Source organism: Methylobacter sp. BBA5.1 (assembly GCF_000746145.1).
Lineage (GTDB): Bacteria > Pseudomonadota > Gammaproteobacteria > Methylococcales > Methylomonadaceae > Methylobacter > Methylobacter marinus.
Genome location: NZ_JQKS01000035.1, coordinates 1 through 55,777, shown reverse-complemented (window position 1 = coordinate 55,777; position 55,777 = coordinate 1). Strand labels below are relative to the sequence as shown.

At 57.0% G+C, this 55,777-nt stretch carries 58 protein-coding genes; 17 read left to right on the top strand and 41 right to left on the bottom strand.

What is annotated here, in order from left to right; translation table 11 throughout:
* Positions 1-263, top strand: a 263-nt coding sequence (locus EK22_RS18270; protein ID WP_036253274.1) for a transposase, incomplete at its 5' end; no start/stop codon positions are given.
* Positions 264-958: 695 nt separating this feature from the next.
* Complete coding sequence (locus EK22_RS18265; protein ID WP_036253272.1) at positions 959-1,936, top strand: DUF2156 domain-containing protein; 978 nt, start codon at positions 959-961, stop codon at positions 1,934-1,936.
* Here the strand turns inward: EK22_RS18265 and EK22_RS18260 are convergent.
* From EK22_RS18260 to sodC, 4 genes are all read right to left on the bottom strand, one after another.
* The gene (locus EK22_RS18260; protein ID WP_036253270.1) at positions 1,893-2,858 is read right to left on the bottom strand and encodes a dienelactone hydrolase family protein; all 966 of its coding nucleotides are present in this window, start codon (positions 2,856-2,858) and stop codon (positions 1,893-1,895) included. The genes EK22_RS18265 and EK22_RS18260 overlap by 44 nt on opposite strands.
* 236 nt (positions 2,859-3,094) lie before the next feature.
* Positions 3,095-3,913, bottom strand: a complete 819-nt coding sequence (locus tag EK22_RS18255) for a class I SAM-dependent methyltransferase (RefSeq protein WP_036253267.1) — start codon at positions 3,911-3,913, stop codon at positions 3,095-3,097.
* A gap of 120 nt (positions 3,914-4,033) precedes the next feature.
* Positions 4,034-5,203: an acyl-CoA dehydrogenase family protein gene (locus tag EK22_RS18250; RefSeq protein ID WP_161786465.1), complete on the bottom strand. Its 1,170-nt coding sequence runs from the start codon at positions 5,201-5,203 to the stop codon at positions 4,034-4,036.
* Between the two features lie 478 nt (positions 5,204-5,681).
* Complete coding sequence (gene sodC, locus EK22_RS18245) at positions 5,682-6,206, bottom strand: superoxide dismutase family protein (protein ID WP_020158865.1); 525 nt, start codon at positions 6,204-6,206, stop codon at positions 5,682-5,684.
* A 207-nt stretch (positions 6,207-6,413) separates the two neighbouring features.
* Here sodC and EK22_RS18240 point away from each other — a divergent pair, with 207 nt between their 5' ends.
* Entirely contained in the window at positions 6,414-7,115 is a 702-nt protein-coding gene (locus EK22_RS18240; RefSeq protein WP_036253260.1) for a class I SAM-dependent methyltransferase, read from the top strand.
* Between the two features lie 27 nt (positions 7,116-7,142).
* Here the strand turns inward: EK22_RS18240 and EK22_RS18235 are convergent, their stop codons facing one another.
* The 7 genes from EK22_RS18235 to EK22_RS18205 form a co-directional block, all read right to left on the bottom strand.
* Complete coding sequence (locus EK22_RS18235; RefSeq protein WP_027147189.1) at positions 7,143-7,505, bottom strand: hypothetical protein; 363 nt, start codon at positions 7,503-7,505, stop codon at positions 7,143-7,145.
* A gap of 5 nt (positions 7,506-7,510) precedes the next feature.
* The gene (locus EK22_RS18230) at positions 7,511-8,743 is read right to left on the bottom strand and encodes a beta-ketoacyl-ACP synthase (RefSeq protein ID WP_036253258.1); all 1,233 of its coding nucleotides are present in this window, start codon (positions 8,741-8,743) and stop codon (positions 7,511-7,513) included.
* A complete protein-coding gene (gene fabG / locus EK22_RS18225; protein WP_036253256.1) occupies positions 8,743-9,468 on the bottom strand; it encodes a 3-oxoacyl-ACP reductase FabG in 726 nt (241 codons plus the stop codon). Before fabG ends, EK22_RS18230 begins: the two co-directional genes overlap by 1 nt.
* The gene (locus tag EK22_RS18220) at positions 9,465-9,896 is read right to left on the bottom strand and encodes a hotdog family protein (protein WP_036253255.1); all 432 of its coding nucleotides are present in this window, start codon (positions 9,894-9,896) and stop codon (positions 9,465-9,467) included. The genes fabG and EK22_RS18220 overlap by 4 nt, the downstream gene beginning before the upstream one ends.
* A gap of 199 nt (positions 9,897-10,095) precedes the next feature.
* Entirely contained in the window at positions 10,096-11,274 is a 1,179-nt protein-coding gene (locus EK22_RS18215) for a beta-ketoacyl-[acyl-carrier-protein] synthase family protein (protein ID WP_036253253.1), read from the bottom strand.
* A complete protein-coding gene (locus tag EK22_RS18210; RefSeq protein WP_036253251.1) occupies positions 11,255-11,848 on the bottom strand; it encodes a DUF3261 domain-containing protein in 594 nt (197 codons plus the stop codon). The genes EK22_RS18215 and EK22_RS18210 overlap by 20 nt, the downstream gene beginning before the upstream one ends.
* On the bottom strand, positions 11,845-13,134 hold the full coding sequence (locus EK22_RS18205; protein ID WP_235209444.1) for an NAD(P)/FAD-dependent oxidoreductase: 1,290 nt from the start codon (positions 13,132-13,134) through the stop codon (positions 11,845-11,847). The genes EK22_RS18210 and EK22_RS18205 overlap by 4 nt, the downstream gene beginning before the upstream one ends.
* A gap of 68 nt (positions 13,135-13,202) precedes the next feature.
* On the opposite strand from EK22_RS18205, the gene rlmA reads away from it, so the two are divergent.
* Both rlmA and EK22_RS18195 read left to right on the top strand, forming a co-directional pair.
* Complete coding sequence (gene rlmA, locus EK22_RS18200) at positions 13,203-14,063, top strand: 23S rRNA (guanine(745)-N(1))-methyltransferase (protein ID WP_235209443.1); 861 nt, start codon at positions 13,203-13,205, stop codon at positions 14,061-14,063.
* An 87-nt stretch (positions 14,064-14,150) separates the two neighbouring features.
* Complete coding sequence (locus EK22_RS18195) at positions 14,151-14,948, top strand: sulfite exporter TauE/SafE family protein (RefSeq protein ID WP_036253247.1); 798 nt, start codon at positions 14,151-14,153, stop codon at positions 14,946-14,948.
* Between the two features lie 337 nt (positions 14,949-15,285).
* Here EK22_RS18195 and EK22_RS18190 read toward each other — a convergent pair whose 3' ends face one another.
* The 7 genes from EK22_RS18190 to EK22_RS18160 all read right to left on the bottom strand — a co-directional run bounded on the left by EK22_RS18190 (position 15,286) and on the right by EK22_RS18160 (position 22,339).
* Complete coding sequence (locus EK22_RS18190) at positions 15,286-15,690, bottom strand: cupin domain-containing protein (protein WP_369798229.1); 405 nt, start codon at positions 15,688-15,690, stop codon at positions 15,286-15,288.
* Between the two features lie 13 nt (positions 15,691-15,703).
* On the bottom strand, positions 15,704-18,034 hold the full coding sequence (locus EK22_RS18185) for an MMPL family transporter (RefSeq protein WP_036253245.1): 2,331 nt from the start codon (positions 18,032-18,034) through the stop codon (positions 15,704-15,706).
* Positions 18,000-18,584, bottom strand: a complete 585-nt coding sequence (locus EK22_RS18180) for a LolA family protein (RefSeq protein ID WP_036253242.1) — start codon at positions 18,582-18,584, stop codon at positions 18,000-18,002. Before EK22_RS18180 ends, EK22_RS18185 begins: the two co-directional genes overlap by 35 nt.
* Complete coding sequence (locus tag EK22_RS18175; protein WP_036253240.1) at positions 18,581-19,003, bottom strand: acyl-CoA thioesterase; 423 nt, start codon at positions 19,001-19,003, stop codon at positions 18,581-18,583. The genes EK22_RS18180 and EK22_RS18175 overlap by 4 nt, the downstream gene beginning before the upstream one ends.
* A 403-nt stretch (positions 19,004-19,406) precedes the next feature.
* The gene (locus tag EK22_RS18170) at positions 19,407-19,685 is read right to left on the bottom strand and encodes a hypothetical protein (RefSeq protein ID WP_020158848.1); all 279 of its coding nucleotides are present in this window, start codon (positions 19,683-19,685) and stop codon (positions 19,407-19,409) included.
* A gap of 86 nt (positions 19,686-19,771) precedes the next feature.
* Positions 19,772-20,779 (bottom strand): hypothetical protein, encoded by a 1,008-nt coding sequence (locus EK22_RS18165; RefSeq protein WP_036253238.1) that lies wholly within the window; start codon positions 20,777-20,779, stop codon positions 19,772-19,774.
* A gap of 3 nt (positions 20,780-20,782) precedes the next feature.
* On the bottom strand, positions 20,783-22,339 hold the full coding sequence (locus tag EK22_RS18160; protein WP_036253236.1) for an MBOAT family O-acyltransferase: 1,557 nt from the start codon (positions 22,337-22,339) through the stop codon (positions 20,783-20,785).
* Between EK22_RS18160 and EK22_RS24990 the strand changes: the two genes are divergently transcribed.
* The 5 genes from EK22_RS24990 to EK22_RS18140 all read left to right on the top strand — a co-directional run bounded on the left by EK22_RS24990 (position 22,308) and on the right by EK22_RS18140 (position 28,097).
* A complete protein-coding gene (locus EK22_RS24990; RefSeq protein WP_198014732.1) occupies positions 22,308-22,454 on the top strand; it encodes a hypothetical protein in 147 nt (48 codons plus the stop codon). The two genes, EK22_RS18160 and EK22_RS24990, sit on opposite strands and share 32 nt — an antisense overlap.
* Before the next feature lie 178 nt (positions 22,455-22,632).
* Positions 22,633-25,173 carry a PAS domain S-box protein gene (locus EK22_RS18155; protein WP_036253234.1) on the top strand — a complete coding sequence of 847 codons (2,541 nt, stop codon included), beginning with the start codon at positions 22,633-22,635 and terminating at the stop codon, positions 25,171-25,173.
* Positions 25,174-25,508: 335 nt separating this feature from the next.
* Positions 25,509-26,270 carry a hypothetical protein gene (locus EK22_RS18150; protein WP_036253232.1) on the top strand — a complete coding sequence of 254 codons (762 nt, stop codon included), beginning with the start codon at positions 25,509-25,511 and terminating at the stop codon, positions 26,268-26,270.
* A gap of 837 nt (positions 26,271-27,107) precedes the next feature.
* Entirely contained in the window at positions 27,108-27,338 is a 231-nt protein-coding gene (locus EK22_RS18145) for a hypothetical protein (RefSeq protein ID WP_036253230.1), read from the top strand.
* Between the two features lie 228 nt (positions 27,339-27,566).
* A complete protein-coding gene (locus EK22_RS18140; protein WP_036253228.1) occupies positions 27,567-28,097 on the top strand; it encodes a hypothetical protein in 531 nt (176 codons plus the stop codon).
* A 58-nt stretch (positions 28,098-28,155) separates the two neighbouring features.
* Here the strand turns inward: EK22_RS18140 and EK22_RS18135 are convergent, their stop codons facing one another.
* Positions 28,156-29,562, bottom strand: coding sequence for an aminotransferase-like domain-containing protein (locus EK22_RS18135; protein WP_036253226.1), 1,407 nt, complete (start codon positions 29,560-29,562; stop codon positions 28,156-28,158).
* Between the two features lie 310 nt (positions 29,563-29,872).
* On the opposite strand from EK22_RS18135, the gene ilvE reads away from it, so the two are divergent.
* Both ilvE and EK22_RS24760 read left to right on the top strand, forming a co-directional pair.
* Positions 29,873-30,754, top strand: coding sequence for a branched-chain-amino-acid transaminase (gene ilvE, locus EK22_RS18130; protein ID WP_036253224.1), 882 nt, complete (start codon positions 29,873-29,875; stop codon positions 30,752-30,754).
* Entirely contained in the window at positions 30,751-30,906 is a 156-nt protein-coding gene (locus EK22_RS24760; protein ID WP_161786464.1) for a hypothetical protein, read from the top strand. Before ilvE ends, EK22_RS24760 begins: the two co-directional genes overlap by 4 nt.
* A 169-nt stretch (positions 30,907-31,075) precedes the next feature.
* On the opposite strand, the gene EK22_RS18125 is transcribed toward EK22_RS24760, so the two are convergent.
* From EK22_RS18125 to EK22_RS18045, 17 genes are all read right to left on the bottom strand, one after another.
* Positions 31,076-31,315 (bottom strand): CCDC90 family protein, encoded by a 240-nt coding sequence (locus tag EK22_RS18125; RefSeq protein WP_020158835.1) that lies wholly within the window; start codon positions 31,313-31,315, stop codon positions 31,076-31,078.
* Between the two features lie 191 nt (positions 31,316-31,506).
* Positions 31,507-33,051 carry an HAL/PAL/TAL family ammonia-lyase gene (hutH, locus tag EK22_RS18120; protein ID WP_036253222.1) on the bottom strand — a complete coding sequence of 515 codons (1,545 nt, stop codon included), beginning with the start codon at positions 33,049-33,051 and terminating at the stop codon, positions 31,507-31,509.
* A 74-nt stretch (positions 33,052-33,125) separates the two neighbouring features.
* Positions 33,126-34,037, bottom strand: coding sequence for an LpxL/LpxP family acyltransferase (locus EK22_RS18115; protein WP_036253220.1), 912 nt, complete (start codon positions 34,035-34,037; stop codon positions 33,126-33,128).
* Positions 34,034-34,768, bottom strand: coding sequence for a glycosyltransferase family 2 protein (locus EK22_RS18110; RefSeq protein WP_036253218.1), 735 nt, complete (start codon positions 34,766-34,768; stop codon positions 34,034-34,036). Before EK22_RS18110 ends, EK22_RS18115 begins: the two co-directional genes overlap by 4 nt.
* 125 nt (positions 34,769-34,893) lie before the next feature.
* Positions 34,894-35,253, bottom strand: a complete 360-nt coding sequence (locus tag EK22_RS18105; protein ID WP_051961965.1) for a PIN domain-containing protein — start codon at positions 35,251-35,253, stop codon at positions 34,894-34,896.
* Entirely contained in the window at positions 35,231-35,449 is a 219-nt protein-coding gene (locus EK22_RS18100; protein ID WP_020158830.1) for a DUF2281 domain-containing protein, read from the bottom strand. The genes EK22_RS18105 and EK22_RS18100 overlap by 23 nt, the downstream gene beginning before the upstream one ends.
* Positions 35,450-35,501: 52 nt before the next feature.
* Positions 35,502-37,199: an ApeI family dehydratase gene (locus EK22_RS18095; protein WP_036253216.1), complete on the bottom strand. Its 1,698-nt coding sequence runs from the start codon at positions 37,197-37,199 to the stop codon at positions 35,502-35,504.
* The gene (locus tag EK22_RS18090; RefSeq protein ID WP_020158827.1) at positions 37,189-37,737 is read right to left on the bottom strand and encodes a COG4648 family protein; all 549 of its coding nucleotides are present in this window, start codon (positions 37,735-37,737) and stop codon (positions 37,189-37,191) included. The genes EK22_RS18095 and EK22_RS18090 overlap by 11 nt, the downstream gene beginning before the upstream one ends.
* Positions 37,737-37,985: an acyl carrier protein gene (locus tag EK22_RS18085; protein ID WP_020158826.1), complete on the bottom strand. Its 249-nt coding sequence runs from the start codon at positions 37,983-37,985 to the stop codon at positions 37,737-37,739. Before EK22_RS18085 ends, EK22_RS18090 begins: the two co-directional genes overlap by 1 nt.
* A 7-nt stretch (positions 37,986-37,992) precedes the next feature.
* Positions 37,993-38,241 carry a phosphopantetheine-binding protein gene (locus EK22_RS18080; RefSeq protein WP_036253214.1) on the bottom strand — a complete coding sequence of 83 codons (249 nt, stop codon included), beginning with the start codon at positions 38,239-38,241 and terminating at the stop codon, positions 37,993-37,995.
* On the bottom strand, positions 38,231-39,013 hold the full coding sequence (locus EK22_RS18075) for a lysophospholipid acyltransferase family protein (RefSeq protein ID WP_036253212.1): 783 nt from the start codon (positions 39,011-39,013) through the stop codon (positions 38,231-38,233). Before EK22_RS18075 ends, EK22_RS18080 begins: the two co-directional genes overlap by 11 nt.
* Positions 39,010-39,741 (bottom strand): beta-ketoacyl synthase chain length factor, encoded by a 732-nt coding sequence (locus EK22_RS18070; RefSeq protein WP_036253210.1) that lies wholly within the window; start codon positions 39,739-39,741, stop codon positions 39,010-39,012. Before EK22_RS18070 ends, EK22_RS18075 begins: the two co-directional genes overlap by 4 nt.
* 114 nt (positions 39,742-39,855) lie before the next feature.
* Positions 39,856-40,656, bottom strand: coding sequence for an indole-3-glycerol phosphate synthase TrpC (gene trpC / locus EK22_RS18065; RefSeq protein ID WP_036253285.1), 801 nt, complete (start codon positions 40,654-40,656; stop codon positions 39,856-39,858).
* A gap of 5 nt (positions 40,657-40,661) precedes the next feature.
* On the bottom strand, positions 40,662-41,684 hold the full coding sequence (gene trpD / locus EK22_RS18060) for an anthranilate phosphoribosyltransferase (RefSeq protein WP_036253208.1): 1,023 nt from the start codon (positions 41,682-41,684) through the stop codon (positions 40,662-40,664).
* Positions 41,685-41,704: 20 nt separating this feature from the next.
* Positions 41,705-42,295 (bottom strand): anthranilate synthase component II, encoded by a 591-nt coding sequence (locus tag EK22_RS18055; protein ID WP_036253206.1) that lies wholly within the window; start codon positions 42,293-42,295, stop codon positions 41,705-41,707.
* Positions 42,292-43,779, bottom strand: a complete 1,488-nt coding sequence (trpE, locus tag EK22_RS18050; RefSeq protein WP_036253204.1) for an anthranilate synthase component I — start codon at positions 43,777-43,779, stop codon at positions 42,292-42,294. The genes EK22_RS18055 and trpE overlap by 4 nt, the downstream gene beginning before the upstream one ends.
* An 11-nt stretch (positions 43,780-43,790) precedes the next feature.
* Positions 43,791-44,477 carry a phosphoglycolate phosphatase gene (locus EK22_RS18045; protein ID WP_036253283.1) on the bottom strand — a complete coding sequence of 229 codons (687 nt, stop codon included), beginning with the start codon at positions 44,475-44,477 and terminating at the stop codon, positions 43,791-43,793.
* Positions 44,478-44,626: 149 nt separating this feature from the next.
* Here EK22_RS18045 and EK22_RS18040 point away from each other — a divergent pair, with 149 nt between their 5' ends.
* Positions 44,627-45,499 (top strand): fumarylacetoacetate hydrolase family protein, encoded by an 873-nt coding sequence (locus EK22_RS18040; RefSeq protein ID WP_036253202.1) that lies wholly within the window; start codon positions 44,627-44,629, stop codon positions 45,497-45,499.
* A gap of 43 nt (positions 45,500-45,542) precedes the next feature.
* On the opposite strand, the gene EK22_RS18035 is transcribed toward EK22_RS18040, so the two are convergent.
* Positions 45,543-46,982: an ATP-binding protein gene (locus EK22_RS18035; protein ID WP_036253200.1), complete on the bottom strand. Its 1,440-nt coding sequence runs from the start codon at positions 46,980-46,982 to the stop codon at positions 45,543-45,545.
* Positions 46,982-47,647: a response regulator gene (locus tag EK22_RS18030; protein WP_020158815.1), complete on the bottom strand. Its 666-nt coding sequence runs from the start codon at positions 47,645-47,647 to the stop codon at positions 46,982-46,984. Before EK22_RS18030 ends, EK22_RS18035 begins: the two co-directional genes overlap by 1 nt.
* A gap of 357 nt (positions 47,648-48,004) precedes the next feature.
* Here EK22_RS18030 and hemW point away from each other — a divergent pair, with 357 nt between their 5' ends.
* From hemW to EK22_RS18015, 3 genes are all read left to right on the top strand, one after another.
* A complete protein-coding gene (hemW, locus tag EK22_RS18025; RefSeq protein ID WP_200882623.1) occupies positions 48,005-49,147 on the top strand; it encodes a radical SAM family heme chaperone HemW in 1,143 nt (380 codons plus the stop codon).
* 248 nt (positions 49,148-49,395) lie between these two features.
* Positions 49,396-50,031, top strand: a complete 636-nt coding sequence (gene pyrE, locus EK22_RS18020) for an orotate phosphoribosyltransferase (protein WP_036253198.1) — start codon at positions 49,396-49,398, stop codon at positions 50,029-50,031.
* A 161-nt stretch (positions 50,032-50,192) separates the two neighbouring features.
* On the top strand, positions 50,193-52,139 hold the full coding sequence (locus EK22_RS18015; protein WP_020158812.1) for a dynamin family protein: 1,947 nt from the start codon (positions 50,193-50,195) through the stop codon (positions 52,137-52,139).
* A gap of 69 nt (positions 52,140-52,208) precedes the next feature.
* Here EK22_RS18015 and trmB read toward each other — a convergent pair whose 3' ends face one another.
* The 3 genes from trmB to aroG are packed head-to-tail and all read right to left on the bottom strand — an operon-like array spanning position 52,209 to position 55,014.
* Complete coding sequence (gene trmB / locus EK22_RS18010; protein WP_020158811.1) at positions 52,209-52,898, bottom strand: tRNA (guanosine(46)-N7)-methyltransferase TrmB; 690 nt, start codon at positions 52,896-52,898, stop codon at positions 52,209-52,211.
* A 51-nt stretch (positions 52,899-52,949) separates the two neighbouring features.
* On the bottom strand, positions 52,950-53,927 hold the full coding sequence (thiS, locus tag EK22_RS18005; protein ID WP_020158810.1) for a sulfur carrier protein ThiS: 978 nt from the start codon (positions 53,925-53,927) through the stop codon (positions 52,950-52,952).
* Between the two features lie 16 nt (positions 53,928-53,943).
* Entirely contained in the window at positions 53,944-55,014 is a 1,071-nt protein-coding gene (gene aroG / locus EK22_RS18000) for a 3-deoxy-7-phosphoheptulonate synthase AroG (protein WP_036253196.1), read from the bottom strand.
* 400 nt (positions 55,015-55,414) lie between these two features.
* Between aroG and EK22_RS17995 the strand changes: the two genes are divergently transcribed.
* Positions 55,415-55,777: DUF3450 family protein (locus EK22_RS17995; RefSeq protein ID WP_235209442.1), on the top strand; the 363-nt coding region annotated here is incomplete at its 3' end.

Sequence of the window (55,777 nt, the reverse complement as noted above, 5' to 3'; positions counted from 1 at the left end):
AAGAGGCGCGGCGAATTTTGGATAAACTGGAAATCCATTACACGCCCAAGCACGGCAGTTGGCTTAATATGGCGGAAATCGAGTTGAGCATCTTATCAAGACAATGTTTGGATCGGCGCATTCCGAATCAAGAGGTCTTGAAAAACGAAGTCGCTGCCTGGCAAGACAAACGAAATTCGATTTCAAAACCCATGGAATGGCAATTTACCAATCAAGATGCTCGGGTAAAATTGAAAAAACTTTATCCGACAATACAACAATGACTAAGTACTAGATGTGTGATGCAAGAATGCCAAAGGGAAGGCAATCGAAGGTTTCACGTAGCAAACCGCCATTTTAAGCAGCCAAGTAACATTGCGAAACATTGCGGTTTTAGAGCTCCGTTTGTTGGTGGATTGTTAAGGAACGGGCATAAAATAACTTCCTCAAGTATGCGGATGAATTTCTGGTGTAGGTGCGGATTTATTTATGCCCTATAGGTACTTGTGCCCTTCAGGGTATCCGCACAGTGCGAATAAATTCGCACCTACAATTCCCTGATTTATGCCATGCCCATTACTTAGGATACGGTGAACGAGGTGAACCGCGTCATTCGCGATTGATGCGTCAACTATCCTGACACAGGGGTACCCGAAACAGGGCGGACACACAGGTCCGCCCTTACAATGCATCCGTACGATACAGGCGCCCCTTTTGACCTGTATGAGCCATTGTTACGCGCGAACCGCCAAGACATTGTCCTGCGGGCCCGCGATGAAACTCTCAAGCTAAAAACAGGTCATGACATCATTGCCTGGAGAGTCGGATGTACAGAATCGGTTTTGCCGCCGTCAGAATCAGGATGAGTGTGAAACTTTTCAGCCGAGGAACCACAAAACCACGGACGATTGCGCATGCCTCATTGCGCCTTACCCCGATGCCATGCCCGCCATGCCACTCCACTATTTAATCTCACCCTATGACGAAACCGCCTTCAACCACCGTGGATCTGGTCCGGCAATACGGCGGCCCTGTGTCGCACGCCGCCCTGGATCCTTCACGCAGCCTCTTTCGCACGCCTGCCGTCGACGGGCTGATCAACTATTTGCCCGTGTGGCGGTGCGCTGTCGTACAGGGCGATCCGGTCTGCGCGCCGGAGCACAAAATCCGCCTGGCAGACGCCTTTGCCGATTATTGCGCCGGCAAGGGCTGGTCGATCGTGTACGTCGCGGCAACGGCCGATTTGCAACCCTATGCCCGTGAACGCGGATATGCCTCGATGGAGTTTGCCAGCCTGCTGATAACCGATCCCCGGAACGATCCCGAGGCGGGCCCGCGGGCCCGCCATCTGCGCCAGCACCTCAACCATGCGCGGCGGACGGGCCTGGCTGTGCGCGAGTATCAGGGAGAACCTGATGCGCAACTGGAAGCACGGGTGCGGACGATGTGCGAGGCATGGCGGAATGACCGTTATGGGCCGCAGATGCATCTTGGCCGACCCCGGCTATTCGATGACAGAGAGGGCAGGCGCTGGTTCATTGCCGAGCGGGAAGGCAAGGCGGCTGGCTTTCTCTCCATGCAACAGATCGGTTATGCCGAGTGCCGACACCTGATCAATCTGGTGTTTTCCGCGCCTGACGCCCCGCTCTATACCAACGAACTTATGATCGTCACAGCCCTGCGGGCGTTGCGCGAAGAAGGCATCGCTTCGGTCTGCCTGGGAATTGGGCCGCTGGAGGCGCTGGGGCGCGTCGAGGGTTGCCCGCCCCACACCGAATGGCTGTCGCGCAAGTTTTACCGCTTGTTTGCCATCAAGCTCATGCACCAGCACGGCAAGACTTTGTTTTGGGAAAAATTCCGGATAACGCGAAGAGAACCTTTATACCTGCTGTTCCAATCGCCCCGTATCGGATTCAGGGCACTTTATGCCCTGTCCCGGTCCCTTCATTTTCCGTGAACGGATCAGCCTGCGCCACGCGAATAGTGTCCTGGCCGGGCTTCAACATCGGCGGGACAGGCCAGCCCTGAAGATGCTGGAGGAAAAACCCGACCGTCGCGCGCCTTGCCGTGACGCGTACCTGGCGCGAATCCGCCGTACCGCTACGGCAAATGCCGTAGCCGAAGCGGTCTGGCTCATCCAGCATCTGCACATGGTCGGCATCCCGCAGGGTCAGTTCGACGGTTCCGGCCGGCGCCCGCTCGAAAAAACGCAGATAATTCGTCGCCCGCGGCGCGCAAACGCTCAATGCGCGCCAGGCCAGTTCCGCGCCGATCAGCAGTAACGGGGCCTTCAAGCGGGCCAGCGGGCCGTGCACCACCGAGACGTTGCCGTTGTCGTCGGGATCGATGGCCACTACGCCGGCAAAACCGCCGTATCGCGCGGCAGCAAGCACGGCATCCTTGCCGCCCATGGAATGGCCGGCGATGCCGATTTTGCCCGGATCAACCCCCTGGGTCCGGACCAGCCAATCGGCGATTACCTTCGCATCATGAGCCAGTTCGAGATCGCTTCTGAAAAGCGAATACCAACTGCGCACGGCCACGACAAAGCCACGGGAGGCGAGCGCGCGGGCATAACTTTCATACTGGTCGTCGGTCGCCATGCGGCCGGGCAGGAAGACAACAGCAGGCGCCGGCGTCTGCACACGGTAGGATTTGTACAACACGACCTCCAGACTTTCGCCCCGATGCAGCACTTCGACCTGTGTAGAGCCGACCTGTTGCCGGCCGGGGCCCGCCAAATCGCCTTCCGGCATGCCTGCCGCATCGGTCGCAAGCGTATCGAGTGGGAGTTGCGTCCAGAAGTCATTGCAGCTGATGGTCAACAAAAGCAGGCTGGCGGCGAACAGCAAGTGGAAAAATAAGCGATATTGGCGCATTGTGAGTGAGTCTTTACAAATAGCTGACCGGGAACATGCTGCGCGGATTGGACTGGTGCTGTCAACCCCGCATTTCAAACCATGTTGAGCGGGCTAAAGCGCCCGCTTTTGGCGGAAACGGCCGCAGGGTATGGCGCGAAACCTGCCGGCGCCGCGCCATCGTGAATTTTTGAAAAGGTATGCGGTGCATACCCTACGGCTTCGTGTGCTTCGGAGTTAATCAATAAATCCGCTGATCAAACCCGCGCCAAATCCGCATTATGCTCGACGACGTACATGAACCGCACCAGCGTCTCGCGCTCGGCGTGATCCTTGAACCAGCCGTTCTCGGCCATGCGCGCCTCGCACAGGAAAGCGTTGCCTTCGGCGGCAAACTCGGGCTGGAGCGTCCGTGAGAATTCGTAATTTTTCAGCCAGTGATTGCGGATGTTCGCCGTGAAATCATGCTGTACATAACGGAACGACAGCGACTGCAACGCTTCATCCATGCGCGTATGGCCGGGCAGCAGGATAGTATCGGGATCATCCTCTTCCCTGGCCTGAAACGCCGCGATGATCATGCGCCCGCCGGGTTTCAGCCTGGCGTTGAGCTTAGCCAGCGTCTTGCCGTAATCGCCCATGAAGTAAATCGAATCGATGGCCAGGATGACGTCGTAATCGCCGCCGGGCAACTCGTCCTGGATCAGATCCACGCAGCGGAAATTCAGCGTCGCGGCTTTATCCCGGGTTCTGGCCTGCGCCTGGGCGATGGCGGCGTCCGCATAATCGAGGCCCAGAATGCGGCAGCCCGACTTGTCGTGCAGGTGCTCGGTGATGTGGCCGTTCGAGCAGCCGACTTCCAGCACGTTCTCGCCGGACTTGAGCAGCGAGGCCAGAAAATCCATCTCCTCGACATCCATCATGCCGTGCTGGCACAGATCCCTGCCATACACGGCCTCGCAGAAGCGCGCATGCGCCGGGCTTTCCGCCGCGCGCCGGAAATATTCGTTATACCAGGCCTTGGAGAACATCTCCGCCTGCCCCATGTCGGCCGTGTGGTTCATCAATTCGTTCATACTCTGTTCCATACTTGCCTTGTACCTCTATCAGTTTTAAAAAATTACTCTTTTCTAATATTTAAAATAAACGTCGTCCCGTATCCGGCCAAGCTCAGAATGCGGGCCTTGTCCCAAGCTTTAGAATTGGAAAAACGGCCATTCGGGATCGAGCCCGAGCAGGATCTGCCCGACCGACTCCAGCTTGCTCGCGTTCGTAAAACCGTGCTGGGTGATGACGTGAACGTCGCGGAAATGCCGCTCAAAGGCATATTCCTCGCGGATGCCCGAAGCGCCGGCGATCTCATGGACCAGGCTTACGGCCTGAGCGCATTCGAGCGTGGCATGGGTCATGGCCAACTGCAGTTTGCCTTTGAGTTTAACAGTGATGGGCCGGCCGGCGACGGCTTCCTGCCAGGCTTCCTCAAAGGCCTCGAAGAAATACGCGCGGCTGGCGCCCAGCTTGGCTTCGGCCTGAGCGAGCCGCGTTTGCACGACGCCGTAATCCTTGAGCGTCTTCGTGCCGAAGGCCGGCGTCTTGTTGATGATGAGCGCTACTGCTTCATCGATGGCCGCGCGCGCGATGCCGAGCGCCGGCGCCACCAGGGCCGCGATCGCCGGCCAGACCGTCAGCCGGTAAAGCGGTCCTTCATAAGCGCTGCCGGGCTTCTCCAACGGTCCCCACGGCGCGGCCCAATGCTCGGGGATGAACGCGTCCCGCATCTCGACATCATGGCTGCCGCTGCCGCGCATGCCCATGGTGTTCCAGTTGTCGACGATCTCTGCCTCGGAAGCGGGCACCGCGATCAGCCGCATCTCGGGCACGCCGTTGGCGTCCACGCGCAGCCTGTCGCCGTCATGGATCTGGGCGAAGCCGATAAAGGCCGTGGCGTGATGCGCGCCGCTCACGAATGACGTGCGCCCCGAGATCCGATAACCGCCCGCGACCGGAACGGCCTTGCGCGCGGGATTGAAGGCGCCGACCGGAACCGCGTCGGCATGGAAAATCTCCTGTGCGGCCCGGTCGCCGAACCAGGGCGCGAACATGTCGTGGGCGACGGCGATCTGCAGGTTCCAGCCCGCGGCGCTGTCGATGCGCGAGACTTCCTCGATAATGCGGAGGCCTGAGATCGGATCGAGCTCGAAGCCGCCGAGCACCTTCGGCCGCCACAACCGGTAAAGCCCCACCTGGTGCATCGCCCTGGCTACGGGCGTGGCCAGTTTTCGCTCTCGTTCGGCTTCCGGGGCGTGCTGCCGGATAATCGGCTCGATTTCTCGGACGGCTCTAAGAAGGGTATCGGATGTGGACATGAAAGTCTCCTGTAACATCATTATCGAATTCAGGCGCCTGAATATGCCGCCTGTCGAAGCCGGATTATAATATAAAAACCATAATCAATTTATGGAATTCTTATATGCTTCGCATAACAATGCACTGACAGACCCAGTCGGAATATCAGGATTTGGCCGTCAATCATGTCCCTGTTTAAGCATAGGATGTATCGACGACAGGAGGCGCACTTGTGCCCTTTAGGGTATCGTTCACCAGCGATGCGCTTCACGTTCGCTCAGCACATCCTATGCAAAATGCCAATTTCAGGAAGTCATTTTCAGCCAAATCATGAGTGACCCGCTGAGGGCACACACAAGCGGTTTTTATCCCGCTCGCCGCTATTGCGGATATTCGGAGGACAGGCATGTCTGCCTTGCCGGCGCGAATGAATTCGCGAACCCGATCCGGATAGATATCCCTCGCCCAGCCGCCCCGGTTGCTGACTATAAGCGGCAGTCAGTTCTTGATGACGCCGCAAGCTATTCTCGCGCCGCCACCGCCGAGCGGCTCGGGAATATCGGAATAATTGTCGCTGCCGGCATGAATGATCAGCGCGCGGTTTTTAACGTCTTTCAGCTTGAGACGAGGCGCCAATACGGGATACGTTGACTTACCGTCAGGGTCGACGACCAGAACCGGAAGATCGCCGAGATGACCGTCTCCCCAAGGGGTGTCATGGCGCTTGCTGCCTTCGGGATCGTAATGTCCGCCGGCGGCAAGCCCGGCCACGGGTTTGCCGTCTTTATCCTCCGGCAGGCAGCTTGGATGCTCGTGCACGTGGAAGCCATGGGCTCCGGCCGGCAGATTTTCCAGCGTCGGTGTAAATACCAAGCCATAAGGGCTATCGGCAATACTGACGGCACCGATGCGTTTGCCAATGCCGCGCTCGCTGATCAAGTCCATGGGTACGACAAGTTCCACGGCGGATACCGAACCCGCCACGAGGCAGCTCAACAGAAAATACCTGGATGAATGGCGCATGTTGTACTCCTGATGATGGTTAGGATTACAGGTTTGAAGCGGGCGGCTATTATTTAGTTTCACATAATTTACACGCCGGCCTTTTATTTCGGACCATGCTGAGGCCCGGCCGCCCGTTTCACGGCAACGCCTGCATCCTGAATGACTGTTGCGGCCCCGTGCCTTACAATGCCCGCTCCAAAACAATCTTCAGGACGGATTCAAACAATGACATCTCCGGCAACACACTGGGTAAAAGAAAGCCCATTCGGGATCTGGTTTCTTAATACGGACATGTGGCAGCAACGCGTGCTGAAACGCGCGCTCGATGAGCTGGACAGCTTATTGCCAGCCGACCGGCCCGGCTATGCCGCCATACTGGATATCGGCTGCGGACGCGGCCATGCGTTCAGGATGCTCGACCAGCGCTTCCATCCGGCCCGTATCTGCGCCATTGAGATCGATGAGGCGCTGATCGGCGATGCCGTCCGACAGGCTGAACACTGCAGCAGTCCGGTTACCGTCACGATCGGCAATGCCGAAGCCCTGCCTTATCCCGACCAGTCATTCGACATGGTCTTCTGCCATCAAAGTTTTCACCATATCGTGCAACATGAGAATGCTATCGCCGAGTTCTACCGCGTGCTCAAACCCGGCGGCACGTTGTTGTTCGCCGAATCGTGCCGGAAGTTCATTCATTCCTTTTTGATACGCCTGCTGTTTAGGCATCCGATGCACGTGCAGAAAACGTCCGATGAATACATCGCGCTGATCCGGCAGGCCGGCTTCAAGGTCGACCGGAACGCGATATCGACGCCGTATCTGTGGTGGAGCCGACCCGATGTCGGCGCGCTGGAGTGGTTCGGCTTCGGCGTGCCCGAAAACCGCGAGGAAACCTTGTTGAATCTGGTGGCGGTAAAGGGGCTTTAGCGCCGGCTAAAGCCCCTGATCCGGCGCTTATTCCTGCGTGTCGTTGATCAGATCGTAAGTGATATTCGGATTGAAGCCCATGGGCCAGTAGATGGCGGCCGCCGGCGGCCAGAAGATGGAGACGGTGCGGAACTTGGTTCTCAGCTTGCCTTCCTTGATGGTCTTGCCGTCCTGTTCCAGGCGGTAAGGAATACCGCCGCCGGGCGGCATGCCCGCCGCGGTCCAGAAGAACGGCTTGGTCGTGGCTTCGCCGTTGGCATTGATTTTCAAAGGCTCCGGCCGTTTGTAAACATACAGCTCGGATCCTTCCGGCACCTTGAAATGCCCCGTTGTCGTACAGCCCGTCATGGCCGCCGCCAACGCCAAAACCCCACACACTTTTCTTATCATTGTTATTACTCCCTCTTTGTTACACGTTTAAAAATCAGAGACGTATTTATACCACCAAAAGCGAAATTGTTGCTCATGACGTAATCGCACTCCAGGCGTCGGATAGCGCCCGTTATGTAATCCAGCTCCGCGCATTGGGGATCGATATTGTCCAGATTGGCCGTCGGATGAAACCAGCCCTCGTTCATCATCTGGATGGCCGCCCAGGCTTCCAGCGCGCCGCAGGCGCCCAGCGTATGGCCGGTAAAGCTTTTCATCGAACTGATCGGCGTTTTGCTCCCGAACACGGCCGCCGTGGCGTGGCTCTCGGCGATGTCGCCGTGGTCGGTCGCCGTGCCGTGCGCGCTGATGTAGCCGATGTCGGCAGGGTTCAGCCCGGCATCGCGCAGCGCCAGGCGCATGGCGACCTGCATGCTGTCGCTGTTGGGCTGCGTGACGTGCAGGCCGTCCGAATTGGTGCCGAAGCCGGCCAGTTCGGCATAAATGCGCGCGCCGCGCATGAGCGCATGCTCGTATTCCTCCAGAATCAGCGTGCCGGCGCCCTCGCCGATGACCAGGCCGTCGCGGTCGCGGTCGAAAGGCCTCGGGCTCTTGTCCGGCTCGTCGTTGCGGAGGCTGGTCGCGAACAGCGTGTCGAACACGGCCGCTTCCGAGGCCGACAACTCCTCGGCGCCGCCGGCCACCATCACGGTCTGGTAGCCGTGCCTGATCGCCTCGTAGGCATAGCCGATGCCCTGGCTGCCCGAGGTGCAGGCGCTGGAGGTCGTATAGACGCGGCCGTTGATGCCGAAGAACAGGCCGATATTGACCGGCGCCGTATGCGCCATCATGCGGATATAGGAGGTGGCATTGAGGCCGTCGACGGCATGGTTGATCAGCATGTTGCCGAATTCGGCCACCGCCTCGAGGCTGCCGGCCGAGCTGCCGTAGGCGATGCCGGTCTGGCCGCTGCTCAGGCACGGGTCGCCCAAAAGCCCGGCATCGGCCAGCGCCAGTTCGGTCGCGTAAACGGCCAGCAGGGCGATGCGGCCCATGCTGCGCGTCTGCTTCCTGGTATAATGCGCCGGCTTCGTGAATTCGACCGGCGCGCCGAGCCGCGTATTCAAGCCCCGGTATTTTTCCCAGTCGGCCATATGGCGGATGCCCGTGGCTTGAGCCTTCAGCCGTGCCGCCACCTGCGGCCAGTCATTGCCTATCGGCGAGAGGCCGGCCATGCCGGTCACGACGACCCGCCGCATCAGCACAGGCCTCCGTTCACGGCGATGACCTGGCGCGTGACGTAGCCGGCATCGTCCGACATCAGGAACGCCACGGCCGCGGCCACTTCGCGCGGATTGCCGACGCGCCGCGCCGGAATCATTTTTTTGATCTCGTCCAGCGGCAGCTCGCTGACCATCTCGGTATCGATCAGGCCCGGCGCCACGCAGTTGACGGTGATGTCGCGTTTGGCCAGTTCCAGCGCCAGCGCCTTCGTGGCGCCGATGATGCCGGCCTTGGCCGCGCTGTAGTTGACCTGGCCGCGGTTGCCGATCAGCCCCGACACCGACGACAGCGTCACGATGCGGCCCGGCTTGCGCCGTCTGACCATGGGCATGATCACGGGCTGCAGGACATTGTAGAAACCGTCCAGATTGGTATGCACGACGCTGTCCCACTGCTCGCCGGTCAGCGACGGAAAGGCGTTGTCGGCCGTGATGCCGGCATTGCAGACCACGCCGTAGTAAGCGCCGAAGGTCTCGATGTCGGCATTGATCCGCTCGGCGCACTGCGCCCGGTCGGCGATATCGAACTGCAGAATGCGGGCGGTCCGGCCCAGCCGCTCGATGTCGTTTGCTACGGCCTCGGCCTCGGCGCGCCGGCTGCGGCAATGCAGCACCAGATCGAAGCCGCGCTCGGCCAGATATAAGGCGATGGCTTTGCCGATGCCGCGGCTGGAGCCTGTGACTAGAATCGTTTTATTCATAGCTGTGTGTCATCAAGCGGTGGTTGGTAAACATTCAGATTGGCGGTCATCTCGATGCCTTCGCCCGCAATCCGGCACTCGAAAGCGCCCAGTTTTTCGTCCTGCATGATCTTGTCGACGCGCACGGTCAGCAATGTGCCGACCCTGAATTCGGCGACGTTGCCGCTGTAGCGCCGCGTGCCCAGCAGGAAGCCGAGCCGGATCGGCTCACCGGCGAGCCTGGCTTTCATGCCGGCATAGGCGCCGATGGTCTGCGCCATGTATTCGATGCCGACCCAGGCCGGCACGGTTTTGCCGTCGCCGAACAGGCCGGCGCGCACGACCAGCTCGGCCGACAGGCTGTCTTCGTCGAAGGCGGTCACGCGGTCCAGCAGGATCATCGGGCCCGTGTGCGGGATCAGTTCGGCAATAGCGGGGAATACATTCATGAGGCGTTTAAAGTTGTAGGGTACGCAGTGCGTACCTTCTCAGAGTCATGGTGAATCGGCAAATTTCGAAAAAGGTATGCGATGCATACCCTACAAAGCGCATTGTCCAGCGGTGTGGGGGCGACTTCGCCTGGAGCGCCTACTTTTGGCAGTCGCCCAGGGCGATTAAAATCGCCCCCACAAATGTTTTCATAGCCGATCATGCCCTGCCCACCACTATCGATAAGTTATTGCCGCCGAACGCGAACGAGTTGCTCTGGCAGGTCTCGATGCGCCGACCCAGGCGTTCGCCTTGCTTTACCAGATGCAGCGGCGCTAGTTCGGGATCGGGCTCGTCGTCGCTGACATTGGGGATCAGGGCGCCTTCGCTGCCGCCGGTCAGCAGCAGCCAGCAGAAGCCCAGTTCCAGCGAGGCGGCCGCGCCCAGCGTGTGGCCGGTCATGCCCTTGTTGGAACTGACCGCCAGCTCCGGACCGAACACGGCGTTGACGGCCGCGCTTTCCATGGCGTCGTTCAGCACCGTCGCGGTGCCGTGCAGGTTCAGGTAATCGATGTCATCGGGCGTTCTGCCGGCATCGGCCAGGGCCAGCCGCATGGCTTTGATCACGGCCGTGCCGGCCGGATCCGGCGCCGAAAAGTGGTAGGCGTCGCTGGTCGCGCCGATGCCCAGCAGGGCCACGGGGCCGGGCTGCCGGCTCAGCACGAACAGGCTGGCCGCCTCGCCGATGTTGATGCCGTCGCGATGCCGGCCGAACGGCTTGCAGTAGCCGGTGCTGATCGATTCCAGCGCGGCGAAGCCGTTGATGGTCAGGCCGCACAGGGTATCCGCGCCGCCGACGATGACCGCGTCGCAAAGGTTCAGATTGAGCAGGCGGCGCGCCGAGGCGAACGCTTTGCCGCTGGACGAGCAGGCCGTGGAGATCGTGTAGGCCGGCCCGGTCAGGTTCAGATAAGCCGCCAGAAAGTCGGCGCCGGTGCCCATCTGCTGCTGCTTGTAATGGAATCCCTCGGGCAGGGCGCCGGTTTGCGTCATCGTGGCCAGCGCCTGCTCGGTGCTTAAAACGCCCGACGTGCTGGTGCCGATGACGACGCCGATGCGGTCCGGACCGAATGATGCGATCATCGCCTCGACGGTCGGCCGGATCTGTTCCAGAGCCGCCAGCAGCAACTGATTGTTGCGGCAGCGGTAAACGCTGTATTCAGACGCGATCCCGGGCAATTCGCCGTCGATGCGGCCGACTATGTTCGCGCGCCCGGGGCTGAACTGATCGGTCATCACCAGTCCCGAGCGGTCGCCCGCGATGAGCCGCCTGCCGACCTCGGCCCTGGAACTGCCGAGCGCGCACAAGAGGCCTAAATCATTCAGGTAATACGTCATAACTGAGAGTCTTGATGTGCAAGCGATAACGGTATTGATGGTGGGTCAGCTCGACATCCCGGGGCCATGGGATGTCGGGCGACAAATAGCGGATTTCAACTTTCTTGTCATCTTGATGGTACAACATACGATGGCCCGGACCGGATTCCAGCCGCCAGCCGGCCGGCAGTATTTTTTTCAGTTCGGCGAGAGGCCAGTATACCAGCTGCAGATCGGCCATGATAAATTCCGGCGCCACGGCAGCGGGCAGCAGCGGGCTTTTGTCGGCCGTCAGGGTATGGCCGTCATAGCTTAAACTGAACAGGCTTAAGCCTTCATTAGTCAATCCGGCCATGGCGATATGGCGAGCGTCCAGTTCCAGCACGCAGAGCAAAGTTTCCTGCCGGTCCGTCCAGGTGGCCGTCAACTGCTGCACAATATGCCGCGCCGGTCCCGTCGGCGGCGCGAGCGGCAGAACGGCCGGCTGTCCGGCCATGTCTTGATGCTGTGTTACCGCGCACCCGGCCAGCAAGTTCAGCATCATGAACACGGCCGCAAAAACGGACGGCCTGCGGGCCAGGGTCAATCCGGTCATTCCCTGTCGCCGCGACAAAATGCCGCCAGCGTATCGAGCCTTGAACGGGCGTTTTTGACGTAAGGGTTGTTTTCGTCCCAGGCGTAGCCGGCCAGTATCGCGCAAATCATCGCCTTGACTTCGGGCCGCTGTTTGTCGTGGAAGATCACATCCTGAAACCGGCCGTCGTACCAGGCGTCGACGAATACGCGGAAGGTGTCGACGCCGCGCTGCAGGGGCCGCGCGTAATCGGCCTGCCAGTCGACCGCCTCGCCCTTGAACTGCCGGTCCAGCACGGCGGCGGCCAGACTGGCCGACTTCATGGCGATCGTGACGCCGGACGAGAATACCGGGTCCAGGAATTCGCCGGCGTTGCCCAGCAGGGCGTAGCCCTTGCCGTACAGGCTTCTGACATTGGCCGAATAGCCGGTGATGGTGTTCACGGGAGTGTCGAATTCGGCCTTGCTTAACAGTTCGGTCAGGCTCGGGTCCTGGCCCACGACCTGCCGCAGCGCGGTCTTGTTGTCGCCGGGCAGCGAATCGAAAAATGCCTGCCGGGCCACGACCCCCAGACTGCTGCGGCCGTTGCTGAACGGTATCAGCCAGTACCAGACATCCTCATGCTCGGGATGCACGGTAATGCGGATCTTGTTGCGGTCGAAGCGGGCGCCGTCCCCGATGCGGTCTTCGACATGCGTGAACAGCGCCTGCCGGACCGGAAAGCCCGAAGGCGACTCCAGATCCAGCAGCTTCGGCAGGATGCGTCCGAAGCCGCTGGCATCGAGCACGAAATCGGCTTCGCAGATCAGCGACTCGCCCGCCGCATCGCGCACGCTCAGCTTCGGCCTGTCCGCCGAGAAATCGGCCGCCAGCACTTCCTGCTGCCAGCGTATCTCGACGCCCATGCGTTCGGCTTCCTGCGCCAGCAGCCCGTCGAAGGTCCCGCGCTGCACCTGAAAGGTGGTGCCGATGCCGGCGGTGAACTTGTTCTCGAAGGAAAAATCGGTGTATTTGCGGCCGCGCACGAACGAGGCGCCGTCCTTGTACTGGAAGCCGGCATTGACGACGGCGTCCAGCATGCCGGCCTCCTTGATGAATTCCATGCATTGCGGCAGCAGGCTTTCGCCGATGCTGAAGCGCGGGAACAGGCTGCGCTCCAGAATCGTGACCCGGTAGCCCTTGTTCGCCAGCAGGGCGCCGGCGATGTTGCCTGAAGGACCGGCGCCGATGATGATGACGTGATGACAGCTATTGTTGTTTTTTATGCCGGGATCGTTTTGCTGACCCAAGGGCGCCGTTAACGACATGGTTGAATGACCGCAAGGTAATAAAGGCGCCAATAATAACATGAATAAGCGCTTCGGAATGAAGGGTATTGGCTATAGAATACGCCCTCCACAAGCCCGAACCGTTACCTTTCATGTCCTGTTATATCTGTCCAGTCTGCGGCGAACCGCTGGAAGCGTCCGCCACGCGCAAAAGCTATCAATGCCCGAAACGGCACAGCTTCGATCTGGCCCGCGAAGGCTACCTGAATCTTTTGCCGGTCCAGCACAAGCACTCGAGCGAGCCCGGCGATAGCAAGGCGATGATGCAGGCCAGGCGGGCATTCCTGGAAGCCGGCTTTTACCAGCCCCTGGCCCGGGCCGTCGCGGCCATGATCGCCGCCGGCAAGCCGGAACGCGTTTTGGATTTAGGCTGCGGCGAAGGCTATTACAGCCGGTTTATCGAAGCCCATTGCCTTGATGTTGCCGTGCACGGCCTCGACATCGCCAAAACCGCCGTCGCCATGGCGGCCAAAAAACAGCCCGGCGCCCGCTTTATCGTCGCCAGCTCGCAGCGCCTGCCTTATGCCGATCACTATTTCGATCTGTTATTGAGAGTTTTCGCGCCCTCGAATGATGAGGAACTGAAGCGGGTGCTGAAACCTGACGGCCTGTTGCTGACGGTGACGCCGGGGCCGCGCCACCTGTGGCAGCTGAAGGAATTCATCTACAGCGAGGTCAGGGCGCATGCCGCCGGCGGCGAGTTGCCGCCCGGCTTCGAGTGTCTGACGACGGAGCGGCTCCATTACAAGATCACGCCGGATGGCGAACAACGCATCGCGCTGCTGCAGATGACGCCTTTTGCCTGGCGGGCGCCGGACCCTGTCCGGCAGGCTATCAAGGAGGCGCCCGAACTCGAAATAGAAGCCGATTTTGTGCTGACCCTGGCGAAAAAAACGGCCATTGCCTGATTACCTGCATTAATCGCTTCTTAACCCGGCAATAATTATATAATGCCCGGCTACTGTTATTATCTTGAGAATTAAGGCTCTTTATTTATGGACATAGGGTATATCGCTTCAGGCTTGCTGGTTGGCACATTAGTCGGTTTAACCGGCGTCGGAGGCGGCTCGCTGATGACGCCGCTGCTGGTGTTCCTGTTTAATTTTGCTCCGCAGACGGCGATCGGCACGGATTTGTTGTTCGCGGCCATTACCAAGACCGGCGGCGTACTGGTGCACCATAACAAGCATCAGTCGGTCGAGTGGAAAATCGTCGGATTGCTGGCGCTGGGCAGCCTGCCTGCCGCCTTGACGGTGATTTATCTGCTGACCTATGTGGTCGAAAAGGATAACGGCGTTACGCAGCTGATGACCACGACGCTGGGCGTGGCACTGATTTTAACGGCGATCTCGCTGATTTTCCGCAGTGTCTTTACCCGTAAAAGCCAGGAACACGAAATAGCCCTGCAGCGCAAGACCCATCATGAGCGCTTCGGCCGCTGGCAGAGTCCGTTAACGGTCCTGACCGGCCTGATCCTGGGCGCGCTGGTCACGCTGACCTCGGTCGGCGCCGGCGCCTTGGGCACGGTGACCCTGCTGTTCCTGTACCCGCGCCTGGCGACCGTGCGCATTGTCGGCACCGATCTGGCGCACGCGATTCCGCTGACGGCCGTCGCCGGGCTCGGCCACATGCACATGGGCAATGTCGATCTGGTATTGCTCGGCAGCCTGCTGGTCGGCTCCCTGCCCGGCATTTACGTCGGCAGCTATTTCAGCGCCAAGATTCCGGAAAGGGTGCTAAGGCCGGTACTGGCGAGTCTTTTGATCCTGATCGGCATGAAGTTTGTTTTGTAGTGATATAGGGCAGTTTAAGTCGCCTTTGGACGGATCAGCCGTAGGATACGCACTCCGTACGAGGCTGTAAAAGTATTCAGCCTATAGGATGCGCTTAAATAAACCACGAAGAACACAGAGAACACGAAGAATAAAACGGATAAAACTTCGTGCTCTTCGTGTCCTTCGTGGTTAAATTCTTTAAATTGAATACTTTCACAGTCTCGTGCGCACCGCGTACCATTTTCAAAATTCTTGGCGAGTCAGACTTTCAAGAAGGTACGCAGTGCGTACCCTACAATTGGATGAGGGCTTACATTCGATCAGGGGCGACTATAAAGTCGCCCCCACCCTTCAATCAGTCGTAAGAATAGTGCTTCTTGAGCGCTTTCCTGACTTCCCAGGTGCAGGACAGGCCGGCCGGGAAAACCACCAGATCGCCGGCGCCGAAGTGCACCGGCTCGCCGCCGTCGTCGGGCGTGATCACGCACTCGCCTTCGAGAATGTAGGCCGTCTCCTGATCATCGAAATCAAACGGGAATACCGACACTTCTTTCGACCAGGTCGGCCAGCTCGAAACACCCAGTTCTTCCAGGCGGGACGCATCGGGGTTATGTTCAATAACAACTTTACTCATGTTTTTAATCCTTGGTTGCACAGCGCGTGCGCGGTTGGAAAAAGGATCAGCCAGCGTTTGGGCTTTCTGTCCGGAGGCGGCATGGTAAACGGTTTGGGCGCGGGCGGCCAGCGCTTTGTCTTGCATCGGCCGCTCGTTGTTATCGCGTGCGCTTGAGACCTACCAGCGGCGCCAGCAGCAAGGCCGTCAGAATGCCCGCCGCGACGGTGAAGCCGAAGGCATGGACGATGGCCGTGGAGCTGACCGCCAGCAGGCCGAAGGACAGTAAGGTCGTGATGGCCGACAGGGTGACGGCCAGAGCGGTGCTGGAGCGCTTATCCCCGGCCAGAAAGAAGAAGATGCCATAGTCCACGCCGATGCCCAGCACCAGCAGCAGCGCGAACAGATTGAACAGGCTGAACAGCTGGTCGAACCAGCCCAGCATGGCCAGAGAGACGGCCGTGGCCAGCACCGGCACGGCCATGATCGTCAGCGCGTTGCGCCAGCCGAACTTGCATCCCAGCCCTATCAGCACGATGCCGTAAGCGGCGACCAGCAGGATGCTGGCACTGGCCCGGTAGCGTTCGAACAGCGACGAAAGCTGGCTGGCCTGGTCCACCCAGCGCACGCCCGGCAAGCCGTCTAGCTGCGACAGGGCATCCAGATCCCTGATGCCGCTCAGCGATACCGTGCTCACGCAGCGGCCGGCATCGCAGCCCAGCCAATGCATTTTGCGCGCCTCGTCGGCGCCGTCCAACCATTCGGCCAGGCCGATGCTGTTATTTTCGGCGATTTTAAACCGCTGCTGTTCCTCGGCAATGGCCTGCTCGTCAAATCCCAGTTCCGCCATGTAGCGTTGCAGCAGGCCGGTCTCATGGAACGTCCGCTTCAGCAGGCGGTAATTGGCAAACTGCGTGTCCGGCGCGGGCCAGTAGCGGCTGAGCCCGTCGAACGATGCCAGCGTCCGCTGTTGTTTCAGGGCTTCGAGGCGCTGCAGCAGGGCCTGCTCGTTCCGGTGCCAGCCCTGAGGATCTGTTCCGGCCACCAGGAAAAACTGGCTGTCGGCTCTGACGGGCAGCAGTTGCCGGATTTTCTGATCGGCCGCCAGGCGTTCGGCGGAGGCCGACTGCAGCAGGCGCACGTCGTCGCGCGGCGTCAGCTGCCAGAGCCCGCCCGCGATCGCCACGATCGCAACCGGCGCGAGCCAGGCCCGGTTTCTCAGCAGCCAGGCCGGCCAGTGCTGTTGCCAGTAGCTGGTCAACCGCAGCATGGCCGGCTTGTGGGTGGGCTTGAAGCCTGTCAGCAGCAGCGGGAACAGCAGGACCACGGTGGCCCAGGCGCCGATCAGGCCGATGACCGAGAAAAACGCGATCTCGCGCAGGAGCGGAAACGGCGGCACGCCCAGACTGGCATAACTGATCAGGCTGGTCGCCAGATCCAGCGTGATGCCCAGTAGGATGAACTTCAGGCCTTTCGCGGGCGTCCAGTCCGCCGAGCTGAAGCTGTTGCAGAAGTAATGCAGCGCATAGTCGATGCCGACGCCGATCAGGCTGGCGCCGAACACCAGCGTCAGGATGTGGATCTTGCCGAACACCAGGATGCTGACGACCAGCGCCGCGAACGTGCTGGCCGCTATCCCCAGACAGGACAGCAGCAGCGGCCGGACGCCGCGGAAAGTCAGCAGCAACAGCAGGATGCCGAGCGTGGAACCGATGCTGACGATGGCGATCTCGCGCTGGGCGCTATGCGAGCCCTCGGCCGTGAACAGCGGCATGCCGGTCGCGAGCAGTTCGCCGCCGGCCGCCTCGATCGGGTCTTTGGCGTCGTTCACAAGTTCCCGCAGCACCTCCAGGTTGTCCAGAGGCAGCCTGTTGTCGGCCATATCGGCGATCAGCAGCGCCCAGAAGCGCTCGCCGTCCCGCATGACCGCCACGCCCTGCTCCAGCGTGAACCGGCCCGGACTCTGGGCGTTGAAATAGCGGCTGAACAACAGCAGCGGGTCGCGTTCGAGATTCGCCGCCTCCAGCTGTCCGACCGGGCTGTAAAGGATTTCCAGATTGCGGCCGATCAATGCCTCGGGCTGATCCTGCAAAATACGGCGCGTCTGCGCATCGAGCAGCTGGTAACGGTAGGCGAACAGTTGCCGGTAGCGTTCAGCAAACGCCTGCTGATCCACCTGCAGCCGGACAGCCTTGAACAGGCCGCTTCGCTCGAACCGCTCCTTAAGCAATCCGGCATGGGCGACGGCCTGCGGCGCCGAATCCGCGCCGGTCAGGCAGATGACCTTGCCGTTGATGAGCTCGTTGTGCCGGCGCACGGCCCGGGCGATTTCGGGCAGCTGCTCGGTGGCCGGCAACAGAGCCAGAAAGCCCGTTTCCAGCCAGTCCGCCGTCAGCGCGCGGCTGCCGGCAACGCCCAGCGCCAGCAAACCCAGCAGCCAAGCGAACGCGGCAACTCTAGGGTGATAAATGCGCAAAATCGGCTTCTTCACCCACGGCTAGCCGGTCGGGATGGCTGATGTTCTGAAAGCGCAGCGTGCTGCTGTTGCCGTTGGTTTCGAAGATTTCCAGCAGGCGCAGTTCATGGTCGCCGGATAGCTGCATGCGGCTGATGACTTTTTTCAGCATCTCGTCCCTGGGCACAAGACTGACCTGCCAGCTCGTTTTTCTGGCCGCTCCGGTAATCTCGAAGGCCGCGGCCAGTTGCGCCAGATCCGCGCCCAGCATGGCCTGGAACACCTTGCCGAACGCCGCCGGCACAGGCTGCTCGCCCTGCGCCGTCCACAGGCGCGTATCGCTGATCAGCAGCAGCGACGGCACGGGTGACAGGGTTTTCCAGGCGATGCCGCGGCTTTTGTCATAGATAAACGTGCCGTTCGAAACGAGCGGCTTGCGCAGCACTTTCAGCTGCTTGGTCTGCTCGAAAGCGCCGCGCGTGATCGCGGACCTGGTCAGGCGGGCCTGGATCTGGTCGAGCAGTTCATCGGCCATGCCGACGCTGGCCGTTAACAGAAATAGCACTAAGGCCTTCAAATAAATCACGAAACCTCCACGCCCAGCTTCTCAAGCAGAATGCCCGGCGATTCAAGACACAACTCGTCCCTAGTCAGATTGACGGCTACCTGGACACTGTAGCCCTTGGTCAGCCTGTCGCCGGTTTCCTTGTCGGCGATCAGATAATTAATTTTCAGCCGGTTCTCCCACTCGACGATCTCCGCGTGCACGGTGACGACCTGCTCGAAAGCGGCCGGCTTGATATAACGCATGCGCAGATCGATCACCGGCCAGGAATAGCCCGAATCGCGCATCTGCCGGTAGTTGTAACCGATCTTGTCCAGCAGGGCGCAGCGCGCGATCTCGAAATACCGGACGTAATGGCCGTGCCAGACGATTTCCATCATGTCGACGTCGTGGAAGGGGATTTTCAGGTCGATCGAGGTTTGGTGGCGGGGAATGGTCATGCCAGCCTGTCCAGTAACCCGGCCAAATCCGGCAATTCATAGTTGATCATTTAGTGTTCTTCATTTTCACTTGTTCTGTCAGAGCGGGCAATGTAACCGTCATCTGACGGCAACATCAATATTCCTCGCTCTGGTTTGATAATTCAGTCTCTAAAAATGAGCAGATTATAAAGCTATTTGCCTGTTCTATACGGCTTTATTAAATCGTTCTCACACTTCGGAGGCTGTGAAAGTATTCAATTTAAAGGATTTAACCACGAAGGACACGAAGAGCACGAAGTTTTAAGTTTTTGATTAACTTAATTTTTTTTCTTCGTGTCCTTCGTGATCTTCGTGGTAAATAAGGCTTTTTATGATGTTTTTACTAATTCTTTCACACTCTCTCCGGCGTGAGAACGATAGCTCAGGAATTGGCCTGCTTGAAATGCATGTGCTTGACCCAGGCGGCGCTGGCGGCGCCCACCACGATATAGGCGTAATTGACGAACAGGCCGGACAATGTGCCGGGGTTGTGTTCGAGCGCATCGCGCAGGCCCGGCGTTACGGCGACAGTCCAGACAACGCAGGGAATCAGGAAAGACAGGAAACCCAATACGGCCGAGGACAAGGGATTTTTGCCGGTCGCTTCGGCGCTTTTGTAAAACCAGTAGGTGATGAGTAAAGCGGTAACGGTGCCTGCCATAATGAAATTCCGTAAGTTGACGTTGCTAATAGCGCCACAGTATCAAATTGCCCTCTTCCGCTCAAGCGTGATGCCTTCATCCGGCCTTACCGTTGCAATCGTTCCGCCACTATATCGCCGAGGTACAGAAAGCCGTTGACGCTCAAATGCGTGTCGTTAGGCTTGTAGAAATCCTTGATCAGTTTGCTTTGCCGTATGAATAACTCGCTTAAATTCGGGGCTGATAATTCCGGATACCGGGCCAAGGTATTCCAGATGGTTATCGATGGATTTTCATTTAAATAAACCGTGGATTTATCCGGCACGATAAGCCAGAGAGGCTGAATGCCCACTTTAAGCAGGCTGCTGTTGATAGTCAGGACATTGTTTATTGAATCGAACAGTGGTTTCTTGAAATCATCATTGAAGAACAATCCATAATTGCATAGCTTATTGGTAAATAAGCGGCAACCGTCCATGGCAACGACCCGCGCATCATCGAAGATGAAAAAATCGTCAGACTGGCGTAAATAAGCGAGTTTGATTTTGTTGATCAGCGCCTTGAGCATCCACTCGCCGCCGATGGGATTTTTAATCGATGACATCAGCGAATGCGTACGAGTAACTGGCGGAGAAGGTAGGGTATATATTTTTACCTCGATATCGTCATGCTTTTTGCAAAGGGAACGCATACGCTCCTGGAAAGCACGCTCGATGCTTTCAATTACCACATAACGGCCTTTGAATCCGGCATGGCGCAAGGCATCGCCAATGTTCTCGCAGGGTTTAAGCTGATCCCAATGGATGTCGCTATGTTTTAAATTCATTGAGCGTAACCGGCTTTGCCAAAGCATATTTCCAGAAAACGAATCGCCGATCACGAACACGTCCGCATCAGTCAAGGCATCGCTTTTTAGCCGGGCTTCGGGGACAAGCGGTTGAGGCTGATTCCAGCCAAAATCCTTTTCCGGCAAATGCCCTATTCTGGTCAGATCGCCCTCCAGCGGTTCGAAATACCATTCCGAAATCCATAACGTCAATATGATGAGGCTGAGAGGTATGATCAGGATCAGGCTGTATTTCCTAAAGTTAAACGTCTGCGCGAGAGGATTCATTGCTTAAAACTGGAAGTATAAAAAAGGCGACTGTTTCGATAAGTTAATCAGCGTAAAAAAGCCCAGAATCAAAATCGATAAGGCGTGTAATAACGACGGCTGCCAATGGATGGAATCCGGTTTTCTGATTGCCACATTGGGCGCGGTTAAAACCACCTGATGACTAGCCATGATTTGCGCTATATTGGGCAGCTTGAAGACAATGAACATGGTGAAAATCAATGTCTCAATGGCTTTTTCCGTTTTAAGGCCGGTCAATGTCATAACGCCATCAAAATGGAAGCCGAAATTTTCCAGCTCATGGCTGAATTCAAATCGGCCCAATTTATTGGACAAGGAACAGCCGTTTAACCCCATCATGCCATTGAGCATCTGCATGGCCGTTTCAACGCTGTCGGCACGAAAGAATACCCAACCGACAACGACGGCCAGAAAAGTGCCTATTCCGGATGCAAGACGGGCTTTTTTGCCGCCGCCATGCCAGCCGTTATAGGCCTTCAGCTCACGCCAGGCATGATTGATCAGCAGGTACAAACCGTGCAACCCGCCCCAGATAACAAACGTCCAGCCCGCTCCATGCCACAGCCCGCCTAGCAGCATGGTAATCATCAAATTCAGATAACGCTGGGCATGGCCATGGCGATTGCCGCCCAATGGAATATAGAGATAATCGCGTAAAAAGCGCGACAGCGTGATATGCCAGCAGCGCCAGAATTCAATAATGCTGGTGGCCTTGTAGGGGGAATTGAAATTGATCGGCAGACGCACGTTGAACAGCAGCGACAAGCCGATCGCCATGTCCGAATACGCCGAGAAATCAAAATACAATTGCAGCGAATAAGATAACGCGCCTATCCACGCTTCAAAGAACAACGGCTGACTGCCTTCCTGGACAGCTGCAAAAACAGGTGTGGCAAAATCGGCCAGCGAGTCGGCCATGAATATTTTCTTTGCGAGCCCCAGCAGAAAAACAGTGAGGCCCGTTGCGATATTTTCCCAGTTGATCCGGCGGATATCGGGCCTGGCAAATTGCGGCATCATTTCCTTATGATGCAATACGGGGCCGGCGATTAAATGCGGGAAATAAGTCACGAACAGTATATAGCGAATGAAATTATATTCTTTCGCCTTGCCCTGATAAGCATCCACCAGGAAAGCAATTTGCGTGAAGGTAAAAAATGAAATACCCAGCGGTAATAAAATATCATCGATTAATAGCGGGGTATTGATCAGGCTATTTATATTTTCAATAAAGAAGTTGGCATACTTGAAATAGCCCAACAATATTAAATTGCTAATAATGCCGCCGGTTAATATCAATTTTGATTGGCCGGGTGCTAGGGAATACTTATCTCTAATTAAATAACCGGCACTGTAATTAAAGGCGATGGAGCACAGCAGCAGCCCAACAAAACGCACATCCCACCAACCGTAAAAAAACAGTGAGGCCACAGCAAGCCATGACAGGGCTAAATTGTGACTGTGTTTGCCGATGTAATAAAAACCGCAAACGGCAATGGGAAGGAATATGAAAATAAAAAAGTATGAGTTAAATAACATGAATAAAGCTGCAATCTATATTGGTGAGAATGCAGCCCGCCTGCATGACCCACTGCCAGTATTTAAGCAGTATATTCTAACTCATACTGGGCCGCAGGGTGACTTGAAGGCATAAACCGCCACGCCTCCAACCTTCATCCGGCTATTTTGCGCGCATCGTGACTCTGGAGCGTGGGAATGCTAATCTCAGGCGGTAAAGCCCGGACTTAATTTTTCAGCCATAAAAGTTTTCCGGGAACTCGGATCGCCAGCCAACGGACAGAAGTAGTGTTTCTCTTTACCAAACCTAATTGATGAAAAAGGGTGCCACCGTGCACGATACTAATCCCCAAGACCTGCCGGACTGGATCATGAAAGCGCTGGATTCCGCCAGCTGCGGCATCACCGTGGCCGACGCAAGACAGGCCGATACGCCCTTGATCTACGTGAACCGGGCGTTTGAAGTCATGACCGGCTACTCGAGGGACGAGATTCTGGAGCGGAACTGCCGGTTCCTTCGGGGCGAGGACCATGACCAGTCCGATCTGGACATCCTGCGCCAAGCGATGGACGAGGGCCGGGAAACGACGGTCGTGCTCAGGAATTACCGCAAGGACGGCACGTTCTTCTGGAACGAATTGCGCCTGGCCCCGGTTTTCGACGATCAGGGCCGGCTCACCCATTACATAGGCATCCAGACCGATGTGACGGCGCAAAAGGAAGCCCAGGCCGAAGTGCAAAGGCAAGCCCGGCAGTTCCACAAATTCCTCGAAGCCATCCCTTCCGGTATCGTGGTTCTGGATGCGCAGAGCCGGATCTTCTTTGCCAACCGGGCGGCCAGCGCCATTACCGGAAAAACACTCGAGCTGGGCAGCGTAATTGAAAATCTGGTGGATTATTTCCAGGTGACCCTGGCCGGCACCGACAGGCCTTATCCGCTTGAAGCCTTGCCGACCACGCGGGCGCTGGCGGGGGAAACGGTGGCCGTGAGCGACATAGAGATCCGGCGCGACGGCCGCCACATCCCCCTCCATGTCAGCGCCTCTCCGATACATAACCAGCAAGGCGACATCAGCCACGCGGTTGCGGTTTTCGCCGATATTTCCGAGATCCGGGAAAAGGAAAACCGGCTGAAAGATGAAGAAGCCCGCCATCGCGCCCTTCTGGATAGCTCGCTCGACGCCATCATCACCATTAATGCCTCCGGCATCATTCAATCCATCAACCCCGCGACGGAGCATATCTTCGGCTACCGCCCGGAAGAACTGCTGGGCCATAACGTCAGATTGCTGATGCCGGAGCCGCATCGCAGCCTGCATGACCGCTACCTTGAAAACTACCTGAAAACCGGCCGGGCCAAAATGATCGGGGAGGCGCGGGAAATCTCGGCGCTAAGGAAGGACGGCACCGTATTCCCTATCGATCTCACCGTCACCGAGGTGAAACTCCCCCAGGGCAGCCTGTTCAAGGGCATCGTGCGCGACATCTCCAAGCGCAAGGAAGCCGAGGCGCTGGCTGCGCGTACGCTGGCCAAACTCAAGAAAAGCCAGGAAAACCTGCTGACTCTGCTCAACCAGTTCCGGGTCGGCACCGTGATGCTGGACGCCGATCATCGCGTGGAGTTTGTCAGCGAATCCTGCGGGCAATTCGCCGGCATCGACCGCGGCACGGCCGTCGGCCGCCCCTGGGATCAGGTGCTGCCTTTCGGGATGCCGTCGAAAATACAACTGCAGCGGCTGCTGGACCTCCCGCCCGCCGAGCGCTACCGCATCACCCTGCACTGGCAGTGCGCGGACCGGAAAGCCTGCTGGGTGGAATGCGACGTGCGCGACGACCCGCAGGCGCCCGACCGCCACATTCTGCTGCTCTACGACGTTACCGAAATCCATCAGCTGCGGCAGACCATCGACGAGAGCCGCTACGGCCGGATGCTCGGCAACAGCGACTCCATGCGGGAGCTGTACCAGCTCATCGAGGATGTGGCGCGCGGCGACTGGACGGTATTGATCGAGGGCGAAACCGGGGTCGGCAAGGAACTGGTCGCCCACAGCATCCATGCCGCCAGCCCGCGCAAGGACGGGCCGTTCATCGCCGTCAACTCGGCAGGGCTGAGCGAATCGCTGCTGGCCAGCCAGCTTTTCGGCCACCGCAAGGGCGCGTTTACGGGCGCGGTCGCGGACCAGGAGGGTTTTTTCGAGGCCGCGCACGGCGGCACCCTGTTTCTGGACGAGATCGGCGATCTGCCCCTGAGCATGCAGGCCAGCCTGTTGCGCGTGCTGCAGGAAAAGGAAATCACCCGTCTCGGTGAAACCCGGATACGCAAGGTCGATGTGCGGATACTGGCGGCGACGCACAAGAATCTGGCCGAAGAGGCCCGCGCAGGCCGCTTCCGCGAGGACCTGCTCTATCGCCTGCGCGTGGCGCGGCTTTATGTGCCGGCCCTGCGCGAGCGCAAGGCCGACATCCCGCTGCTGGTCGAGTCCTTCCTCTGCCAGAGCTATCACTTTTCCAGCCGGGCCCAGCCCCGGTTCGGCGCCGAAGCTTTGCAATGCCTGATGAATTACGACTGGCCGGGCAATGTGCGCGAGCTGAAAGCCTGCGTGGATTATGCGGTCATCCACAGCAAAGGCGAATGCATCAACCCTCAGGATCTGCCGCCCGAATTCAGCCGGACCACCGCGTCCGCCGTTGCAGAACCCGAGCCGATGATCGTCGGGGAAGACGAGCGGGGGCGCATCCTGGCCGCTTTGGAAAAAACTCGCGGCAACCGTATGCAAGCCGCAAAAATGCTCGGCATCAGTCGGGCCACGTTCTACCGGCGTCTGACAGAACTGGACATTTCTCCGGATCGATAAGCCAGCCCCGGCCATGCCGGGTGATTTCCAGCCATTATCCGGCACGGTCCGGCGCGCAGATTCGGTCATCTTCCGCTATTGTCTCAATACTGTCTCACAGGCAGCTCATGAAACATCGGAGAGACAGTCGACCTGTATCACCCGTTTGACAAAGCTGTCCCCAAATCTTTTCTCATGCACACCCATCCCATTGTTATTTATATTGTTTTGATAATTTTTCCTCAATTGGCCCGGCAGTTGCTCTATAGCTCCTGGAGAATCATCGGCCTATAACCGGCCTCATCGACCGGCAATCAAATCAATCAGATAAATTTTTAGCTTTTGAGGCAACGAGAATGAAAAAACAACTTGCAATCGTATCGATAGCATCAGCTCTGGCTATGGGCACCAGTGGTCTTGCGATGGCTGCGGGCCCTGATTACTATACAAACACTCAGATCCCTACCGGCAATGCCGCTTCCGAGTGCTCCGCGCTCGGCTCGTTGATCGGCAAAGAATTCACGTATTCGTTGAAATGGAATGAGGGGGCGGGCGAAAGTGCACCGAGTCAGACTGAAACCGCCAATTTCCCGGAGCACAGCAATACTATCACCGTCTCAAACTCCATCCTGGAAGAGGACGAATACAAAACGTTCGACTGGAGTTCCGATCCGAACGGTATCGGCGCCGTGCTGGTCAAGGCAGGCCAGGGTTACAACGTCTATACCTATGACCCGCAGGCCAGGGGCGACAGCGGTCTTTATGCGCCCGATAACAAGGGCATCAGCCATGTAACCTTCTGCTGGAACAAGGAAGAGGCCGAGTTCAGCGAGTGGTGCTCGCCCGGCTACTGGCGGCAAGAACAGCATCTGGATGCCTGGGAAGCGACCGGCATCACGCCTGAAGACAATTTCTACAGCAAACTGGGCTACTACCCCAAACTGAGCAACCAGGGCGTGAAAGCCGGCGCCACTTCGGACCCGACGCTGTGGCAGGTGTTGCAGTCTCCGCAATACTATGGCGGCGACGCTTTCAATGCCGTGGGCGACTTGCTGAGCAAAGCGCATCCGGACGTGAGCTTCACCGGCGAACGCGTCGAGGACAGCTGCCCGCTTTAATCCATCATCGGTCGGCAAACGGGTCGGACAATCCGATCCGGTTGAATTGAAGCCCGCCCGGCGTCAACATCGGGCGGGCTTTTTTTTTCAACTGTTGGGCATGGCATCAATCAGGCGAGGATTAGGAGTGGGCATAAAATAACTTCCTCAAGTAGTCGAAGGATTTTCCGGTGTAAGCGCTGAATTATTTATGCCCTATGGGGTACTTGTGCCCTTCAGGGTATCCGCGCAGTGCGAATACCCTGAAGGGCACAAGTGAATTCGCACCTACAATTTTCTGATTTATTCCATGCTCATTACTTAGGATTTGGCCGTAAATAATGTCCCTGTTTAAACATAGGATGCGCCGACGACAGGAGGCGCATCGTTCGCGAGCGATGCGCTTCACTGCGCCGCCTGGAGCGCCTACTTTTGGTCAGCACATCCTATGCAAGATTCCAGTTTCAGGAAGTCATCTTTAGCCAAATCCTTAGTCTTTGGCTTTCATCCGGCTTTTGCACCGTTCATAACCCGCCTGCCGCAACATGCCGATCTCCAGGCCCCATTGCTGAAAATCCGCGATTCGAATGCTTGGCATTAAAAATACCCGAACTGTCTCGCGACTGTCTCATGAGACAGTCGCGAGACAGTCATTTTGTCTTATTTGCCCGTTAAAATTCTGCCCTATCTTTGTCCGGAAAAACGTATCTTTTTGTTATTACAGCTATTTTTTATTTTTGTTAAATTGGCACGGGAGTTGCTTTATTTAGTCAGGCAAAAAAAGATCCTGAGAGGCCTCGACCAGAAACAGCCTTAACGGATCATTATTCATCAACGGGAAAGATAGAGAAAACCAAAATGAATACAAAGCAATTTGCAATCATAGCATCGACAATGTCGAGCCTGGTGCTGGGCATCACCGCGCTTGCAATGGCTGCGGACCCGGCCTACCCCTACGGCAACGGGCAAATCAATACCGGCAATGCCGCTTACGAATGCCCTCGGACCGCCGGATTGATCGAACAACCAACCCAGCCGACCGTTATAGCCGCCGGTCGGCCTGCCGAAGACAGCTGCCCGCTGAGTTAGGCGCGGCAAGCCAGGCTGTATCAGGCTCATGGGAGCGCAAAAGCCCTACCTTGGTGCGCGTCTTTGCCATAGTTTGCATGTTAGGCGCGCAACCTTATTATCTACCTCATCTTTATCCAATTTTTTTTGTACGTTGTAACTCGCCTGCAATATCTCACGTTTATTGTTTAACTTTCGTACACTTTAAATAGTTAATTTTCTGAGCCAAGCATCAGAGAGGAGCTTTTTATGTGCAAGACTTTTAACGCCATTGCCCTGACAAATTCCCATCCCGCCCAAGATCGTCCATCCGCCGGCGCGGAAGATATGTCCCCCAGAAGCCATACGGAGCGCGGCGGAGAAAAGACTGAGTTTGCCTTCAGCGAGCACTGGCTGATCCGCTATTATCAGCAAACGCTTTGGCAACAGCACCCGCTGCTGCTACTGTTGCTGATGCATTATGCCCGGCAACAGCACTGGTCGGAGCAACAGTGGCTACAGTGTCGCCGGCAATCGCTGCAGGATCTGCTGTCCGCGATCGAACTGCCGGCCACCGAGGCCAATTGCCGCGCGTTAATGCACTCAAGCGAAGAGGATGAGGTTGATGAACTGTTAGATCATGACCTGTCAGCGCTCGCGGCGCTGTACCAATTCTTTAAAAGCGGCAGTGCAAGCTTGTTGTCGGCGGCCGCGCTCCCTCAGGCAATCATGCGCTTGCTTCAGCGCGCTTTCATGACCGAAGCGTCTGGCGCCTATCCGCGGCTGGCGGCGGCGAGCTGATAGACTCGTGTCCACGCTCCGGCTATAAGCAACGCGGGAACGTGGACACGATCAGCCGTTAACCAATAAGCCTTCCCAGGGCCGCCAGTGCCCGCTCGACCCGTTCATCCCATTCGCAGGCGCAGTTCAGGCGAATGAAATTCCGGTACTTCTGCGTCGCTGAAAAAATCGGCCCGGGCGCGATGCTGATGCCTGCCGCCAAAGCCTGCCGAGCCAGTTCGACGGCATTGATCTCATCGGGCAGTTCCACCCACAGCACGAAGCCGCCCGCCGGCTGGGTCACACGGGTCTGTCTGGGAAAATGCCGGCCGATCGCCTCGGTCATGCGCCCGATGGCGCGGGCATACCGGCTTCTGACCTGGCGCAGATAGCGGTCGTGTCCGCCGCCTTCCAGCATTTGCGCCGCGGTCAGTTGGGCCAGGGTCGGAGCGGCCAGGTTGGTCACGTATTTCAGATATTCCACTTTGTCGAAATACTGTCCCGGCACGATCCAGCCGATGCGCAAGCCGGGTGACAGCGATTTGGAAAACGACGAGCAATGCAGAACCCGGCCCTCGGTGTCCCAGGCTTTCGCGACCGAAGGCCGCTGCAAACCAAAGCCGAGATCGCCGTAGACGTCGTCCTCGATCAGCGCGATGCGGTAGCGGTTCATGAGAGCGACCAGATCGCGCTTGCGCCCGTCGCTCATGCAATAACCCAGCGGGTTGCTGTAGTTGGGCACGACGATGCAGGCCTTGATCGGCCATTGTTCGCAGGCCAGTTGCAGGGCATCCAGCGCCACGCCGTCGCGTGGGTGCGTCGGAATCTCGATGGCCTTCAGGGCCAGCGATTCAATAACCTGCAGCAGGCCGTAAAAGGTCGGCGATTCTATCGCAACGATATCGCCGGGCCGGGTGACGGCGCGCAAGGCCAGCGTGATCGCTTCCTGGCAGCCGTTGGTGATGATGATGTCGTCGGGGCGGACCTGACAGCCGGCCTCGGACATGCGCCGGGCGATCTGCCGCCTCAGCTCCGGACTGCCGGGCGGGAATTCATAGCCGGCGACGCGGTTGCGATAGCGGCCTGAGCAACGGGCCAGGGTCCGCTCCACGCGCTGCGTAGGCAGAAACGACGGCGCCGGCACCGCCGCGCCCAGCTGCACCATGGACGGATCGTTGGCCGCCTGGGCCAGACGCAAGACCATGTCCTGGCCGGTCACGGGCGTCGGCCGGCTGGACGGTCTGGACACGGCCGGCTCCTGAAATCTGGCGCCGGGCCGGGAGCGCACGTAATAGCCGGAACGCTCGCGGGCCTCGATACAGCCCTGGTCCTCCAGCTGACGCAGCGCCGCGACAGCCGTGGCCGCACTGATGTTATGCTGTTCGCGCAACTTGCGGACGCTGGGCAGGCGGTCGCCCTGGCGGTAAACGCCCTGGTCGATGGCTGTCAATAGATGATCCGCGATGATTTCATAGAGTAGCGTCATGATTGTACCGTTACAGAAAAGGCGGCCGGGCAGCGGTACAGTGGCCGATTGACGTTATCTGTACCGGTTTAATTAACTGTTTTTGCGTCTGTATCGGCCCAAGCATAATGAGCTACGATAACAGCGTCAACAACAAGGAGTTCATCATGGACCAAATCCCTCTCTATCATCGAGCAGCCACGCCGGCGTCAGTCTCTGGCCGGCGATTGCGTGCATTTGCTCGGCCGGGCCAGGACTTTCGCAAGAGGGGAGATGAACGCCTAAAACTTCTGAAGATCTGAACTACCATTATTAACTAACGAGGATTGATATGTCTGAACAGGCTCTATGCTGGCTGAACGGCCAGTTGTTACCGCTGGAGGAGGCGTCCATTCCCGTCAACGATCACGGCTTGCTATACGGCGACGGCGTTTTTGAAGGGATTCGCATCTACCATAAGCGCGCGTTCCGCCTGCAGCGGCATCTTGATCGCCTGGCGTTGTCGGCCCGGGCGATTGCGCTCGACATCCCTTACAGCCTTGCCGAGCTGACGGCGGCCGTCGAGGAAATCGTGGCGGTTTTCGGCTGCGAGTCGGGCTATATCCGGCTGATGGTGACGCGCGGGCCGGGTCCGCTGGGTCTGAATCCTGCCGGCTGCCACCGGCCCAACGTGATCATCATTGCCGACCAAATAATGCTTGTGGATAGCCAGAGCCGCGAGCAGGGCGCCCGCCTGATTATCGCGGCCACGCGGCGGCTGCCGTTTGACGGCCTGGACCCGAGGATCAAAAGCCTCAACTATCTGAACCATATACTGGCCAAAATCGAAGCCAATCACGCCGGCGTCGATGAAGCCGTTTTATTGAACAGCCAGGGGCGGGTTACCGAGGGCACGGCCGACAACCTTTTTATCGTGCGGGATGGAACGCTGGCCACGCCGCCGTGCACGGAAGGCGCGCTGGAAGGCATTACCCGCGAGCTGATCCTGGAACTGGCCACCGAGGCCGGCATCCCTGTGCAGATTGCGCCGCTGGCGCCTTATGATCTTTATACGGCGGATGAATGCTTTCTGACCGGCACCGGCGCGGAGATGATTCCGGTCAGGGACATCGACGGGCGCCGGTTGACGGCATGCCCAGGGCCGGTTTTCAAACAGCTGAACCGGCTGTTTTTCGAGTGCATCGAATCGGAATCCGCGGAGGCACGCTCATGACCATGGTCGATTATTTCCAGTTGCAGAACCTCGCAAGCCTCATCCGGTATCGCAGCGTGTTAGGGGATCAGGACAAAATCCTGCCCGTGCAACATATGCTGACCACGCTGTTTCTGCATAAAACTCATCACCGGGGGCAAGTCACCGCTTGATCTGCCAGTGCGGCCACAATTACGGTACGACAGATTTTATTGCGCTGCCGGAACCGGCGGATTTGTAAGAACGCAGGGCGAGTTTGACGCGCAAAACGCTGCGTCTTGCCATTTATCCGTTCCACATTGCGTGACGCTGCAGCGCCCAAGGCCGCAAACTATTTCAAAATTAAAAAAACGCCTTCAATACCAGCGATAACACGCCGGCGAGCAATACCCCCATCATCCATTTGATGACGGCCAGATCGGTTTTGACAGGCAATAGGGTTATTTCAAGGTCGTCTTTGGTGACAAGGCGGGCCTGCGCTTCAGCAATCACGCGCACTACGGCTTCTGCCTGCTCTTGCGGGATGCCTGCCGATTTGAGCTTATCTACCAGCTCCAGGGTATCAAAGGTAATAGTTGTCATTGCTGCTGTGTCCTGTCATTGTTAGAGGCAACTGTCATTACTTGCCTTGCGCTTTTCCCAGGCGCAAGTCGGTGTTTCAATTCTAACGCATCCCTGCATTAAACAGGCTCATAATTACTCCGGGTTATTGTGACAGAAACAGATAGCGTCACTGCCATTAGACATTAAGTTGAGTGCCCGTTCGATGTAGTTCAGTTATAAAGCGCCCAGTGCCGGTTTCGGATCAGCTCGATGCACAGCCGCAGTTCCGGTTCCAGGGCCCGGTCCGTGCTTAGAAACGCCACCCGCTCGCGCACCTGCGCGCAGGTGTCTTGCAGCGCAGGACTTAGTGCCTCGCTGCCGCCGCGCAGTTCCACGCCCTGAACGGTGGCCAGCAGCAGGGCCGCGGCAACCTGTTCGGTGAGTTCCAGCACCCGCAGGCAGTCGCGCGCCGCGATCGTACCCATGCTGACCTTGTCCTGGTTGTGGCATTCGGTCGAGCGCGAGAACACGCTGGCCGGCATGGTCAGCTTCAAGGCTTCGGCGGTCCAGGCCGAGACGCCTATCTGCACGGCCTTGAAGCCGTGGTTGATCATGGCCTGGCTGGCTTCGGCGCCGGACAGGTTGGCAGGCAGGCCCTGATTGAATTTGGGGTCCATCAGCTGCGCCATCTGCCGGTCCATCAGGTCGGCCAGATTGGCGACGGCCGTCTTCAGCGCGTCCATGGCGAAGGCGATATGGCCGCCGTAAAAGTGGCCGCCGTGCAGCACGCGCTCGCCTTCGGCGTCGATGATCGGGTTGTCGTTGGCGCTGTTCAATTCGTTTTCGATGAACTGGCGCAGCCAGGGCAGCGAGTCTTCCAGCACGCCGATCACATGCGGTGCGCAGCGCAGCGAGTAGCGGTCTTGCAGGCGCGTGTCGTGCCGGGGTGCAGCTACCGACAATTGCAGGTCCGCGCGCAGGCGCCCGGCCACGCGGTTCTGCCCCGGATGCGGCTTGACCGAGAACAGTTGTTCATCGAAGTGGTAGGCGTTGCCTTTCAGGGCGACTGAAGCCAGGGCAGTGATGCGCGTCGCCAGTTGCGACAGGTATTCAGCGCGCCGGTAAGCCAGACAGGCGAGCCCGGTCATGGCGGCCGTGCCGTTCATGATGGCGAGGCCTTCCTTCGGCTTCAGGGTCAGCGGCTCGATATCGAGCCGGGCCAGAACGTCTCTCGCGGGCTGATGCTGGCCTTGATACATGACTTCCCGTTCGCCGGCCAGCACGGCCGCGACATAGGACAGCGGCGTCAGATCGCCGCTGGCGCCGACCGAGCCTTCCTGCGGGATCAACGGCAGGATGTCGTGTTGCAGCAGCGCGGCCAACTGCTGCAGCAACCGGTAGCGCACGCCCGAAAAGCCCTGCGCGAGGCTGTTCAGGCGCGCGGCCAGGATGGCGCGCGTCTGTTCGGCGTCGAAATGGCTGCCCAGGCCGCAGCCGTGGAACGTGTAAAGATGCCGGGGCAGTTCTTCAACCAGATGCAGCGGCACGGACACGGTGCAGGAATCGCCGTAGCCGGTCGTGACGCCGTAAACGAAGCCCTCTTCCTTCAGCAAGGTGTCGACAAACTGCGCGCCTTTGTCGATGCGCCGCATGAAACCGGCATCCCGGCTCAATTCACAGACCGCCTGCCGGCGCGCCAGCAGGCACACGGCTTCGATTGTCAGCGGCTCGCCGTCGAAAATGACTTTATCTTTTAGAGGTGTTTGATTATTCATAGGGTGTCACTGAGTGCGAATGAATTCGCACCTACATGAATTCTGTTTTTGTTCATAGTCAAATGTTCACGCAATCAGCCGTGCCAGAAATCGAAGAAATTGAACCATTGCAAAGGCTCTTTCAGGCAATAAGCCTGCAGGCGTCCGGCGTAGCGCTGGATCTCTTCCTGCATGGCCTGCTCGCGCGTGTTGCGCGGAAATCTGAACCCGTCGCTGAAATGGTCGAAATAAATCACGTGCCTGCCCCGCTGCTTCAGGCAGAACAGCGTATAGACCGGGCACTTGAGCAGCGCCGCCAGGATGAACGGGCCCTGCGGGAACGGCGCCTCTTCGCCCAGAAACCGGGCCTTGAGGACGCGCGGCAGCTCGCTGACCGGCGTCCTGTCGGCGGTGATGATGACCAGTTCGCCGTTTTCGATCTTGTCGTTCAGCAGCATCGACGTGGCCGCCGTGATTTCCGTGACCTGTATCAGGTTCATGCGGCTGGCTTCGTTGTACTGGCTGAGCAGCCGGTTGAATTTCTCGGCGTGCTTGGTGTGCACGAGCACATTGATGCGGATATCCCTGTCCAGATAGGCGAGCACGCGGCAGACGTCCAGGTTGCCCAGATGCGATCCCAGCAGCACCGCGCCGCGCCCGCCGGCGATCCGGGCCATCAGGGCATCGCGGCCGCGGTACTCTACATCGGCGCGCGACAGGGCGCCGGACCAGGCCGCCAGCTTGTCGATCAAGGCATTGGCGAAACAGATGAAATGCCGGTAACTGTTGCCTGCCTTCACTGATGGCGAAAACCCGGCCACGCGGTCCAGGTAGGCCCGGCTGGCCTGCCGGCCCGGCTTGTTGATCAGCCAGTAATAGCTGACCACCGGATACAAGAACACCTGCAGGATGCGGCGGCCACACAGCAGGTAGATCTTCAGCAGCAGGCGCATGCCCCAGACGATGCCGCTTTCCTGCATCTCGGCCCAATGCCGGGTCTGCTTCATCGCCAACGCCTGATCAGTAGTTGCGGAAAACGCATCAGCATGCCTAAAAAAAGCCGGGCATGGATCATCGAGATCATGGCATTGTCGCGCCACAGCTTGAAGTGCGAGACGCCGTCGTAGGGATAACGCACGCGCGTGGACACATTGACCGCATCCGTGCCCTGCCAGTACAGGCGCACGGCGATGTCGATGTCGAAATCCATGCGCCGGCCGATGCGCGCGGTTTCAAGCAAGCGCTCGACAGCCTCCAAGGGGTACAGGCGGAAACCGCACATTCCGTCGGCGATCGCCAGCGACAGCGTGTTGATCGCTATCCACAGATTCGTGAACCGCCGGCCGTAGAGCCTCGCTCTAGGCGCGGAATCGTCGAACACGGGCCGGCCCAGGATCATGGCGTCCGGCTGCCGCCGGCCCGCCGCCAGGAATTCGGGAATAGCGTCGATGTCGTGCTGGCCGTCGGCGTCGATCTGCAGGGCATGGGTAAAGCCCAACCGGATGGCCTCGTTGAAGCCGTCGATCACAGCCGCGCCCTTGCCGCCGTTTTCCGGCCGGTTTAACAGAATCAGCCAGCCGGCTTCCTGTTCGGCGATCGCGTCCAGTGCTTTCGAACAGGCTGCCGAGCTGCCGTCGTTGACCAGCAGACAGAACAGGCCCTGCTCCTTCAGGCGCGCCACGACTTCGGGGATGGCCTGCTCATGGTTGTAAACGGGAACGATGACGCAGGCTTTCATGGCGTGAATCGGGCTGCGCCGGCATGATGCCGGATTGTCTGATGTGTGGAATAATGCACGTGGATTTTTTTCAGGGGCTAACCGGTGAAGAAAGGGTTGATCACGACCAGCTGCCCATCAAAAACCTACCCATGCTGCATATCCTCGGAATAAAGCGTGTCGCAGCCGGCCAGCAACGCGGATGCAACGATCAAAGCATCCCAATGGGGAAGCGAATAGTGCGCGGCAAGATGCATGGCTGCGCGTATGGTTTCTGTATCGACGGGCAAGACCTCGCAGAGATCCAACAGACTTTGCGCAACTTCATATGCGTCCTCCCTGGAAAATTTCTGTTTGCCCAGGAGTACGCTCACTGTTTCATTGATAACCTGGGCGCTGACCAGAACGCCCTCTGCAAGCAACTTTATTGCGGTCTCGCGGCGATCGGTATCCACGCCCAGCGCATAGACGACTACATTGGTATCAACGAAGGCCGGCGCGGTCATGAAGCTCTTCGCGGTTGAATTTGGTACCGTCGTAACGGCCTTTGAATTTTTCCAGAACGGCCAGCGCATGGACTCGCCGTTCTTCATGATCCCGCTTCCTTTTCGCTTTCAGAAACTCGACAAAATCCAGAATTTCACGCGCATCGGTCTCGGGCAAAGTTCTAACTTGCTCAAAAATCTTCTCTGCTATAGTCATGATATTTCCTCCGCAATGTAATCAACGCACCGGGATCCTATAATGCAGGTTTTCATGGCGTTTTTCCATAGACCAGACGGCCGGAACTGTGCGGCCCCTGCTCCGAGCTCATCGTGAAATACAGTCTGCCGGCCCGGGCGTTCCATTCCAGAGACAAGCCCAGCGCACTGCCGGGCTCGATGAGCCTGACGAATTTGATGGCCTCCAACTGCGAGAACGGCTGATCGATATCAAAGAACAGCTTGCCGTAGTGTTCGGCCCAGGCGATCTGCACGACGCCGGGCAGGATCGGGAAATTCCGGAAGTGATCCTTAAAATACACCAGCTCGTGCGGGATCAGCAGTTGCAGTTCGACGCGATCAGGGGCCCAATCCAGTCCCAGCACCTGGGGCAGTTTGTGGCCGCTTGGCGCCAGCAATTCATTCAGCAGGCGCGTGTCGGTTTTGCCCTGGGCGGTCAGGGGAATGCTGTCCAGAGTCAGCCATTTCCTCGGCAGGACGACGGCCTCGAACCAGTGATGGAGCGCCTCGCGCAGCTGCCTGATCAGGCCCGGCCTGCCCTGCTCCGCCAGCAGCTGTTTGCCGTCCTGGTTCAGCACGATGCCTGCACCGACGGTATCGCGGCTTTTCGCGATCATCAAGGCGGCAGCTTCCGATATCCACGGGAGTTCTGCCAGACGCTGCTCCATTTCGCTCAGGGACAGGCGTTTTTCCTCGATCTTGACGATGCGGTCCAGACGCCCCGCCAGCAGGAAGCGGCCGTCATCGAGGCGTTCGATCCGATCGGCCAGTTCCAGCCGTTCGCTGTTCAGCAGATAAGGCGACTGCAGCTGCCAGCGGGCCTGCTCATGAGTCAACGCCATGCCGTCGAACAGCGTCCAGGGCGTCGCAGGCTCAAGACCCTGCCGGCGCCAGGCGATGCCGCCGCTTTCCGTGCTGCCGAAGATTTCGATCGCGGGCTGCCCGCAGCAGGCGGAAACCTGCAAGGCCGCCTCATGCGACAGCGGGCCTCCGGAGCTGAACACAGCAGCCAGATCCGCCGCCAGCGGCTGGTCCAGGCGTTTCAGGTGCGCCGGGCTGGCAACCCAGTAGGCAGGCCGGTCCTGGCTCTGATGAGCCACGGCTTCGGCATTGAAATAAAGGCGGCTGTGAAAATAGCGGCCCGCCGACAGCGGCCACAGGATGCGGAACAGCAAGCCGTAAATATGCTGGTGGCTGACCGTCGCGAGAGCGGCCGCATCGGCCAGCTGTCCGCCCCACTGCTTTTCCAGCGTTTCGACTTCGCGCTGGAGCTGTATCAGGCGTTTGGGGACCGGCTTGGCCTCGCCCGTGGTGCCCGAGGTGAACATGACCAGCCGCGCGGCCGACGGATCGAGCGGCGCCAATTGCCGCTCGGGGCATGGCGCGGCATCCAGCCGATAGTCCTCGATGGCCGCTTCAGGCCAGTCGCCGATCAGCCGGCAGCCCTGCTCCTTCAGCTGCCCTGCCGTGCCGGGGCGGTTATTGCCGGGTATCCAGACTTCCTTGCCGGCATACAGCAGCGCGAACAGCAACACGGCGAACGGATAGGCGTCCTCCGTATATAAAGCATAGCGCGGTTCCGGCTGCGCCTGCAGTTTATCCAGCCACAGGCAGACGGCCGCGTGAAACTCGGCAGCGCGATAATGACGCCCGTCATGGCAGGAAACCGGCGTATCGGCCGGCCTTCTTGCCGTCAGGCACTCGGACAGCGCGATGAATCTATCGGACATGTTTCTGGGTCCGCAGCCTGACGATATACTCGCCGCCCAGCAAGGCGCCGGTCAGCAGATAGGAAATCAGGCCGTTATACAGGCTCCACTGCTCGAAACTGCCCCACAGTGCCGTCGCCAGCGCGATCAGGCCGTTCACGGCGAAGAACACGCACCAGATTTGCGTGACGCGGCGCGTATAGATAACGCCTTCGGGCGGCAGGTCGGGATGCTGCAGGCGCGCCAGGCGTTCGATCAGAGACTGCGGCGACCACAGGCTCCAGGCAAAAATCAGCAGCATGCAGGCGCTGACCAGCACCGGATAAAAGCGCAAGGTGATGAGATTGTTGGCCCAGATTGCGAAGCCGCAGTAGAGCATGCCGGCCAGCAGCAGGGGCCGCAGCCAGTGTCCGCCGGTACTGCCGGCAAGGCGCAGGGCCAGCAGGGCCAGCAGCAGGCCGGCGATGATTCTCGGTTCGACATAGTGAATGCCGAAATAAACAGCCAACGGATAAGCCAGCGTCAGCAGGCCGATCAGGCTGTTCAGAGCGACCCGCATCAATCCTGCACCAGGCTATGGACGGCCTCGACCACATCGCCGATCGTGCGGGCCGACTTGAAGTCTTCCGGCTTGACGGCTTTGCCGGTCATTTCCTTGAGCTTGACGATCATGTCGACGGCATCGATGCTGTCGAAATCGAGATCCTCGTATAACCGGGCTTCCAGGGTGATGCTGTCTTCGTCGATTTCAAACAGCTCGACCATGATTGATTTGATGGCCGCTAAAATTTCTTCACGTGAATTCATACCAACCTCAACGGCGTACCGATTCAATATAGGCTGCCAGCGACGAAACCGAAGCGAAAATCTTCGCGACATCGTCTTTTTCGGCATCGATTTTTACATCATACTGCTTTCGGATCGCCAGACCCAGTTCCAGGGCGTCGATTGAATCCAGACCCAGACCGGTGTTGAACAGCGGCTCATGACTGTCGATGTCATCGACGCTGATATCCTCCAGATCCAGCGCATCGATGATCAACTGTTTTAATTCATTTTCCATAGTACTTATAAACTTCTCTCTGTTGGGTAAAATAGTCCTGCAAATAGCGGTTCAACCGGCGCACGGCGACCGATTTCAAACCCGCCTCGGCAAATGCGTCCAGCGCGATATCATCGCCGACATGCAGGGCCAGATGAAAGCGCCGGTCAGGAATCCGGTACCAGGGCTCGGCCTTGGTCAGCGTGCTGGGGTAGCACGAAATCGTCACCGGCGTGACGATCCTGCCGGCCTGCAGCGCGATAGCGGCCGCGCCGCGCTGAAACCGGTAAGGCTTGCCCGGCACCGAGCGCGTGCCTTCCGGAAAAATGATCATCGATCCGCCCGCTTTCAGCCATGCGGCGCACTCGGCGATCATTTTCTCCGGATCGCTGTTGCTGATATAGCCGGCATTGACGATGGGCCCGCGCATGAACGGGTTGCGCCACAGCGAGCCCTTGACGATGCAGCTGGCCTCCTTGATGCGGCTGACCAGGAATACGATATCGACCAGGGTCGGATGGTTGGCGATGATCAATTGCCCCGGCCGGTTCAGTTTTTCCAGGCCGACGATTTCGTAGGTCATGACGCCTAAACGGTGCATCAGGCCGATGAAGGCGTAAAAACTGTAATGCACCACGCGCTGACCGCGGCTGGTTTTCTGCCGCCGCGTGCCCGGCAGCGCCGACAGCGCCGGAAACACCAGCAGCCATAACAACAGGCCGCCCAGGCCGAAACTGAAAAAGCTGAAGCCCGTGGCGAAAAGGCGCCAGCTGTACCTGATTTTTACCATCATCGTTTGTGCCAGCTCCAGCTGTGCCCCGGGTTTCCCAGGATCAGCGATTCGTCGCTGGAAACCAGAAACCTTGCCAATGCCAGCAACTGGACCGGCTGTTCGCCATCGTCGCGCGCTTCGGGCGACCGGCAGAACCTCATCGCCAGGCCCGGCCCCGCCGCCGCAATTTTCAACGCCAGCGCGCAGGGCGCGTCCGCGTTCAGCCTGAACGGCGCGAACGGGAAAAAATCGGGCAGCACTTCATCGTACAGCACCAGCAATACCTCGTCCCTGCCTTCGCTCAGCATGCCGGCCGCCTCGATAAAGGCCGCGGCCATGCCTTCCCTGCCCGGGGCCAGAACCGTGATTTCCTGCCGGTTGCCGTAGACGATCGAAAACAGGCCCGAAATGGCGTTATGGACACCCAGGCTGAAGGCCGTCGGCGACAGTTCCTCGCCCGCCCCTATGGTCTTGAGCATCTGGAACGACTTGCCGATTTCGCCGTGCGTGGAGCTGAATACCGTCGGCACCTGCTCACCGGCCTTGATGCAGCGGTCGGCGGCATGAAAAACCGCTTTCGCCAGCTGGCTCAGCCGGCGCTGCAGCATTTTCGGCACCGAGGCCGGCGCCACGGGCGGCTCCGTTGTCATTGATTTCTGTCCCGCACTCCATGCTCGCCAGTCATCGGGGCTGCTCAGACCCGGCGCCCAGGCGCCCCAGTCGCGCAAAACAAAATCGGAAACGATCAACTTAAACCTGCATGCAATAATTCAATTGAAAGAGCGGGACGGCGCCAAGACCGCCCCAGACTCTGATTGACACAAACCACGATAAGATCCGGCGCCGAAGCGCGGTTTCAGGATTTACAGGGAAAACAGCTCGCGCATTTTCTGTCCGGGACTTTCGGCGCGCATAAACGCTTCGCCGACCAGAAAGGCGTAAATCTCGTTATCGAGCATCAGGCGCACATCGTCCGACGTATGGATGCCGCTCTCGGTGATGATCATGCGGTCCGCCGGCACCTGCACTTTCAACGCCAGGGTCGTCTGCAGGCTCGTCTCGAATGTGCGCAGGTTGCGGTTGTTGATGCCGATCAGTTTGGTATCGAGCGTCAACGCCCGTTCCGTTTCGGCCGCGTCATGCACCTCGACCAGCACGTCCATGCCCAGTTTCGTGGCCGCATCGGCCAGTTCCTGCATCTGGCTGTCGGCCAGCGCCGCGACGATCAGCAGGATGCAGTCCGCGCCCAGGGCGCGCGCCTCGTAAATCTGATACGGATCGATCATGAAGTCTTTTCTCAGCACCGGCAGCGGGCAGCGCTCCCTGACCATCTGCAGGTACACTTCCGAGCCCTGGAAGAACTCCTTATCGGTCAGCACCGACAGGCAGGCCGCGCCGTTCATGGCGTAGTCCTGGCCGATCGCGACCGGCTGGAAATCTTCGCGGATCACGCCCTTGCTGGGCGAGGCTTTCTTGATCTCGGCGATAATGGCGGGCTTTTTGGCCAGCACCCGGCTCTGCAGGGCATTGTAGAATCCGCGCGGTCTTTCCATGTCGCGGCCGATGTCTTCGAGGTCGGCAACGGACATGCGCAGTTTGCGCCGGGCGACTTCTTCCTGTTTCTTATCGAGAATTTTTTTCAGTATATCGGGCGTATCGGTCATGATCTTCAATCAGTTAAAGTTTTTGAATAGGTAATCAAGGCATCCCATTTCGCGCGCGCCGCGCCGCTGGCAATGACCTGCCGGGCTTTTTCCACGCCGGCTGCCAGCGAATCGGCGAGATCGGCCGCGTAAATCGCCGCGCCGGCATTCAGCGTCACGATGTCGCGGGCAGGTCCTGGCAGGTTGTCCAGCACCGACTTCACCATGGACAGACTGGATGCCGTGCCGTCGACGGCCAGCTCGGCGATACTGGCGCGCTGCAAGCCGAACTGCTCCGGCGTCACCGCATAGGTCGTGACCTGGCCGTCTTTCAGTTCGGCGACGCTGGTCGCGCAGGCGATGCTGATTTCGTCGAGCCCGTCATCGGCATTGACCACCAGCACATGCCGGCTGCCGAGCTTTTTCAGGACCTGCGCCAGAGGCTCCAGCCAGTCCTTGCCGAAGACGCCGATGAGCTGATTCGGCGCGCCGGCCGGATTCGACAACGGACCCAGCAGGTTGAACAGCGTCCGGACGCCCATTTCCCGGCGCGGGCCGATCGCATATTTCATGGCGCCGTGATGTTTTGGCGCAAACAGGAAGCCGACGCCGATTTCATTGACGCAGCTTGCGACCTGCTCGGCCGTCAGATCGAGATTGACGCCGGCTGCTTCCAGCACGTCGGCGCTGCCGCAGCTGCTTGAAACGGAACGGTTGCCGTGCTTGGCCACCCGCCCGCCCGCCGCGGCGACGACAAATGCACAGGTTGTGGATATGTTAAACGTGTTCGCGCCGTCGCCACCCGTGCCGCAGGTGTCGATGATATGTTCGCCCCTGACAGGGACTTTGCCGGCCAATTCGCGCATGACTTCCGCCGCGGCCGCGATTTCATCGACGCTTTCGCCTTTGCAGCGCAGGGCGATCAGGAAACCGCCGATCTGCGCATCGGTCGCGCCGCCGCTCATGATCAGGCGCATGACCGCGCGCATCTGGTCGGCGCTCAGGTCTTGTTTATCGAGCAGTATCTGCAGAGCTTTCTGGATTTGCATGATCTAAAGGCGTTTCGAGTTTAGCGTTCCAGGAAATTCCTGAGCATATCATGCCCATGCTCGGTCAGGATCGACTCGGGATGGAACTGCACGCCCTCGATATCGAACTGCTTGTGCCGAACGCCCATGATTTCATCGATGTTGCCGGCTTCGTCCCGGGTCCAGGCCGTGATTTCCAGGCAGTCGGGCAGGGTCGCCTGCTCGATCACCAGCGAGTGGTAACGCGTCGCCGTGAAAGGGTTGCTGAGCCCCTTGAAGACGCCGACATCATTGTGATAAATCGGTGAAGTTTTGCCGTGCATGATGCTCTTGGCATGGATGATGTTGCCGCCGAACGCATAGCCGATGCTCTGGTGGCCGAGGCAGACGCCCAGGATCGGGTATTTGCCGGCCAGCTTTAAAATGGTTTCGACCGAAACGCCGGCTTCCTTGGGCGTGCACGGCCCCGGCGAAATCACGATCTTGTCGGGCGCCAGTCTTTCGATGTCGGCCACGGTCACCTGGTCGTTGCGCACGACCGTGACATCGGCGCCGAGTTCGCCGAAATACTGCACCAGGTTATAGGTGAACGAGTCGTAGTTATCCACCATGACCACTTTTACGGCGCTCATGACTGCTCTCCTTCCAGGCCGGCTTCGGCCATGCTGACGGCGCGGAAGACGGCGCGGCCTTTGTTCATGGTTTCATCCCATTCGTTGCGGGGTATGGAGTCGTAAACGATGCCGGCGCCGGCTTGTATGTGTAAGGTTTGATCTTTTATCACAGCGGTTCTGATTGCAATTGCGGTGTCGAGATTGCCGGACCAGGCGATATAGCCGACGGCGCCCGAATAAACGCCGCGCTTGACCGGCTCCAGCTCATCGATGATTTCCATGGCGCGGATTTTCGGCGCGCCGCTGACGGTGCCGGCCGGGAAGGTCGCCGCCAGCACATCGAAGGCGTTCTTGCCGGCTTGCAGCTGTCCGGTCACGTTGGAGACGATATGCATGACGTGCGAATAGCGCTCGACGATCATCTTGTCGGTCAGCCTGACGCTGCCGATCTCGGCGATGCGGCCGGTGTCGTTGCGGCCCAGGTCGATCAGCATCAGATGCTCGGCCAGTTCCTTCGGATCGGCCAGCAGGTCTTTTTCCAGCGCCAGGTCCTGTTCCGGCGTCGCGCCGCGCCGGCGCGTGCCGGCGATCGGGCGCACGGTCACGGTGTCGTCTTCGAGCCGCACCAGGATTTCCGGCGACGAACCGACGATATGGAAATCGCCCAGGTTCAGGTAATACATGTAGGGCGAAGGGTTCAGGCAGCGCAGAGCCCGGTACAGGTTCAGCGGCGATGCCGTGTAGGGAATGGACAGGCGCTGCGACAGCACGACCTGCATGATGTCGCCGTTGGTGATGTATTCCTTGGCTTTCAGTACGGCGTCTTCGAAGCCCTGCTGCGTGAAGCCGGAAACAAAGTCCGACTCGTCGACTTTTCGGGGCGCTTTATGGTTTTCCGGCCTGGCTTTCAGCTCGCGCAGCTTGACGGCCAGATCGTTCAGGCGTGTGACGGCGCGCTCGTAAGCGTCGTGCTCCTCGGGATTGGCATGGGTCAGCAGCAGCAACTTGCCGGACAGGTTGTCGAACACGAGCATTTCTTCCGACACCATCAGCAGAATATCGGGATTGCCCAGCGGATCGCTTTTCGCCGGCCGGCGCAGACGCGGTTCGATGTAGCCGATGGTCTCGTAGCCGAAATAGCCGACCAGGCCGCCGCTGAAGCGCGGCAGATCGTCCAGGTCGGGCACTTTGTAGCGTGCCTTGAACTGCTCTATCCAGACCAGCGGGTTTTCGTGCGTCAGGGTTTCCAGCAGTTCGCCGTTGCTCTCCAGCGTGATGCGGTTGCCGGTGACTTTGACGATGGTTTTGCAGGGCATTCCGATGATCGAGTAACGACCCCACTGTTCGCCGCCGTGCACCGATTCGAATAAATAGGAATAAGGGCCATCGGCTAATTTCAGATAGGCACTCAAGGGTGTATCCAAGTCAGCCAGAACCTCCCGGCTAACGGGAATACGGTTATAACCCTGCCGCGTGTAGTGATTGAATTGTTCTGGAGTCATTTTTGGTCTGTTTAACTGCGCCCTGCGCATTCGCTATAAAATAAATCGACAAGCTCGACAAGGGTCCGGATCTGATAATCGGCATTCAGATCCTCGACGCTGTATTTTCCCGCATAGCCGTATGCCACTGCGGCGGTCCTGAAACCCGCCGACCGTCCCGCCCGCACGTCGTTGATCGAATCGCCGACCATAAGGGCCTTTGCCGGTTCAATGTCAAAATGTTCCGCCGTCTTCAACAGCGGCAGCGGGTCCGGTTTCATTCTTGCGTACGAATCGCCGCAAGCGATGAAATCAAAATAGCCGGCCATGCCGGTTTTCACCAGCAACGGCTGCGTGAAACGCTTAATTTTATTAGTAATGCAGGCCAGTTTGAAACCTTTTTCTTTCAATTGCTGCAAGCCTTCCATGACGCCCGGATAAATGACGCTGCGCTCATAAACATGGGCTTCGTAAAAATCGCCGAACAAGGCCAGCGCTTCGGCCAGGTTTTCGGGATCGGCCGCGGGCGCCATCTGTCCCGTCAGGGCTCTTTTGATCAGCATGACCACGCCGTTGCCGACCCATTGCTCGACGGCGGCCTGCGGGTGCTGACGCAGGCCCAGTTCCGCCAGCATTTGGTTGATCGCATCGGACAAATCGGGCGCGGAATTTATCAACGTGCCATCGAGATCCAGCGCTATCAATCGAATCGGTGTCATTGGCAATCTTTTTTGGCCTGTCCGGCCGGTCCGTTCAAGGTCATGTTCGGGAAACAATATATTAAAATGATTAATTATATCTTTTTTTTGCCGCCAACTCTTCGTTATACAATAGCCGGCCCCCAAAATCATACAGGAAAGCAATACCGATGAAACTGGTGACCTTCACGCACAATAATAAAACCCGGGTTGGCGCGGTCGTTGATGAGGCCGTCGTCGACAGCCGGGCCGACAGCACCCTGCCGGCAACCATGATTGAATTTCTGGCGTCAGGCGCGGCAGGCCTCGCGGCCATGCGGCAGCTGATAGCCGGTGGCAGTCATCGCATCCCATTGAGTGAAGTCAAGCTGCAGGCACCGGTGCCGCGGCCCGGAAAATACCTGGCGATCAGCCTGAACTATGCCGATCATATCGAGGAAACCGGCTTCGAGAAACCCGAATTCCCGACGTTTTTCACCAAGCAAAGCAGCTGCGTGATCGCCCATAACGACGCCATCTATCGGCCCAAGGTTTCCGATAAACTCGATTATGAAGGCGAACTGGCTCTGGTTATCGGCAAGCGCTGCCGTCATGTGCCCGTCGACAAGGCTAATCAGGTCATCGCGGGGTTCACCATCGCCAACGATGTCTCGGTGCGCGACTGGCAGATCCGTTCGCCGACCTGGACCCTGGGCAAGTCGTTCGACACGGCAGGTCCTTTGGGCCCCTGGATCGTCACCGCCGATGAAATTGGCGATCCGCACAATCTGAATCTTAAAACCTGGATCGACGACGAACTGCGGCAGGATTCCAATACCCGGCACATGATTTTCAACTGCTACGAAATGATCGCTTACCTGTCGCAGGCCATGACCCTGGAGCCCGGCGATGTCATTGCCACGGGCACGCCCAGCGGCGTCGGCGTGAAAATGAAGCCACGAGGCTATATGAAGCCGGGACAGACCGCTAGAATCGAAATCGAAGGGATCGGGACTTTAATCAATCCGGTGCTTGAAGAGCCCGATGAGCTGACCGTGTATTAAAACCCGGGCATTGGGTAGTCGATTGACTGCCCAATGCCTGACCTTAACCGATGCTTTTTCTGCTATTGAAAAAACCCAGTTTTCTGGCCCGCCTTTTTTCATTCGGCTTCGGCGGCAGAGGGAACAGCACGGTGACTTTAAGACCGCCAAATTGAGATTCGCCCAGGGAAAGCTCAGCACCGTGAATCAGGGCGATGCGCTGGGCAATGGAAAAGCCCAGGCCGCTGCCTTTTGCGCTGTTGGCCGTCTCGATGCAGCGGTGAAACCGTTTTAACGCGACTTCATACTGCTCAGGCGCAATCCCGGGGCCTGAATCCTCGACACACAACATTAAATGCTTTTCCTGCCCCGATACGCTGATCCTGATCAAGCCATTGGCCGGCGTATATTTAATGGCATTATCGATCAGATTCCTGACCAGGATATTGATCAACTGGGCATTGCCGATAATCGGCACGGCGTTGTCCTCGATAAATTCCATGTGGATGCGTTTTTTATGCGCTTCCGGCTCCAGACTGGCGACAATTTGCACGACCTCCTGGCCGAGGACGGTCGTTTCCTTGGACAGGAATTCCGTGCCGGATTCAATGCGTGAGAATATCAACAATTGCTGCACCATATCGGTCATGCGGTTGACGCCTTGCTCTATGCGTCCCAGCGCCTGACGGCGCGTCAGCTCATCATCGGTCTTCAAGGCCACCTGTGCCTGGGTCAGCAAGCCGGCCAGAGGCGTTCTTAATTCATGGGAGGCATCGGCCGTGAACCGACGCTCATGCTCAAAAGCACGTTCAAGCTGGATAAACAGATTGTTCAGTTCGTTAACCACCGGCACGATTTCTATGGGCAGTTTCTTAATCGATATGGGCTTTAAATAACTGGCTTCGCGTTTGGCCAGCTGCTGCGTCAGCTGGCCAAACGGCTTTAACGCCCGCCCGACAATCAGCCAGATGGCCAGACCTAAAAACGGCAAACCGATAAGGAACGGTTTGATCAAATGCCTGGAGATATCATCCATCAACTCCTTGCGGATATCGTCCCGCTGGCCGACATGGATGATGTATTCATTGTCTTCCTCGGAAATGCTATACACATGCCACAGGTGATTGTTAATCACGGTCTTGCTATAACCATTAAGCGAGATCGATAAAGGCAGGGGCGGCGCGCTTTCGGAACGCAGAATCAGCCCTTCCTGCTTGTAGATCAGCTGAAAAGCCAATTTCCGTTCATAGCGGTGATTGAACACTTTGGTCGGCTCGAACATTTCCGATTTATCCAGATCCCACAGTTCATACAGGGAACCGGCATACAACAGATGGCCGACAAATGAATTCAGGGCGCGCGCGGATTGCGCCAGATCCGCATCAAAAAGCTCCGCGACTTCATTGCGAATCTGCTTGTAGCCTTTGTAGGCGGCGATACCCCAAATCAATAACAATGCGGAAAGCAGCGTAAACAATAACAGTTTTCGAAGCGAATAAGTCATCAATCTTCATCAATGTCAATAATATAGCCGACACCTCTGACAGTACGGATAATCGATGGCCCGAGTTTTTTTCTCAGGTAATGAATATGCACCTCGACGGTATTGCTTTCTATATCGGAATCCCAGGAGTACAGGCTTTCCTCCAGCCTGGACCGGGACACGACCTTGCCTATATTGCCCATCAAAAAACTCAGTATCTCGAATTCCTTTTGCGACAGATCCACCTTTTCGTCATTAAAAGTGACCTGATGCGAGGCCGGATCCAGCACGATGCCCCGGTGTTCAATCTTGGGCGCCCCCCGGCCTTCATTACGCCGGGCCAGCGCTCTCAAGCGCGCGCAGACTTCGTTTAAATCAAACGGCTTGATCACGAAATCATCGGCCCCGCTGTCGAGGCCCAATATTCTGTCAGGAATCGTATCCTTTGCCGTCAGAACCAGCACCGGTGTCTCGTCTTTACGGCTTCTCAAAGCCCGCAAAATTTCCAGCCCATTCATATCCGGCAAATTCAGATCCAACACGATCAATTCATAGGTGTTGACTTTCAAAGCCTCATCGGCAAGCTTGCCGTTAGTCAGCCAATCGACGGCATAACCTTCCATTTTTAAACCGGCTGTCAGGCCATCGCCCAATATTTCATCATCTTCAACTAATAAAAGCCGCATATACTCTCAATTCTAGATATAGTTAATAATCTTCCGAAACCCCGTGCGGGAGAAAACCGCCAAGCTTATGATCGATACTACAACCCTGTATAAATCCGGTTATTTGACTCACAATCCCTGCAATTGCTCCAACGTGCAAAAAATTTAACTGTACGGTTAATCAAGGCGCGGTCGAGCATGAAAAAATAAGGCCGGGAAAAACACTAAAAGTTCCCTTGATGAGCCTTCCCGACACGGTGAAAACTAGCAGATGCGTGAAAATAGCCATTCTCTGCATTGCTTCGTAAAATCCGCATCATCCATCGCTCTCGTATTAATGTTAAACTGCCTGTTTTTCACGCTGAATTAACGATTACTTTGCCACCTCTGAGCTTATACATCCACATTCCCTGGTGTATTAAAAAATGCCCTTATTGCGATTTTAATTCACATGCGGTTAAAGCCGATACGCCCGAAGTCGAATATATCGATGCGCTGCTGGATGATCTGACCATCGATATACAGCAGTATGCCGTTAACCGTCCCATCGGCAGTATTTTTATCGGCGGCGGCACCCCGAGCCTTTTTTCACCGGAATCCTTCCATCGCTTGTTGACAGGCATCGGGCAACAAGTTGCGCTGGCCGATAACCTTGAAATCACCCTGGAAGCCAATCCCGGCACCTTCGAAATCAACAAATTCGCCGAATTCCGGTCGCTGGGCATCAACCGCCTGTCGATTGGCGTTCAAAGCTTCAACGACACGCTGCTACAAAAACTGGGACGGGTGCATTCGGGCAAGGAAGCCCTGCGGGCGGCGGAATGCGCCCATCAGGCCGGATTCGATAATTTTAATCTGGACTTGATGTTCGGCTTGCCGGACGCCGGCCCCGATAGCAGCAGAACCGATATTGAAACCGCAATAAACCAGAATCCCACGCATATTTCCTTTTACCAGTTAACGCTGGAACCGAATACTTATTTCCATAAATTTCCGCCCAAACTGCCTGACGATGACGCTATCTTTAGCGCGCAAAAAGTCTGCCAGGCACTATTGGCCGATCGCGGCTATCAACAATATGAAGTGTCAGCCTACAGCCGGCCGGGTTTTCAATGCCGGCACAATCTGAATTACTGGCGGTTTGGCGATTATCTGGGCATTGGCGCCGGCGCCCACGGCAAACTATCGTTGGCATTGCCGGACCGGATCATACGCACGTTCAAGCCGAAAAGTCCGGAGCAGTACCTGCGCGATACCCATAAAAACGGCGGCTCCGACCCGATTGCCAGAAGGTATTTGCCTTTGGAATTCATCATGAACCATCTGCGCCTTAAACAAGGTTTTACCGCGGCCGGCTATCAATCAACCACTGGCCTTGCCGTTGACACGCTTGAGCCTGCCCTATCGGCCTGCCTGAAGCAGCATTTGCTTATCTGTCGGGATGATCACTATTATTGTTCGGAACAAGGCTGGAATTTTCTGGATAGCGTTCTGGAAAAATTCTGCTCTGCGCCGACCTGACAATCCAGCGACACATGTCGTCCGGCAGGCGGATTAAGCGCATGCCGGGGCAGATTCAGTTTTCCAGTTGCCTACCGATTGAGGAAAGCACTTAAATTTGTTTTATAATCTATCAATAAAACCGCTCACTGTTCCCTGTGGAGAAACAGTTTATCGCCTGACTTATGCTTAACAACTATAACGGCTCAATATTATATCTTCCTTAACCGAGCTTGCTATAAACCGCAACCCCTTCATTCCATAAACATATGCTTGATTATCAAAAAGACTTTATTTCCTACGCGCTGGATTGCGGCGTTTTAAAATTCGGCGAATTTCAATTGAAATCAGGCCGTATCAGCCCCTATTTTTTCAATACCGGCTTGTTCAATACCGGCGCCCAACTGGGCAAACTGGGCCATTTTTACGCGCAGGCCTTGCTGCAGTCGGGCCTTAAACCGGACATTCTGTATGGCCCCGCCTATAAAGGCATCCCTTTGGTCAGCGCCACCTCTATCGCTTATGCCGCATTAACCGACAGCGATATTCCTTTCGCTTTCAACCGCAAGGAGGCAAAGGATCATGGCGAAGGCGGCACGCTGGTCGGGGCACCACTGCAAGGCCGGGTGCTCATTCTGGATGATGTGATTACCGCCGGCACTTCGGTCAGGGAATCCGTGGAAATTATCAGGCAGGCCCGGGCAATACCGGCAGGCGTATTGATCGCGCTGGACCGACAGGAAAAAGGGCAAAATGACATATCCGCCATCCAGGAAGTCAGCGAACAATTCAATATGCCCGTTATTTCAATCATAACGCTGGATAATATTATTGAATATTTAACCACCAATGCCGGCGAACAACTGGATGCGATAAAAGAATATCAGCGCCTTTATGGTATTTAACTCATAAACCTTTATGGTACTTAACGCATAAAACATTAGTTATAGAAAAAAGATATCGGAACCTAACAGTTCCCCGGATATCGACTACACTTATTCAGAACCTATTTTCAATCTGATGTTTTAATAACAAAAAGAATTACGTTAGTAACAAAAGGCTTGCCATGAGTAATCTGGAATTTAAAGAGCAAATGCACGAATATTCGCAATGGCGTGCAAAACTGATACAGGCTATCGAGATGTATCATCAATGGCGTAATCGCTATGGCATGAACGATGCCCATAGTACGGATACTATTTTAAATATCCTGACCGGTCTGGAATCGGACCGCATTACCCTGGCTTTTGTTGCCGAATTTTCACGCGGCAAAACCGAACTGATCAATTCGCTGTTTTTTGCCGAGACCGGACTCAGACTGCTGCCCTCTTCGCCGGGCCGCACCACTATGTCGCCAACCGAGATTTTTCATGATGAAAAAGGCGGCAGCTATATTCGTTTATTGAATATTGAAAGCCGGCTTGAAGATATTTCCCTGGCCGAGTTTAAACACAAACCCGATCGCTGGCACCATATCGAGCTGGACTGCAACTCGCCGACCCAAATGCAGGAAGCCTTTAAAGAACTGGTCGCCACTAAAATGGTGGACCGCGAACTGGCGGACAAACTCGGCTTATGGAACGAACGCGAAGCGGCGGAGCAAGGCATCATAAATCCGGAAAAAGTGGAAATTCCCTGCTGGCGCCATGCCTTGATCAGCTTTCCTCATCCCTTGCTGAAAGAGGGCTTGGCGATTCTTGACACGCCGGGTTTAAACGCCTTGGGAACAGAGCCGGAATTAACCCTGAGCATGCTGCCCGGCGCGCAGGCCATTGTCTTCGTGATCGCGGCCGATACCGGCGTCACAAAAAGCGACCTGGAAATGTGGCGCAGCCATGTCTGCAGTACGCGCGGCTCCAGTAAACAGGGGCTGGCCGTAGTCATGAACAAAATCGACGCCATGTGGGATGACCTGGCCGGAGAAAATGGCTATGAAGCCTCCATTCAATCGCAGATCAAAACCTCGGCGTCAGTTTTAAAAATTAACGAAGATGCCATTTTCCCGATTTCCGCCAAACAAGCCCTGTTGGCTAAGGTTAAAAATGATGAAGCCTTATTCGACAGAAGCCGTTTGAGTGTCCTGGAAGGCTTTCTTGCCAATGATATTTTGAGGCAGCGGCGTAATATCCTGATGGATACCATCATTCGCGACATGGGTTTTCTGATCAGTGAATCGTCTAATTTAACAAGTTCGTCATTGGCTAATGCCATCAGTCAACTTGAGGAATTCAAGAAAATTGACTTTCACAATCAGGATATGACGGGCAAGTTAATGGCCGAAACCCGGGACAGACAAAATGTTTATCTGGCCAATATCGAAAATTTCCAGGCCAGCCGCCGGGTTTTCAGCGTTCAGGCCAAGATGCTGGTTGATTCATTCGCCAAGGAAAAGATTGATGCGATCATTAAAAGGACCAAGCATGACATGTCCAAGAGCCTGACTACGTATGGCATGAAACAAAACATCCGCAAGCTGTTCGATGAGTTGCGCGATCTGCTGCAGGATTCTGTCGATATCACCAATGAAACGCGCCGTTTAGTGAAGGCCATTCATAAAAAATTCAAGGACGAATACGGCTTTAAAGAGATCGAGCCGCAGCTATTTTCTATCAAGCAGTATCAGTTTGAACTGGAACAGATTTTTGAAGAAGGCGAGGCATTCCGCACCAGCACCAAAACGACCATGACCGAGCAGAGCATTGTCATCAACAAGCTTTATAACACGCTCATTTCCAGGGCCAGAAATATTTTAAATCAAGCCCATACGGATGCAATGATCTGGAGCAACAGTGTTTTGACCCCCTTGATGCATCAGATTAAGGACCATAAAAAGCAGATTGAAAGCCGCCTGCAAATGCTCAGAAAAATTAACGAGTCAAAAGGCAATGTGGCTGAAAGTATTGCCAACCTTGAAGCAGAGTTGGCGCCGCTGAAACGGCAACGTGATGAACTGGCGACCATCATCAAAGCCATGCAACTCGATGCGCATACCTTGGCAAAAGCTGACCGCTGAAGGTTTGTGTTTTTAAACGGGCCGGTCCGCCGCCGCTTCCGGCGTCGACGGACCAAATCAAGCCGTCCCTTAAACCCGCCTGAAAATCAGGTCCCAGACGCCGTGCCCCAAGCGCAGGCCACGCTGCTCGAATTTGGTTAACGGGCGATAGTCGGGGCGCTCGCAATAATCCGCCCCATTGCCGGCATTGATTAACCGGCTCTCCGCCGTCAAGACTTCCAGCATATGCTCGGCATAGTTCTGCCAATCCGTTGCCGCATGAAAATAGCCGCCGGACTTTAGTTTCTTGACCAGCAAATTGACAAAGCTGGGCCTGACGATGCGTCTTTTGTGATGCTTCTTTTTCGGCCAGGGATCGGGAAAAAACAAGTGCACCCCGGCCAGACTGTGATCGGCTATCTTATTCTCCATGATCTCTATGGCATCATGGCAATAAATCCTGACATTGTTAATCCCTTGGTGAGCCAGCTGCAGCATCAAATGCCCGACACCGGGCCGATGCACTTCGATGCCGATATAATTAATCTCGGGATTGGCGGCAGCCATCTTGGCCAGACTCTCGCCATTACCAAAACCGATCTCGACACAAAGGGGCGCATCACGTCCGAAAACTTCGGCAAAGTCGTAATCAGTTTGCGGGTCCAGTCCGTAAATGGCCCAGTAATTATCCAGCGCGAGCTGTTGCCCAGGCGTGATGCGGCCTTGCCTGCGAATAAAGCTGCGGATGCGTTGCGGGAAGTTTTGTTCAGGAGCAATCATGTCAACATCAATGCGGGTACCGCCCGGGCCGGACTTTGCCGCTCCGGCGAATCAGAAAAACAAACCATCAATAGGTGATGAGGCGGAAGCAAACCGCTTCCTGGGCATGCGTCCGGCCAGGAAGGCTTCACGGCCGGCCTCGATGCCTTTCTTCATGGCCGAAGCCATCAGTACCGGATTTTTTGCCGCCGCGATAGCCGTATTCATCAAGACGCCGTCACAGCCCAACTCCATGGCAATCGCCGCGTCAGAGGCCGTACCGACGCCGGCATCGACCAGAATAGGCACATTGGCGTTTTCGACAATGGTCAAAATATTGTAAGGGTTGCGCACGCCCAGGCCAGAACCGATAGGTGCCGCCAGCGGCATGACCGCCACGCAGCCGATCTCTTCAAGCCGTTTGGCGGCAATCGGGTCGTCATTGGTATAAACCATGACATCAAAGCCGTCCTTAACCAATAATTCAGCAGCGATATAAGTCTCGGCCACATCAGGAAACAAGGTTTTCTGATCGGCCAGCACCTCCAGCTTAACCAGCTTGTGACCGCCCAGCAGTTCCCGACCCAGGCGACAGGTTCTTACCGCTTCTTCGGCCGTATAACAACCGGCCGTATTGGGCAGGATCGTGTATTTATCCGGGGAAATGACATCGAGCAAATTCGGCTCGCCCGGATTCTGACCGATATTGGTGCGGCGGATGGCGACGGTCACAATTTGCGCGCCGCTGGCTTCAATAGCCATTCTGGTTTCTTCAAGATCCTTATACTTGCCGGTGCCGACCAGCAACCTGGACTGATAAGCCTTGCCCGCGACAACGAAAGAATCTTCCTGACCACCGCCAATGGCATGGACGATTTCCAGGCGATCATCAGCCTGTAGCGCCTGTGTGCCGTATTGATCAAACGGCAAAATTTCTTTATTCAATTCAACGGCGATTCTTCTACCCGCTAGCCCCATGTCAGCAATCACATCGGCTACATGCGTGTTTTCGGCAATCTCACGGGATTCGCCATTTACATAAACGATCATGTGTTCAAACTCCGGCTTAATTCTCTATAGTTCTGCGTTCCTGTACCGCAACGGCAAGATCTTTCAGCAACTGCACCGTATCTTCCCAACCCAGACAGGCATCGGTGATACTTTGTCCGTAGGTTAATTTTTGTCCCTTAACCACATCCTGCCGACCCGCTTTAAGATGGCTTTCAATCATGACGCCCATGATCCTGCGATCGCCGTTCGCTATTTGCCCGGCCACATCCTCGCCTACAATCAATTGGCGCTGACATTGCCTTAAACTGTTGGCATGACTGAAATCGATCATGATATTCGGCCTGAGATTGGCTTTTTGCAATCCTTCCGCCACCTTCTCGACACTGACGGCGTCGTAATTAGGACTATCATTGCCGCCTCTGAGAATGATATGTACATCTTCATTGCCCGTGGTTGAAAAAATAGCCGAATGACCTGCCTTGGTCAGCGATAAAAAGTGATGCGGGCTCATGGCCGCGCCGATCGCATCAATGGCGATCTTGATCGTGCCGTCGGTCGCATTCTTGAATCCGACCGGACAGGACAGACCGGAAGCCAGCTCACGGTGTACCTGACTTTCCGTGGTTCGGGCGCCAATAGCGCCCCAGGCAATCAAGTCCGAAATATACTGTGGGGTAATCAAGTCCAGATATTCCGTGGCTGCCGGTATGCCCGTAGCATTCAAATCAAGCAATAATTGCCTGGCAACGCGCAGGCCCTTGTTGATGTTAAAACTGGAATCAAGATCCGGATCGTTAATCAGGCCTTTCCAGCCAACAGTTGTGCGAGGCTTCTCAAAATAAACCCGCATCACGATCGACAAATCATTTTTTAATTCATCTTTAATAGCTTTCAGATGTCTTGCATATTCCTTTGCGGCATCCGTGTCATGAATGGAGCATGGCCCTACCACGACCAACAATCTGTCATCCTGGCCGGTCAGTATCTTGTGAATCTCTTCCCTTGCCCGCAGAGTGGTATGTGCCGCCGCTTCGCTGATCGGCATTTCATCATGCACCTGAACAGGCGCGATGACTTCTTGAGTGGCACAAATTCTCAAGTCGTCAGTGTTGTATTTTGTTTGCATGGGAGCTGTAACCAGGGTTTTTTAACCGGATTAAATCTTGTAACTTTTTATTTTAACTGTTTTTATCATCATTTTCTTAGTTTTTGCTAGCCGCTGTATTGACACGCGTTATTTTCAACCTTTTTATCTTAATTTAACTTGTCTAAAAATCTCTGCGCTATAATGCAAAGCGCTCTTGGATATACATCCAAAATCCGAATTCCCTATCTCTGAATCTGATGAATAGACGACGTTTTTGCCGGTTTTATCCCTTTGATAAACCGCCCAATATCAGCCCAATTGAATTTGCATGGGCTAAAAATACAGACAACTTGATGCTGATTTAACCACTTGATTTGATGTAAAATATTTCCAAGGTCGCCATGTGGCCTTTATTTTAATACGATCATTTGGACTATCTATGCTTATTTCTTGCCGACCCCCTTCCTGCCTGGCCGCGGCTATGCTGGCGCTATGCGCGCTGGCCGCGCCCGGCCAGGCCGTCAGCGCAGCGGGCGCCGCGAGCACCGCACCCCAGGCCGAGGCGCCCGGCGCCCCGGACCACCCGTTGCTGGCCCAATACCGCGCCGTGTCCCGGCAAACGGCGGCCTTGACGATTTACAACCGGCATCTGCAGGACCTGCTCGCCTCGCAAGCGCAGGAAAAAACCTCGCTGGAACAACAACTGAAGGACATCGAGGTGACCAAGCAGGAGATTGTGCCGCTGATCCTGCACATGCTCGACAGTCTGGAGCAGTTCGTGCGCATGGACCTGCCTTTCCTG

Excerpts from the sequence above, each read along its gene's own strand:
- EK22_RS18240 (WP_036253260.1), top strand. The coding sequence starts at position 6,414 with ATGACATCTCCGGCAACACACTGGGTAAAAGAAAGCCCATTCGGGATC.
- trpC (WP_036253285.1), bottom strand. The coding sequence starts at position 40,656 with ATGACCGATACGCCCGATATACTGAAAAAAATTCTCGATAAGAAACAG.
- EK22_RS18140 (WP_036253228.1), top strand. The coding sequence starts at position 27,567 with ATGTGCAAGACTTTTAACGCCATTGCCCTGACAAATTCCCATCCCGCC.
- EK22_RS18255 (WP_036253267.1), bottom strand. The coding sequence starts at position 3,913 with ATGAACGAATTGATGAACCACACGGCCGACATGGGGCAGGCGGAGATG.
- EK22_RS18145 (WP_036253230.1), top strand. The coding sequence starts at position 27,108 with ATGAATACAAAGCAATTTGCAATCATAGCATCGACAATGTCGAGCCTG.
- EK22_RS18195 (WP_036253247.1), top strand. The coding sequence starts at position 14,151 with ATGGACATAGGGTATATCGCTTCAGGCTTGCTGGTTGGCACATTAGTC.
- EK22_RS18190 (WP_369798229.1), bottom strand. The coding sequence starts at position 15,690 with ATGCAAGACAAAGCGCTGGCCGCCCGCGCCCAAACCGTTTACCATGCC.
- EK22_RS18035 (WP_036253200.1), bottom strand. The coding sequence starts at position 46,982 with ATGACTTATTCGCTTCGAAAACTGTTATTGTTTACGCTGCTTTCCGCA.
- EK22_RS18155 (WP_036253234.1), top strand. The coding sequence starts at position 22,633 with ATGAAAAAGGGTGCCACCGTGCACGATACTAATCCCCAAGACCTGCCG.
- EK22_RS18105 (WP_051961965.1), bottom strand. The coding sequence starts at position 35,253 with ATGACCGCGCCGGCCTTCGTTGATACCAATGTAGTCGTCTATGCGCTG.
- EK22_RS18265 (WP_036253272.1), top strand. The coding sequence starts at position 959 with ATGACGAAACCGCCTTCAACCACCGTGGATCTGGTCCGGCAATACGGC.
- EK22_RS18095 (WP_036253216.1), bottom strand. The coding sequence starts at position 37,199 with ATGTCCGATAGATTCATCGCGCTGTCCGAGTGCCTGACGGCAAGAAGG.
- EK22_RS18100 (WP_020158830.1), bottom strand. The coding sequence starts at position 35,449 with ATGACTATAGCAGAGAAGATTTTTGAGCAAGTTAGAACTTTGCCCGAG.
- sodC (WP_020158865.1), bottom strand. The coding sequence starts at position 6,206 with ATGCGCCATTCATCCAGGTATTTTCTGTTGAGCTGCCTCGTGGCGGGT.
- EK22_RS18045 (WP_036253283.1), bottom strand. The coding sequence starts at position 44,477 with ATGACACCGATTCGATTGATAGCGCTGGATCTCGATGGCACGTTGATA.
- EK22_RS18210 (WP_036253251.1), bottom strand. The coding sequence starts at position 11,848 with ATGACCGGATTGACCCTGGCCCGCAGGCCGTCCGTTTTTGCGGCCGTG.
- EK22_RS18075 (WP_036253212.1), bottom strand. The coding sequence starts at position 39,013 with ATGATGGTAAAAATCAGGTACAGCTGGCGCCTTTTCGCCACGGGCTTC.
- EK22_RS18110 (WP_036253218.1), bottom strand. The coding sequence starts at position 34,768 with ATGAAAGCCTGCGTCATCGTTCCCGTTTACAACCATGAGCAGGCCATC.
- EK22_RS18125 (WP_020158835.1), bottom strand. The coding sequence starts at position 31,315 with ATGACAACTATTACCTTTGATACCCTGGAGCTGGTAGATAAGCTCAAA.
- EK22_RS18055 (WP_036253206.1), bottom strand. The coding sequence starts at position 42,295 with ATGAGCGCCGTAAAAGTGGTCATGGTGGATAACTACGACTCGTTCACC.
- EK22_RS18135 (WP_036253226.1), bottom strand. The coding sequence starts at position 29,562 with ATGACGCTACTCTATGAAATCATCGCGGATCATCTATTGACAGCCATC.
- aroG (WP_036253196.1), bottom strand. The coding sequence starts at position 55,014 with ATGCAAACAAAATACAACACTGACGACTTGAGAATTTGTGCCACTCAA.
- trpD (WP_036253208.1), bottom strand. The coding sequence starts at position 41,684 with ATGCAAATCCAGAAAGCTCTGCAGATACTGCTCGATAAACAAGACCTG.
- trmB (WP_020158811.1), bottom strand. The coding sequence starts at position 52,898 with ATGATTGCTCCTGAACAAAACTTCCCGCAACGCATCCGCAGCTTTATT.
- EK22_RS24760 (WP_161786464.1), top strand. The coding sequence starts at position 30,751 with ATGACCATGGTCGATTATTTCCAGTTGCAGAACCTCGCAAGCCTCATC.
- EK22_RS18175 (WP_036253240.1), bottom strand. The coding sequence starts at position 19,003 with ATGACCATTCCCCGCCACCAAACCTCGATCGACCTGAAAATCCCCTTC.
- EK22_RS18260 (WP_036253270.1), bottom strand. The coding sequence starts at position 2,858 with ATGCGCCAATATCGCTTATTTTTCCACTTGCTGTTCGCCGCCAGCCTG.
- EK22_RS18030 (WP_020158815.1), bottom strand. The coding sequence starts at position 47,647 with ATGCGGCTTTTATTAGTTGAAGATGATGAAATATTGGGCGATGGCCTG.
- EK22_RS18165 (WP_036253238.1), bottom strand. The coding sequence starts at position 20,779 with ATGAATCCTCTCGCGCAGACGTTTAACTTTAGGAAATACAGCCTGATC.
- thiS (WP_020158810.1), bottom strand. The coding sequence starts at position 53,927 with ATGATCGTTTATGTAAATGGCGAATCCCGTGAGATTGCCGAAAACACG.
- EK22_RS18150 (WP_036253232.1), top strand. The coding sequence starts at position 25,509 with ATGAAAAAACAACTTGCAATCGTATCGATAGCATCAGCTCTGGCTATG.
- EK22_RS18170 (WP_020158848.1), bottom strand. The coding sequence starts at position 19,685 with ATGGCAGGCACCGTTACCGCTTTACTCATCACCTACTGGTTTTACAAA.
- trpE (WP_036253204.1), bottom strand. The coding sequence starts at position 43,779 with ATGACTCCAGAACAATTCAATCACTACACGCGGCAGGGTTATAACCGT.
- EK22_RS18220 (WP_036253255.1), bottom strand. The coding sequence starts at position 9,896 with ATGAATGTATTCCCCGCTATTGCCGAACTGATCCCGCACACGGGCCCG.
- pyrE (WP_036253198.1), top strand. The coding sequence starts at position 49,396 with ATGCTTGATTATCAAAAAGACTTTATTTCCTACGCGCTGGATTGCGGC.
- EK22_RS18230 (WP_036253258.1), bottom strand. The coding sequence starts at position 8,743 with ATGCGGCGGGTCGTCGTGACCGGCATGGCCGGCCTCTCGCCGATAGGC.
- hutH (WP_036253222.1), bottom strand. The coding sequence starts at position 33,051 with ATGAATAATCAAACACCTCTAAAAGATAAAGTCATTTTCGACGGCGAG.
- EK22_RS18115 (WP_036253220.1), bottom strand. The coding sequence starts at position 34,037 with ATGAAGCAGACCCGGCATTGGGCCGAGATGCAGGAAAGCGGCATCGTC.
- fabG (WP_036253256.1), bottom strand. The coding sequence starts at position 9,468 with ATGAATAAAACGATTCTAGTCACAGGCTCCAGCCGCGGCATCGGCAAA.
- EK22_RS18215 (WP_036253253.1), bottom strand. The coding sequence starts at position 11,274 with ATGACGTATTACCTGAATGATTTAGGCCTCTTGTGCGCGCTCGGCAGT.
- EK22_RS18040 (WP_036253202.1), top strand. The coding sequence starts at position 44,627 with ATGAAACTGGTGACCTTCACGCACAATAATAAAACCCGGGTTGGCGCG.
- EK22_RS18080 (WP_036253214.1), bottom strand. The coding sequence starts at position 38,241 with ATGGAAAATGAATTAAAACAGTTGATCATCGATGCGCTGGATCTGGAG.
- EK22_RS18090 (WP_020158827.1), bottom strand. The coding sequence starts at position 37,737 with ATGCGGGTCGCTCTGAACAGCCTGATCGGCCTGCTGACGCTGGCTTAT.
- EK22_RS18085 (WP_020158826.1), bottom strand. The coding sequence starts at position 37,985 with ATGAATTCACGTGAAGAAATTTTAGCGGCCATCAAATCAATCATGGTC.
- EK22_RS18205 (WP_235209444.1), bottom strand. The coding sequence starts at position 13,134 with ATGTCGTTAACGGCGCCCTTGGGTCAGCAAAACGATCCCGGCATAAAA.
- EK22_RS24990 (WP_198014732.1), top strand. The coding sequence starts at position 22,308 with ATGAAAATAAAAAAGTATGAGTTAAATAACATGAATAAAGCTGCAATC.
- ilvE (WP_036253224.1), top strand. The coding sequence starts at position 29,873 with ATGTCTGAACAGGCTCTATGCTGGCTGAACGGCCAGTTGTTACCGCTG.
- EK22_RS18015 (WP_020158812.1), top strand. The coding sequence starts at position 50,193 with ATGAGTAATCTGGAATTTAAAGAGCAAATGCACGAATATTCGCAATGG.
- EK22_RS18250 (WP_161786465.1), bottom strand. The coding sequence starts at position 5,203 with ATGTCCACATCCGATACCCTTCTTAGAGCCGTCCGAGAAATCGAGCCG.
- EK22_RS18160 (WP_036253236.1), bottom strand. The coding sequence starts at position 22,339 with ATGTTATTTAACTCATACTTTTTTATTTTCATATTCCTTCCCATTGCC.
- EK22_RS18235 (WP_027147189.1), bottom strand. The coding sequence starts at position 7,505 with ATGATAAGAAAAGTGTGTGGGGTTTTGGCGTTGGCGGCGGCCATGACG.